Annotated in this window: 43 protein-coding genes, 1 rRNA gene and 1 riboswitch; of the genes, 5 read left to right on the forward strand and 39 right to left on the reverse strand. The window is 46.6% G+C overall.

What is annotated here, in order from left to right:
* Window positions 1-147: 147 nt before the first annotated feature.
* From V8G47_RS17750 to V8G47_RS17760, 3 genes are all read right to left on the reverse strand, one after another.
* Entirely contained in the window at window positions 148-714 is a 567-nt protein-coding gene (locus V8G47_RS17750; protein ID WP_336201249.1) for a thioredoxin family protein, read from the reverse strand.
* Window positions 715-1,132: 418 nt separating this feature from the next.
* Window positions 1,133-1,297 (reverse strand): hypothetical protein, encoded by a 165-nt coding sequence (locus V8G47_RS17755; protein WP_336201250.1) that lies wholly within the window; start codon window positions 1,295-1,297, stop codon window positions 1,133-1,135.
* On the reverse strand, window positions 1,263-1,691 hold the full coding sequence (locus tag V8G47_RS17760) for a DUF4257 domain-containing protein (protein ID WP_336201251.1): 429 nt from the start codon (window positions 1,689-1,691) through the stop codon (window positions 1,263-1,265). The genes V8G47_RS17755 and V8G47_RS17760 overlap by 35 nt, the downstream gene beginning before the upstream one ends.
* Before the next feature lie 101 nt (window positions 1,692-1,792).
* Here V8G47_RS17760 and V8G47_RS17765 point away from each other — a divergent pair, with 101 nt between their 5' ends.
* A complete protein-coding gene (locus V8G47_RS17765) occupies window positions 1,793-1,948 on the forward strand; it encodes a hypothetical protein (RefSeq protein WP_156030059.1) in 156 nt (51 codons plus the stop codon).
* A 75-nt stretch (window positions 1,949-2,023) separates the two neighbouring features.
* Here the strand turns inward: V8G47_RS17765 and V8G47_RS17770 are convergent, their stop codons facing one another.
* The 4 genes from V8G47_RS17770 to gatC all read right to left on the reverse strand — a co-directional run bounded on the left by V8G47_RS17770 (window position 2,024) and on the right by gatC (window position 7,177).
* A complete protein-coding gene (locus V8G47_RS17770; RefSeq protein WP_442970874.1) occupies window positions 2,024-3,652 on the reverse strand; it encodes a M4 family metallopeptidase in 1,629 nt (542 codons plus the stop codon).
* A gap of 318 nt (window positions 3,653-3,970) precedes the next feature.
* On the reverse strand, window positions 3,971-5,401 hold the full coding sequence (gene gatB, locus V8G47_RS17775; RefSeq protein ID WP_034760868.1) for an Asp-tRNA(Asn)/Glu-tRNA(Gln) amidotransferase subunit GatB: 1,431 nt from the start codon (window positions 5,399-5,401) through the stop codon (window positions 3,971-3,973).
* A gap of 12 nt (window positions 5,402-5,413) precedes the next feature.
* Entirely contained in the window at window positions 5,414-6,874 is a 1,461-nt protein-coding gene (gatA, locus tag V8G47_RS17780; protein WP_336201253.1) for an Asp-tRNA(Asn)/Glu-tRNA(Gln) amidotransferase subunit GatA, read from the reverse strand.
* A gap of 12 nt (window positions 6,875-6,886) precedes the next feature.
* The gene (gene gatC, locus V8G47_RS17785; RefSeq protein WP_034760864.1) at window positions 6,887-7,177 is read right to left on the reverse strand and encodes an Asp-tRNA(Asn)/Glu-tRNA(Gln) amidotransferase subunit GatC; all 291 of its coding nucleotides are present in this window, start codon (window positions 7,175-7,177) and stop codon (window positions 6,887-6,889) included.
* 590 nt (window positions 7,178-7,767) lie between these two features.
* Here gatC and V8G47_RS17790 point away from each other — a divergent pair.
* Window positions 7,768-8,124 carry a cupin domain-containing protein gene (locus tag V8G47_RS17790; RefSeq protein WP_336201254.1) on the forward strand — a complete coding sequence of 119 codons (357 nt, stop codon included), beginning with the start codon at window positions 7,768-7,770 and terminating at the stop codon, window positions 8,122-8,124.
* A 73-nt stretch (window positions 8,125-8,197) separates the two neighbouring features.
* A complete protein-coding gene (locus V8G47_RS17795; protein ID WP_336201255.1) occupies window positions 8,198-9,262 on the forward strand; it encodes an AbrB family transcriptional regulator in 1,065 nt (354 codons plus the stop codon).
* Here the strand turns inward: V8G47_RS17795 and V8G47_RS17800 are convergent.
* From V8G47_RS17800 to V8G47_RS17880, 17 genes are all read right to left on the reverse strand, one after another.
* Window positions 9,259-9,708 carry a YueI family protein gene (locus tag V8G47_RS17800; protein ID WP_336201256.1) on the reverse strand — a complete coding sequence of 150 codons (450 nt, stop codon included), beginning with the start codon at window positions 9,706-9,708 and terminating at the stop codon, window positions 9,259-9,261. The genes V8G47_RS17795 and V8G47_RS17800 overlap by 4 nt on opposite strands.
* A 144-nt stretch (window positions 9,709-9,852) precedes the next feature.
* On the reverse strand, window positions 9,853-10,806 hold the full coding sequence (gene argF / locus V8G47_RS17805; RefSeq protein ID WP_336201257.1) for an ornithine carbamoyltransferase: 954 nt from the start codon (window positions 10,804-10,806) through the stop codon (window positions 9,853-9,855).
* Complete coding sequence (locus tag V8G47_RS17810; RefSeq protein ID WP_336201258.1) at window positions 10,803-13,877, reverse strand: carbamoyl phosphate synthase large subunit; 3,075 nt, start codon at window positions 13,875-13,877, stop codon at window positions 10,803-10,805. The genes argF and V8G47_RS17810 overlap by 4 nt, the downstream gene beginning before the upstream one ends.
* Window positions 13,870-14,934 (reverse strand): carbamoyl phosphate synthase small subunit, encoded by a 1,065-nt coding sequence (locus V8G47_RS17815; protein WP_336201259.1) that lies wholly within the window; start codon window positions 14,932-14,934, stop codon window positions 13,870-13,872. Before V8G47_RS17815 ends, V8G47_RS17810 begins: the two co-directional genes overlap by 8 nt.
* Window positions 14,935-14,999: 65 nt before the next feature.
* Window positions 15,000-16,160 carry an acetylornithine transaminase gene (locus V8G47_RS17820; protein WP_336201260.1) on the reverse strand — a complete coding sequence of 387 codons (1,161 nt, stop codon included), beginning with the start codon at window positions 16,158-16,160 and terminating at the stop codon, window positions 15,000-15,002.
* Window positions 16,157-16,948, reverse strand: a complete 792-nt coding sequence (gene argB, locus V8G47_RS17825) for an acetylglutamate kinase (protein ID WP_336201261.1) — start codon at window positions 16,946-16,948, stop codon at window positions 16,157-16,159. The genes V8G47_RS17820 and argB overlap by 4 nt, the downstream gene beginning before the upstream one ends.
* Entirely contained in the window at window positions 16,929-18,158 is a 1,230-nt protein-coding gene (gene argJ / locus V8G47_RS17830) for a bifunctional ornithine acetyltransferase/N-acetylglutamate synthase (RefSeq protein WP_336201262.1), read from the reverse strand. The genes argB and argJ overlap by 20 nt, the downstream gene beginning before the upstream one ends.
* Before the next feature lie 14 nt (window positions 18,159-18,172).
* Window positions 18,173-19,207: an N-acetyl-gamma-glutamyl-phosphate reductase gene (gene argC / locus V8G47_RS17835; RefSeq protein WP_336201263.1), complete on the reverse strand. Its 1,035-nt coding sequence runs from the start codon at window positions 19,205-19,207 to the stop codon at window positions 18,173-18,175.
* A gap of 194 nt (window positions 19,208-19,401) precedes the next feature.
* On the reverse strand, window positions 19,402-20,682 hold the full coding sequence (aceA, locus tag V8G47_RS17840) for an isocitrate lyase (RefSeq protein WP_336201264.1): 1,281 nt from the start codon (window positions 20,680-20,682) through the stop codon (window positions 19,402-19,404).
* A 154-nt stretch (window positions 20,683-20,836) separates the two neighbouring features.
* Window positions 20,837-22,426 (reverse strand): malate synthase A, encoded by a 1,590-nt coding sequence (gene aceB / locus V8G47_RS17845; protein ID WP_336201265.1) that lies wholly within the window; start codon window positions 22,424-22,426, stop codon window positions 20,837-20,839.
* Between the two features lie 519 nt (window positions 22,427-22,945).
* A complete protein-coding gene (locus V8G47_RS17850; protein ID WP_336201266.1) occupies window positions 22,946-24,097 on the reverse strand; it encodes a CamS family sex pheromone protein in 1,152 nt (383 codons plus the stop codon).
* A gap of 15 nt (window positions 24,098-24,112) precedes the next feature.
* A complete protein-coding gene (gene ligA, locus V8G47_RS17855) occupies window positions 24,113-26,119 on the reverse strand; it encodes an NAD-dependent DNA ligase LigA (protein ID WP_336201267.1) in 2,007 nt (668 codons plus the stop codon).
* Between the two features lie 60 nt (window positions 26,120-26,179).
* Complete coding sequence (pcrA, locus tag V8G47_RS17860) at window positions 26,180-28,405, reverse strand: DNA helicase PcrA (RefSeq protein ID WP_336201268.1); 2,226 nt, start codon at window positions 28,403-28,405, stop codon at window positions 26,180-26,182.
* 84 nt (window positions 28,406-28,489) lie between these two features.
* Window positions 28,490-29,176 carry a heptaprenylglyceryl phosphate synthase gene (locus tag V8G47_RS17865; RefSeq protein ID WP_336201269.1) on the reverse strand — a complete coding sequence of 229 codons (687 nt, stop codon included), beginning with the start codon at window positions 29,174-29,176 and terminating at the stop codon, window positions 28,490-28,492.
* A gap of 160 nt (window positions 29,177-29,336) precedes the next feature.
* Window positions 29,337-29,636, reverse strand: a complete 300-nt coding sequence (locus tag V8G47_RS17870; protein WP_034760840.1) for a YerC/YecD family TrpR-related protein — start codon at window positions 29,634-29,636, stop codon at window positions 29,337-29,339.
* A 21-nt stretch (window positions 29,637-29,657) separates the two neighbouring features.
* Window positions 29,658-30,695, reverse strand: coding sequence for a DUF3048 domain-containing protein (locus V8G47_RS17875; protein ID WP_336201270.1), 1,038 nt, complete (start codon window positions 30,693-30,695; stop codon window positions 29,658-29,660).
* A gap of 30 nt (window positions 30,696-30,725) precedes the next feature.
* Window positions 30,726-32,465, reverse strand: coding sequence for an adenine deaminase C-terminal domain-containing protein (locus V8G47_RS17880; protein ID WP_336201271.1), 1,740 nt, complete (start codon window positions 32,463-32,465; stop codon window positions 30,726-30,728).
* Between the two features lie 125 nt (window positions 32,466-32,590).
* Here V8G47_RS17880 and V8G47_RS17885 point away from each other — a divergent pair, with 125 nt between their 5' ends.
* On the forward strand, window positions 32,591-33,040 hold the full coding sequence (locus V8G47_RS17885) for a YgaP family membrane protein (RefSeq protein ID WP_336201273.1): 450 nt from the start codon (window positions 32,591-32,593) through the stop codon (window positions 33,038-33,040).
* A 181-nt stretch (window positions 33,041-33,221) separates the two neighbouring features.
* Window positions 33,222-33,311 (forward strand): EYxxD motif small membrane protein, encoded by a 90-nt coding sequence (locus tag V8G47_RS17890; RefSeq protein ID WP_330994755.1) that lies wholly within the window; start codon window positions 33,222-33,224, stop codon window positions 33,309-33,311.
* Here the strand turns inward: V8G47_RS17890 and purD are convergent.
* From purD to rrf, 15 genes are all read right to left on the reverse strand, one after another.
* Window positions 33,289-34,563, reverse strand: a complete 1,275-nt coding sequence (gene purD, locus V8G47_RS17895; RefSeq protein WP_336201274.1) for a phosphoribosylamine--glycine ligase — start codon at window positions 34,561-34,563, stop codon at window positions 33,289-33,291. The genes V8G47_RS17890 and purD overlap by 23 nt on opposite strands.
* A gap of 241 nt (window positions 34,564-34,804) precedes the next feature.
* Window positions 34,805-36,340, reverse strand: coding sequence for a bifunctional phosphoribosylaminoimidazolecarboxamide formyltransferase/IMP cyclohydrolase (purH, locus tag V8G47_RS17900; RefSeq protein WP_336201275.1), 1,536 nt, complete (start codon window positions 36,338-36,340; stop codon window positions 34,805-34,807).
* Between the two features lie 117 nt (window positions 36,341-36,457).
* Window positions 36,458-37,033 (reverse strand): phosphoribosylglycinamide formyltransferase, encoded by a 576-nt coding sequence (purN, locus tag V8G47_RS17905; RefSeq protein WP_336201276.1) that lies wholly within the window; start codon window positions 37,031-37,033, stop codon window positions 36,458-36,460.
* A 35-nt stretch (window positions 37,034-37,068) separates the two neighbouring features.
* Window positions 37,069-38,097, reverse strand: a complete 1,029-nt coding sequence (gene purM, locus V8G47_RS17910; protein ID WP_336201277.1) for a phosphoribosylformylglycinamidine cyclo-ligase — start codon at window positions 38,095-38,097, stop codon at window positions 37,069-37,071.
* A gap of 11 nt (window positions 38,098-38,108) precedes the next feature.
* Complete coding sequence (gene purF, locus V8G47_RS17915) at window positions 38,109-39,530, reverse strand: amidophosphoribosyltransferase (RefSeq protein WP_336201278.1); 1,422 nt, start codon at window positions 39,528-39,530, stop codon at window positions 38,109-38,111.
* Window positions 39,506-41,740, reverse strand: coding sequence for a phosphoribosylformylglycinamidine synthase subunit PurL (gene purL / locus V8G47_RS17920; RefSeq protein ID WP_336201279.1), 2,235 nt, complete (start codon window positions 41,738-41,740; stop codon window positions 39,506-39,508). Before purL ends, purF begins: the two co-directional genes overlap by 25 nt.
* Window positions 41,724-42,410 (reverse strand): phosphoribosylformylglycinamidine synthase subunit PurQ, encoded by a 687-nt coding sequence (gene purQ, locus V8G47_RS17925; RefSeq protein WP_336201280.1) that lies wholly within the window; start codon window positions 42,408-42,410, stop codon window positions 41,724-41,726. The genes purL and purQ overlap by 17 nt, the downstream gene beginning before the upstream one ends.
* On the reverse strand, window positions 42,407-42,661 hold the full coding sequence (purS, locus tag V8G47_RS17930; protein ID WP_336201282.1) for a phosphoribosylformylglycinamidine synthase subunit PurS: 255 nt from the start codon (window positions 42,659-42,661) through the stop codon (window positions 42,407-42,409). Before purS ends, purQ begins: the two co-directional genes overlap by 4 nt.
* The gene (purC, locus tag V8G47_RS17935) at window positions 42,649-43,374 is read right to left on the reverse strand and encodes a phosphoribosylaminoimidazolesuccinocarboxamide synthase (protein WP_336201283.1); all 726 of its coding nucleotides are present in this window, start codon (window positions 43,372-43,374) and stop codon (window positions 42,649-42,651) included. Before purC ends, purS begins: the two co-directional genes overlap by 13 nt.
* A gap of 108 nt (window positions 43,375-43,482) precedes the next feature.
* Window positions 43,483-44,778: an adenylosuccinate lyase gene (gene purB, locus V8G47_RS17940; RefSeq protein ID WP_336201284.1), complete on the reverse strand. Its 1,296-nt coding sequence runs from the start codon at window positions 44,776-44,778 to the stop codon at window positions 43,483-43,485.
* Entirely contained in the window at window positions 44,775-45,935 is a 1,161-nt protein-coding gene (gene purK / locus V8G47_RS17945; protein WP_336201285.1) for a 5-(carboxyamino)imidazole ribonucleotide synthase, read from the reverse strand. The genes purB and purK overlap by 4 nt, the downstream gene beginning before the upstream one ends.
* Window positions 45,922-46,401, reverse strand: coding sequence for a 5-(carboxyamino)imidazole ribonucleotide mutase (purE, locus tag V8G47_RS17950; protein WP_159361074.1), 480 nt, complete (start codon window positions 46,399-46,401; stop codon window positions 45,922-45,924). Before purE ends, purK begins: the two co-directional genes overlap by 14 nt.
* 152 nt (window positions 46,402-46,553) lie before the next feature.
* Window positions 46,554-46,655: riboswitch (purine riboswitch) on the reverse strand.
* An 89-nt stretch (window positions 46,656-46,744) separates the two neighbouring features.
* A complete protein-coding gene (locus V8G47_RS17955; RefSeq protein WP_159361073.1) occupies window positions 46,745-46,942 on the reverse strand; it encodes an NETI motif-containing protein in 198 nt (65 codons plus the stop codon).
* Entirely contained in the window at window positions 46,939-47,490 is a 552-nt protein-coding gene (locus V8G47_RS17960; RefSeq protein WP_159361072.1) for a DUF2179 domain-containing protein, read from the reverse strand. Before V8G47_RS17960 ends, V8G47_RS17955 begins: the two co-directional genes overlap by 4 nt.
* A gap of 627 nt (window positions 47,491-48,117) precedes the next feature.
* A 5S ribosomal RNA gene (rrf, locus tag V8G47_RS17965) occupies window positions 48,118-48,219 on the reverse strand; the annotation flags it as partial.

A 48,219-nucleotide genomic window follows, 5' to 3' on the forward strand; every position in this document is an offset into this window, starting at 1 on the left:
TGGCCTTCCAGATACTCGGTGACAAGTTTTAGTTTAAATTCTTCACTATATTTAGCCATAAAAACACCCCCAAAAGTTAGTTTTCTACTCTAACTTTTGGGGGTCGATACCAACGTGTCCCCGGGAGTCTCCCCCATCTTAATCGTGTTACATCAATACATTTTGAACGAGGCTCGTCTTCAAGCTTTCGTACACTTCCTGCCAGACCCCTCTATCCTTGATGTATTGAGAGGTCAAGCGCTGGATCATCTCTTTCTGTTTTTCAGGGAACAGTTCATGATCCCTCGGTGGAAGCTTCGCCCGCTCATCATCGACGATCTTTTTCACCATGGGAGCTCTCGGCCCCCACACCAGCTTTTCCTGACCTTCCTTATCAATAAAAATAAAGATCGGAATCGCCCTCGACGTCCCATTGGTCAGATATTGATCCATCAGTTCAAGATTTTCATCCCTCAAAATCATGCGAACGTCCAGATTGGCCGCCTCGGCAACAGTAAGAAGGATCGGGATGTTCAGCATGGCGTCACCGCACCAATCCTCCGTTATGGCAATCACCCGTAAAGATTGCTCTCCCAGTTGATTCAACAAATCTACGTCTTCTCGCGGAATCTTAAAGCCCTTTCGGATGGCTTCTGTATTTTCTTTATGAGCACTCATATTTTCTATGTATTCTTCCGGTGTCATTCCTTTATCAAACCATTGTTCCAAGTTCATTCTTTTTCCTCCTCCAGTGGTTCTCAGGCAGTGAATCACTGTGTTCTTTTCTTGGAAATTCTCTCTCTAGCATATGCATGTTCCTCGTAATCTACAAGTGAAAGTCAGATAGAATCCAATCAAAATTTCAATTGTACGATTATGCCTGTAGGAATATAATATAAGAAAAGCAACTTCGTGAACAGGTTCGAATGAACTGCTCCCCGGTGATTAATTTCCATCTAAAAAAAGGAATAGCGAAACCGCTACTCCTTAACCATTTTTCCAGAGGGGGATGGAATTAGGTAAGTATGGAAAGAGGCATCTCTTTCTTGCATCTTTCCCTGACAGAAAAAAAGCTGACTCAATTGTCAGTTTCATCCTCTCATTTTTTGGTTACATTAAATGGATATAGGACGACTCTTTCCATTGAACCATCTTAGACATCCTGTGATTTTTCAATTATTTTTGTCACTTTATTGTAGTAGTAGTTCAGCTCGACTAAGCTATCTGCCTCCCTCAGCCGCTTAAGGTAGTGGTTCGCTTTTTCATAATCTTCTGGTGGCAGTTCAACCTTGATTCTTTTTTTCTTCCACTTCGCCAACAGGTTTCACCTCATTATGGTTTGGAGATCCTCCCTTAGAGGTCGGTTCGAGCTGATAATGAGATAGCTCTTGAATATAGGATGCTTTGGTCGCTGCTAAATTCTGTTCAATTTTTCGAGTGATGACGGAACTTCCCCCGATTCCTGATAATAAACTGATATAGATGACATACCAGATCGGGACTGTTTCAACCACCGGTAACACGGACAGATACCCTGCCAGAACGCCTATGATAATATCCTTCGTTGAGCCAAAAAGATAATGTTTCTCACCCTGGTCATCAATAAATTTTCGTGGGAAAGTGAAATGACCATTTTTGAAAACCAGAATATGTCCTAAGCCCCCAATACCACCCATCAACATTGGCAACAAGATCACTTCGAATAAGGACATTCTATCCACCCTCTGGAATCATTTACTATTATTATATATTATTTACAGAAAATTCAGAATAGATATTTGGACGCAATTTTGTCCACTAAAGGAGCGCCATTATGCGAAAAATTGTGATGAAAGTCTCGTCAATCGACAAACTTCGATTTCAAAACTATATGATGCAGCTAAAAAGGGCTGAATCGAAAGTAGAAGCCGATACGTACTACCGCCTTGCCAAACAGATCCTGGAGAAAGCGAAAAGGAAGCAAATGTGATGATTCCTCACTGTACTTCCTTGTAAAAACACAAAAAAGAAGAGCCATTACAGCCCTTCTCTCCTCTCTACCTGTTTAGTTGACGCCTACCGCATTATACGCAGCATTCACACTTGCCACTTCAGCACTTCCTGCACCATATAAATCCGTTGCTGCCTGAACCGCCGCTGAACGCAGCTGGCTGTAGTTGGATGATGGTGTTAAATACTGAGTCAGGGCACGATAATAGATCTTCCCGGTCTTGGCCGTTCCGATTCCCGTCACCTTCACACCATAGTGTGTACCACCTTGACTTAACAGGTATGCAGCCTTATTTCCGATTCCGCTGTTGATATGAACCCCGCCGTTATCCTGCGTACCTGTGTATCTTACTGAATAGTGATCGGGATCACCGTACTTCGCTGGATCAGACATGGAACGGAGGGCATCACCACTCTTATTTGGTGTGTAAATATCTTCCCCGATCTCCCAATCCGGATTGTTATTTGCGTCGTACTCTACCAATGTTCCAAAAATATCGGACATAGATTCATTGATGGCCCCTGATTCATTTTGATAGATGAGATCGGCTGTTGTATCCGTCACGGCATGTGTCAGCTCATGGGCGATGACATCAAGTCCGCCGGATAATGATACGAACGTCGATCCATCTCCATCACCGTAAACCATCTGTTGACCATTCCAGAATGCGTTATTATAGTTTCTACCGTAATGGACAGTCGATTTCAAGGCTGCTCCATTGCCGTCATAGCTATTTCGATTATGGGTATTCTTATAATAATCATACGTCGTTCCTGCATAGTAATGTGCATCTACTGCCGCTGCGTCGTAACTTGCGTTAAATAGATTATCGCTGTCTGCCCACAGTGAGCCCGGAAGACGGGTACGGTTTGATCCATCATAAGTGAAAATGCCATTCCCTCTCGTACGATCCTGTAAATAATAGGTTGAAGAAGAAAGGTACGTATTGAGTGATTTCGTATCTCCTAATACGCCCTTACCGGAACCGACAGTATCCGTACCTCCAGTGGCACCTCCACCGCCGCCTGGCTTACCGGCTCCTTTACCCGCTTCATGGATTTCATTCACCTTGGCAAGGATATCACCTGTGACAGCATCCACGAAATAATTCCAGTTCCCAGGCTCCGGTGCCAGGAAATTATAGTTTACGAGATATGCATAATGAGCTTCACCGTCTTTCACATAGATCACTGATTCGGATTTCGGGGCGTATTCATAATCAGGCTGGCTGCCCACTGCCTTAACCAGATCCTTTTCAGCTGAAGAAACGGCTTCTTTTTTAGATAGTTTCTTCGTTTGTTTCAGGTTTTGTTTCTCATCAAGGCTCGCTGCCGGCGCTCCTGATAGAGCTGTGAGCACCCCTTCTTTGTTTACGTGTGCAGTCAGGACAGCCCCATAAACAGGAGTTCCCTTATATACTTGCTGGATGCGAAGATATGTAAATCCTAGATCATCCTTCTGCTTTTCTACTACTTTGAACGATAATTTAGAATCACCTTTAAACTTGAACGTCTTTTGTTTGTCTGTTAAATAATCAAATACAACTGTTTCCGGAGCCTTTGAAGATGCCTTCGTCAATTGACCCGAAATAAATTGAGGAGTTCCCATCTGCGAATTGAAATTCACCTTTTCACTCACATTTGAAGCTCCAAATGCTTCCGAGGCCAAGACCGGACTCATCATCAACCCAGCTGTCAATCCTAATGCAACGACTTTTTTCTTCAATTACAACACCTCTTTGAAAGAATTTTCAAACTATTAAGAACATTAGATATACTATAATACAAGCCTCCAACATTACGAACGAGCCGAAAGACCTAAAATTCATCTTTTCCAACATCGGGTTAAATGACCTACACAAAACGGGCAAAAACCACTTTGGTCAGGAAAATTTGAACAATAAAAGAGGGACGGACCTTGAAATATCTCAAGGTCCGTCCCTCTTCCACATAGGAAAGCCCCCTGAAAACCAAATGTTTTCGGGGGGCTTCATGAACAATATTATCGTTTTTGAATTTCTTGAAGCAATAATTTGTTTACCAGCGGCGGATTTGCCTGTCCTTTTGTCGCTTTCATGATTTGACCGACAAGGAAGCCGATGGCGCGGTCTTTTCCGTTCTTGAAGTCTTCGATGGATTGTGGATTTGCATCAAGCGTTTCCGTCACGATCTTGAGTAGTGCACCTTCATCAGAAATTTGAACAAGGCCTTTGTCTTTCACGATTTGCTCAGGATCTCCACCGTTTTCCACTAATTCCTTGAACACTTTCTTCGCAATCTTGGAAGAAATCGTCCCTTTTTCAATCAACTCGATCATGCCTGCCAGTCCTTGAGGAGTCAGCTTAACATCTTCCAGTTCCTTTTGCTGTGCATTCAGGTATGCCGAAACTTCACCCATCAGCCAGTTGGAGGCAAGCTTCGCATCTGCACCTGCTTCAACGGTATCCTGGAAGAAATCAGACATTTCCTTCGTCAATGTCAGAACCATGGCATCGTACGCAGGTAAGCCAAGCTCTTCTACATAGCGCTTTTTACGCTCATCCGGAAGCTCAGGGATCTCTGCACGGATGCGGTCCATCCACTCTTGGTCGATGTGAAGATGCAGTAGGTCCGGTTCAGGGAAGTAACGGTAATCATCCGATCCTTCTTTTACACGCATAAGGATCGTTTTACCCGTCGATTCATCGAAACGAAGTGTCTCCTGTTGAATCAACCCTCCAGATAAAAGTACTTTCTCCTGGCGGACGATTTCATACTCCAATCCTTTTTTAACAAAGTTAAAAGAGTTCAGGTTCTTCAGTTCGGCTTTCGTTCCAAACTTCTCCTGACCGATTGGGCGCAGGGAAATATTGGCGTCACAACGAAGGGATCCTTCTTCCATTTTACAGTCTGAAACACCTGTGTATTGAATGATGGATTTCAACTTCTCAAGGTATGCATACGCTTCTTCAGGAGTACGGATATCCGGCTCGGATACGATCTCAATCAGTGGCGTTCCTTGACGGTTATAGTCGACAAGGGAATAGCCGTCGCCTGAGTGAGTCAGTTTCCCCGCATCTTCTTCCAGGTGAAGACGAGTGATCCCGATGCGTTTCTTCTCACCGTTCACTTCGATTTCAATCCAGCCATTCTCTCCGATCGGCTTATCAAATTGAGAAATTTGGTAGGCTTTCGGATTATCAGGATAGAAATAGTTTTTACGGTCAAACTTTGTATCCGTGGCGATCTCACAGTTCAATGCAATCGCGGCTTTCATACCGAACTCAATGGCACGTTTGTTCACGACCGGAAGAACACCAGGGTATCCTAGGTCGATCACGTTCGTGTTTGTATTCGGTTCTGCTCCGAAATGGTTCGGTGCTGGAGAAAACATCTTACTGTCCGTTTTTAATTCTACGTGGACTTCTAGTCCGATTACTGGTTCAAAGTTCATTGATTTCACCCCTTACAGTTGTGGTCTTTTTGTATGGAAATCTGTAGCCTGCTCGAATGCATGGGCTACGCGATAAATCGTGCTTTCGTCAAAATGCTTACCGATGATCTGCAGTCCAAGGGGCAGTCCTGTTGAAGAGAATCCACAAGGAACCGAGATTCCCGGCACGCCTGCAAGGTTTACTGGGATCGTTAAAATATCATTGGCATACATCGTTAATGGATCATCGATTTTTTCCCCGATTTTAAACGCCGGAGTCGGTGTTGTCGGTCCGATGATGACATCATATTTCGCAAATACATCTTCAAAGTCTTTTTTGATCAGCGTACGGGCCTGTTGTGCTTTCTTGTAATAAGCCTCATAGTAACCTGAGCTGAGTGCAAACGTTCCAAGCATGATACGACGCTTCACTTCATCCCCGAAGCCTTCTGCACGGGTTTTCTTGTAAAGATCAAGAAGGTTCTCTGCGTTCGGAGTACGGTATCCGTAACGAACACCATCGAAGCGTGCAAGATTGGCAGACGCTTCCGAAGATGCTAGTAAGTAATACGTTGAAACCCCGAATTTAGAATGAGGAAGGGAAACCTCTTCCCATGTAGCACCCATGCCTTCCAACACGTTCAATGAAGCAAGAACGGCCTGGCGGGCTTCTTCCCCGACACCTTCACCTAAATATTCTTTCGGAACAGCAATTTTCAAGCCTTTCACATCACCTGTAAGGGCTTCTGCATAATTCGGAACCTCTACATTCGCTGAAGTTGAATCATTCGGATCAAGACCGGCGATTGCCTGCAGCAAGTACGCGTTGTCTTCTACATTACGAGTGATTGGTCCGATTTGGTCAAGAGATGAAGCAAATGCCACAAGACCGAAACGGGATACACGTCCGTATGTCGGTTTTAATCCGACAGTACCCGTGAATGCCGCCGGCTGACGGATCGATCCACCTGTATCTGAACCTAGAGAGAAAGGTACTTCCCCAGCTGCAACGGATGCTGCTGAACCACCTGAAGATCCGCCTGGGACCGTTTCAAGATTCCATGGGTTGCTCGTCTTCTGGAAACCGGAGTTCTCCGTAGAGGAACCCATCGCAAACTCATCCATATTCAATTTACCGATCGTAATCGTATCGGCACTATGTAATTTATTGATGACCGTCGCATCATAAATCGGATTGAAGTTTTCAAGGATTTTACTTGCACAGGTCGTGCGAAGACCCTTTGTCACGATGTTATCCTTGATTCCGATCGGCATTCCGAAAAGAAGGCCTTTACTTTCATCCGTACCAAGCTTCGCGTCCATTTCCTTCGCTTTACTGCGGGCATTCTCTTCATCCAATGTTAAAAATGCCTTTACTTTGTCTTCCACGGCATCGATTCGTTTGTACGACTCGTCTACCAGATCTGTGACAGAAACTTCTTTCTTATATAAAAGCTCATGAAGCTCTGATAATTTATGGTCAAATAATGACATGAGGTCCCCTCCTTAGTCCAAGATCGATGGAACACGAACTTGTCCATCTTGTTTGTCTGGTGCGTTCTTCAATACTTCTTCACGTGGCAGTCCTTCAACAGGCTTATCTTCACGCATCACGTTCTTCATATCCAGTACATGACTCGTTGCTTCCACATTTGAAGTATCCAATTCATTCAGCTGCTCGGCAAACCCGATAATCGCATCCAGCTGAGTCGTAAACTTCTTCGCTTCATCCTCTGTGATGGCTAGTCGTGCAAGGTGTGCAACATGCTTTACCTGCTCTTCAGAAATTCTAGACATCTTCTTCACCTCCGTATATGTTCGAACACTCACAATACTATTGATAATACCAAAATTCGCTTCATTAAAGCAACTATGATAAGAGATAACCATTGTTAGGGGCATGGCTGATTCTTGTCCATACCTCCGTCTATTCTATCACGAAATGAGGGGTGGGTGTGATTTTGTGAGGAACGCTGGTATAGACTAAGCGTCCTGAATAAATGATAGGGGTGGATTGTCTTTTTTAGCTGGGGAGTGGTTCTTCAAGGTGATACATGGACGGTTTGGCATGGATTCTATGACATTGAAATCTTCCTTCGCGGGAGGATCATGCGGGATTTTCCGGGCGGGGTCTCTGCTAATTGATGGAGGAAAAGGTTGTCAATACGGGCCACGGGAATTAGATTGCGTCATTTTGGACGTTGATTGCGTCATTTTCCAGATAATTGCGTCGTTATTTTATTTATTGCGTCATTTACCCAATTAATTGCGTCTTTTTTCTTTTCAATCGCGTTAATTACCATATAATGGATGTAATTGCACTTTTCAATCTTCCAAATAAAGGACTCCCCCTCCCCGAAACCGAATCTATAAAAAGAGGTGATTTCATGAAAATATACAGTTTCAAACAAAATACCGGAAAATCCATTCACCAATTCAACAGTCAAAACGTTATGATCCATCCTTTACTGAAGCCAGATGATCCATTCCAAATCGGGTATTTTTATTTAGAGGAAAACAGCGTGCTGGGCATGCATCCAGCCATGTGCGATCAGCTTCTGATGATCACGTCAGGACGAGGCTGGGTGAGGCTCGAAGGAGGAGAAAAAATCATGGTGGAACCGGGCATGGCCGTCTTTTGGCAGGAGGGTGAAATGCATGAATCCGGATCCGAAGATGGTATGACAGCCATTGTAGCCGAAGGAAGCAGTCTCGACCCCGAGCGATACCTCCCTGCGGACTAAAGCATTCCATTTGCTTCCTTTCCTCCATTTGATTACCTTTAAATAGAGTACTTAAATGGAGAGGGTTTTCACAATGCATCCAATTCTACTAGCCTTCATAGCGGGTGTGATAGGCGGCGGGCTGTTCACGGTCCTGCATCTCCCCCTGTCCTGGCTTCTAGGTTCCATGGTTTCAGTCTTTCTCATCAACAAATGGACAAAATTTGAGCTTGCCTGGCCGTCTTATCTCCGGGATCTTGGATTAATCATCGTCGGCTATGCCATCGGGCAATCGTTCAGTCAGAAAACGATGATTGAAATCTTCACTCAGCTTCCTTCCATGCTCACGATGACGGTTGCGATAATCGCCTTCAGTATGGTCCTTGCTTACATTACGTCCAAAATGACAGGAATAGGTTTGTCTTCAACGGTTACCGGTAGTATACCTGGTGGGCTTTCCCAAATGGTGGCTCTCGGGGAGGAGATGAAGGATATTGACTTAACCGTCGTGACGATCCTTCAGGTCATCCGGCTACTGTCTGTCATTTTCGTGGTACCGTTCCTGGTGTTCAGTCCCCTTTTAGCTGGAGGAGGAACGGGTCCAGGTCCTGCCGCGGGTCAATTTGAGATTCCTTCTTTTCACTGGGGGTTTGTCCTTTTTTTCATGATTGCCATTGCAGCAGGCTTCATGGCTAGAAGAATCCACCTGCCTACCCCGACTTTACTTGGTCCGATCCTGGTGATCGGCGGCTTCATGGTGGCTGAATTGCCGGTCCCGCATATGCCCGGACTGTTCATTATTCTGGCTCAATTATCTCTGGGTATTTATTTTAGTTTCATGATGAATTTCTCGTCATCCAAATCGATGGGCAAGTTCATCTTATGGTCGTTATTTACTTCCCTGTGCCTGCTTTTAGGTTGTGTGGGACTAAGCTTTTTATTAAGCCGCTGGCATGATGTGTCTTTTTTGACTGCGTTCATTAGCATGGCTCCCGGCGGCATGGCAGAGATGGCACTGGTCGGACAAGCCGTCAACGCAGATCTTTCCATCATTACCGGATACCATTTATTCCGGATTTTATTTATTCTGTTCATCATCCCAGCGATTTTGAAAGGGCTTTTTAAACTGTCGATTTTTCAAAAAGGCCATCACGATTAGAAAAGCTTATTTTTAATCGATGAAAATAGGCTTTTCTTTGGCTTCGACTTTGCTTCAATCACTTTCTCACTTTTTTTCTGCACATAGATCTCTTCCTGATCAATGGCATGATCATAAGCGAGGACGAGTCCGATATCCGTCTCGATCTCCTTATTGGTCACCATGGAAAACGACACGTGATACGTATCGGCAAGCTTGATGTATTTAGATAAAAAGGTATAGCTCATGTTACCATTCAGTAAAAGTTTTGCATCAGGATGCCTCTTCAAATGATCCTGAACTTCCTTGTATATTCCCTTTTCCCTCACCTGGCTTTGGGTAAGGGCAATGACGATCCGCTCTCTCAGGGTCCCCAGAAACTTCCTTCTTTCATCAGGCTTGGTTTGTTTTTGCCCATATATTCCATTTTCCAAGTAATCATCTATGGTTGGCTTACTCAAAAGCATTGCACCTCCAAAACGTCTTATTACAGTTTCTCCTACACTATATGTTTACATGTGTTCATTTGGTTCTGTCCCATTTTCTCTTATGGGAATGCTTTCAGGCAACTAAAAGGGTCCGCTCTGAAATGTGAGCGGACCCTTTGCCATTTATATAAACAATGATTGTAAAATCGCCTTCTGGACATGCAATCGATTCTCCGCCTGTTGAAATACAGCGGAACATGGACCGTCGATGACGGCTGCAGTGACTTCTTCTTCCCGGTGTGCCGGAAGACAATGAAGGAAGGTCACATTGGGAGAAGCATGACTCAGCAGCTCTTCGTTCACTTGGTATCCCTTAAAATCCTGGAGGCGCTTGAACGCTTCCTCTTCCTGCCCCATACTGGCCCAAACGTCCGTGTAGACGACATCAGCAACCTTAACCGCTTCATTCGGGTCATGGGTCAGGGTAAAACTCCCTCCGCTTTTCATAGCCAGATCCACCGTTTTCCCTATGATATCTTCCTTCGGTTCGTACCCTTCAGGACAGGAAACGACGACCTCCATCCCAAGCATGGCACAGAGGATCATGAAGGAGTGGGCCACGTTATTGCCATCCCCGATATAGACGACCTTCACCCCTTTCAACGTCCCCTTGGTTTCCAGGATCGTGAGGACATCGGCCAACGCCTGGCATGGATGATACGTATCGCAAAGACCGTTGATGACGGGGACATTCGCATACTCTGCCAACTCTGTCACTTTCTCCGTCTCGAACGTACGGATCATGATCCCGTCCACATAAGAAGACAGGACGCGTGCTGTATCCGCAATCGACTCCCCTCTTCCAAGCTGGATATCGCGGGAATTCAAATAGATGGCGTGACCTCCCAATTGGAGCATTCCCGCTTCAAATGACACCCTTGTTCTGGTGGATGACTTTTCAAAGATCATTCCGAGAGTCTTTCCTTCGAGGCTCTTTGAATAAGGGTTTTCCTTCAAGTACTGAGCCAATGATAAGAGTTCATGGACCTCCTCCGCCGTATAATCGAGCCACGTGACGAGGTCTCTTCCTTTTAACGACATTTTCTCCGGAGATGGTGCAATAGTTGAATGGTTCATACTCGGCTCACTCCCTGAATGGATTTTGAATGGACTAAAGGCTTCGGCTGGACGTGTGCGTTCTTGCTCCGCATGAAGGCTTGCAGGGTTTCCGCTTCGGTTATGACGGTGACACCCGCTTCCAATGCAGCGATTCTTCTCTTCTTCATCGTGTCCGTTTCCTCATCATTGAAGTAGACACATGCATGATCGGTTTGGATCCATTCACTGAATAATGCTTCTTCAGCCGTTTGATATTGCTTAATCTCTGTCTGCTCACAATCGACGTACATGGTTCCCCCTGCTCCAACTCCCCCATGCAGCTCTTCAAATACTTTGTATAGAGCTTCTTCAACGGTTTCCCCTAGACATAGACCTTCTCCCGTCGACTTCATATTCGCACCGAGGATCTGATCGATCTCAGGTAAAGCATGGGATGAGAACACGGGATACTTCACCCCGACTCCTTTTATTTCGGGAGGAGGGTCAAAAGCATCGATGGTCAAACGCTCCCCGCACATGAGATCCGTAGCCATATCGATCAACGGAAAACCAAGGATCTTACTGACTATCGGTACGGTGCGGCTGGCCCGGGGGTTGACTTCCAATACATACACATTTTGATTCTGCAGCAGGAATTGAATATTCATGATCCCTTTATACTGAAGCCCGGATACGATTTTACGGGCATACTCTTCAATCGTCTCCTTGATTTCCCCTGATAGAGATTCGGAAGGGAAGATGGACATGCTGTCCCCTGAGTGGACGCCGGCCCGTTCGATATGTTCCATCACACCAGGCACATAGACGTCTTCCCCGTCCCCTACAAGATCGATTTCCACTTCCCGGCCTTCTTTAAATTCATCTACCAATATAGGGAAATATTCTTCATCTGCGGTTTGGATGAAGCGCTGCATTTCCTCAAGGCTCTTCACTTTCACCACCCCTTTGCCTCCGATGACATAAGAAGGGCGGCATAGAAGAGGGAAGGCCAGGTTTCCGGCAACAAGCATCGCTTCTTCTTTACTGTGGCATATGTCCCCTTTCACACGGGGGATCATGCATCCATCAAGGAGTTGATAAAAACGCTCCCGATTTTCAACCCGGTCAATGATATCGGATGAGGTTCCGAGCAGTGTGATTCCTTCTCCTTCTAACATACGGGCAAGGTTCAACGCCGTTTGTCCACCGAATTGAACCAGTACGGTATCGACCCTCTCATGCTTGATGATGGCAAGGACCGATTCTTTCGTAAGTGGTTCAAAGTATAATCTGTCTGCGGTTTCATAATCGGTACTGACGGTTTCGGGATTGTTATTCACCATGATCGTGGTGTACCCGTGCTCTTTCAAACGCTTGATGGCCTTGACGGCGCTGTAGTCAAATTCGACTCCCTGACCGATCCGGATCGGTCCCGCCCCGATGATCAGGACTTTTTTCTCCCCTGGTAAAGTCTCGATTTCATTTGTCCCATAATACGTCGAATAGGCGTAGTTCGTAATGGCCTCAAACTCGCCGGCGCAAGTATCGACCATTTTAAATGCAGGAACGATTCCTTCTTCCATTCGCAAATCGACGATAGACGCTTCAGCCATTCCCGTCAGCCCGGCAATGGTACTGTCCTCAAACCGTAACTCCTTCGCTACTTTCAATAGCTCTGCACTGAATGAAGAGCTTCTGAGCTTATGTTCCATATCAACAAGATTGCTCATCACCGACAGGAACAGCTTATCAATCCCCGTCATTTCGTGAAGGGAATCGATGGATCGTCCACCTCTTAACAACTCCATCAGTTCAAAGAATCGTGAATCCGTCGGCGTAGCAACCTTTTTCTCCAATTCATCCAATGATAGACCTGCCATATTCCCATACAGGCTCTCCAGTGAAAGGTCCAAGGATTGAAGCGCCTTTTGAAACGCCGCCTCTAATGAGCGCTCGATCGCCATCACTTCTCCCGTTGCTTTCATCTTCGTTCCGAGGACCCTGTTCGCTTCAGGGAATTTATCGAACGGCCATCTGGGGAATTTCACGACTACGTAATCAAGGGCAGGTTCAAAGCTTGCATAGGTGGTCCTGGTCAGGGGATTGATGATTTCATCCAATGTGTAGCCGACCGCAATCTTCACTGCTACTTTGGCGATGGGATAGCCCGTTGCCTTGGATGCCAGGGCAGATGACCTGCTCACCCGCGGATTCACTTCAATGACATAGTATTGGTTGCTGTTAGGGTCTAAAGCAAATTGTATATTGCATCCACCCACTACTTCTAATGCGCTTACGATATCAAAGGCGGCCGTACGGAGCATATGAAACTCCCGGTCTGTCAACGTCTGGGACGGGGCCACGACGATGGAATCCCCCGTATGGACCCCTACCGGATCGAAGTTTTCCATATTGCAGACCGATATACAATTTCCTTTCGAATCTCTCATCACTTCATACTCGATTTCCTTGAAACCGGCGATGCTTTTTTCCACAAGCACTTGATGGATCGGACTCGCTTTCAAACCGGATAGAACGAGTTTTTTGTATTCCTCCATACAGGAAGCGATCCCGCCCCCTCTCCCGCCTAACGTATAAGCAGGGCGGACGATGATCGGAAGGGCAATCTCCTTAGAAAAAATCAGGGCCTCTTCCAGGTCATGGACGATGCTGCTTTCCGCCGTCGGGTGACCCAAAGCTTCCATTAACGACCGGAACTTTTCTCTGTCCTCCCCTTTTTGGATCGAATCAACGGACGTACCGAGCAGTTTCACACCGTACTTCTCAAGCACCCCTTTCTCATGGAGACCGACGGCAAGATTCAAGGCGGTCTGCCCACCGAGACTCGCCACCAACCCTTGTGGTCGTTCCTTTTCGATGATGGCCGTCAAGGTTTTTACGGTCAGAGGTTCACAATACACTGTGTCGGCATAAGCGGTATCCGTCATGATCGTGGCCGGATTGTGATTCACAAGGACTACATCATAGCCCTCTTCTTTCAGGGCAAGACACCCTTGCGTGCCGGAATAATCGAATTCAGCCGCCTGCCCGATGATGATGGGTCCCGATCCGATGATCAGGATTTTTTGAATACTGGAATCTTTAGGCATACAATTTCTCTCTCCCCGGTTGTTTAATCGAATGATAGAATTGCTGGAATATCCACGAAGCATCTTCCGGTCCGGGACGTGCTTCGGGATGGAATTGAACGGAAAGGATCGGCTTACTATTATGCTGAAGGCCTTCAAGGGAACCATCATTGACGTTCATAAATCGTGGCTCAAGCCCTGTCCCGATTAAACTGGCTTGATTCACGACATAATTATGGTTTTGCGATGTGATGAACACCTCACCCGTCTTGTTGTCTATGACCGGGTGATTCGCCCCTCTGTGCCCGAATAACAATCGATCCGTTTCCCCTCCCAGTGCAAGGGCGATCAATTGGTGACCCAGGCAGATTCCGAGTGTCGGCATTTGCAGGATTTTCTCTTTCAGCTGTGGTAAGAAGGACATCATTTCCTTCGGGTCCCCAGGGCCGTTGGATAAAACCAGTCCGTCCACATTCAGCTGATCCAACTGCGCGATTTGGTGATACGGGATGACCGTCACGAGACAATCCATTTTCAACAAGCTTGATACGATCGATTTTTTTACACCAAAATCGACGACGGCGATATGCTTGCTGCCGCTTCCCGTTTGAAACATTTCTGAAGCAGCGACTTTTTCGATTTGACCGGTGAGTGTTTCCTCCTCAGGCAGCATTTCTGTATATGAAATGCACGCATTTTGACTTCCCTCATGACGGATCTCTTTTACAACCTGTCTCGTATCCACCCCTGTCATGAAAGGAATCTTCCATTTTTGAAGATAATCCTTAAGGGACGAAGCCGCTTTATAGTGGGAAAATGATTCAGCTGAACCGAGCATGACGACCCCTTTCACCTGGGGCTTCCCGCTTTCGAAATCGTCTTCATTCACACCGTACTGGCCGATGAGAGGATAAGTGAAAACGACGATCTGATCCTTATAGGAAGGGTCCGTCAGCACTTCCTGATACCCTGTCATTCCTGTGAAAAATACAATCTCACCCTGAACGGGGCCCTCTTCCTCCATCATGACTTCCCCTGTAAAGGTGCTGCCGTTTTGCAAACATAAATAACCTGTCATGAGTTGACCTCCTATGAATAAATAATTACATTAAGGTATTTTTATACATTCATCACGAAAAAAATTTAGTAGACTCCGGTTGATTGGTGTTGCTTGATTGTATGGATCAATATTTGAAGAGCCTGATCGAGTTCAGCATGGGTAACCGTCAATGGTGGTAATAACCGGATGACATGTGCTCCTGCCGGAAGGGTCAATAATCCATTATGCCGGAGCTCGGCAATGATATCACTCACTTCCTGATCGAAAGAGATACCGATCATAAAACCGATCCCTTTTACTTCCTGGACCATGTGATATTCCTGAAGCTTGAGGTTCAGTTGTTCCATGAAATACTTCGATTTATGTTGAACCTCTTTCAGGAATCCATCTTCGAAAATCGTTTCCATGGTTGCTTTCGCTGCCGACATCGCTAACGGATTCCCTCCGAATGTCGATCCATGCGTTCCTTGTGAAAAGGATGGGACGAGTACTTTCTTCCCCATCATGGCCCCCACCGGAAACCCGCTACCGAGTCCTTTTGCAGCCGTGACGATATCCGGATCTAGTGAATAGTGCTGGTAAGCAAAGGGCAGTCCCGTCCGTCCCGCCCCTGTCTGGACTTCATCGATGATGAGTAACGCATCCAGTTCGCGGCATTTGGCTTCAACCGCCTGCAAAAAGGAAAGTGTTCCCGGGTTGACTCCCCCTTCCCCCTGGATCACTTCGAGCATTATGGCGGCCACATCCCCATCCTTCACTTCTGATAGTGTCTCCTCATCGTTGTATGGAAGATAGTCAAAGGTCGGCAGCAGGGGACCGAATCCGCTATGGATCTTCTCCTGTCCGGTCGCACTCATCGTTGCGAATGTACGGCCGTGAAAGGATTGCTCAAAGGTCAGGATCTTCGTCTTTCCTGTATGTTTCTTCGCAAGCTTAATCGCTGCTTCATTCGCTTCCGCTCCACTATTGCAGAAGAAGACGGCATCAAGGCCACTTGCAGAAGCTAGGAGTGTAGCCGCCTCTTCCTGTTTCGCGATCGTGAACAGATTCGATACGTGCCAAAGTGTATCCATTTGCTTCTCCACTGCTTCTTTTACAACAGAAGGGGAATGCCCTAAGTTACAAACGGCGATTCCTGAGATGAAATCCAAATAGGATGTACCATTCTGATCCTGTACCTCCGTACCTTTACCCGAGACCAATTCAATGTCTAACCGATTATACGTTGGGAATACATGACTCATATCGCTTGAACCTCTTTTCCTTCTGTAATTCGGGTGCCGATCATTTCCCCATCCTGGATGATGGAATCCCGGCATCCGACAATCATCACTTCATTGATATGTTTGTTTAAAACCGAAAGAGCCGCCTGCACCTTAGGGATCATTCCACCGTAGATGACGCCGGATTCAATATAATGCTGAATGACTTCGATTGTTACACGTGAAACAAGTTCACCGTCTTTCAAGATCCCAGGTACATCGGTGACAAATACCAGTTTCTCAGCCTTCAGTGCTTGGGCGACGGCTGCTGCAGCAAGATCAGCATTCACATTTACCCTTTCTCCTTCCCCTGTCGTTGCAAGGGGGGCAATCACCGGCATGTAGTTTAATGATAGTAGATTATGCAGCAGCGTGAGGTTGACCTCTTCAATTCTCCCGACAAACCCAAGAGACTCTTGATCTACGAAACTCGCCTCGAGTAATTGAGCATCGTACCCGCTTAAGCCGACAGCTTTTACCCCTTCCCGGTTGAGTCGGTGGACCAATGCGCTGTTCACCTTCCCCTTCAGCATTTGTTCGGCAATGTTGAAAACATCCTTCGTCGTCTTTCGCTGGCCGTTGATGAACGTGGAGGGTATTCCAAGCTCCTTAAGTGTTGCCGTAATCTCTGGCCCCCCGCCGTGAACGAGGATCACATGGTAGTGCTTCTGCAGATCTTTTATGCTTTTATAGAAAAGGGACGACAGCTTGGAAATGATACTCCCACCGAGTTTCACTACAATCACAGGCTTATGTTCGGTAACTTGCATTGATTTTGACGTAATCATACGTAAGATCGCACCCCCATGCTTTTCCGAATCCTTCTCCACTATTCAGTAATACAGAGATGCAAACATATTCATCACTCATGTACCCGCTGACCTCCTCTTCATTGAAGGGTTGAGGAGTCCCATTTGAAAATACGAGGGTGTTCCCGATACGGATATCACATTGATGAGGGCTGAGGTCGACTCCACTATGGCCCATCGCTCCGACGATCCTTCCCCAGTTCGGGTCTCCGCCGAAGAGGGCCGTCTTCACCAGATTGGAACCGACGATTTTTTTGGCTAAAATGTTGGCATCCTGATGGGACTGTGCTCCTGTGACATTCACTTCCACCAGTTTGGTTGCACCTTCTCCATCCCTTGCAATTTGTTTCGCCAGATCTTCACATACAAGGGTCAATCCTTTTTGAAAGTGAGTCCAGTCAGGATGATTTTCCTGAAGAGTTTCATGATCCACCATGCCATTGGCCAAACTGATGACCATATCGTTGGTGGACGTTTCCCCGTCTACAGTGATTTGATTGAAGGATTGATCAATGGCTGTTTTAAGGGCAGTCTGCAGAACGTCCGATGATATGGTGGCGTCGGTTGTAATAAAACCGAGCATCGTCGCCATATTCGGATGAATCATCCCCGAGCCTTTCGCACAGCCTCCGATGGTGACGGTCTTCCCGTCAATCATTACCTGATAGCACGACGATTTCTCGATTGTATCCGTCGTGAGGATCGCCTGTTGGAAAGACTGTGCACTTTCCGGGTCCCCATCGACCTGGATTTCACTGCAGCCCTTTTTCATCTTATCCATGGGAAGCCATTCCCCGATGACACCTGTGGATGCAACGGCGACGTACTCTTCGGGGATCCGGAACCGTTCTGCGGTCCATTCCCTCGTTCGATAGGCATCCCTCAACCCTTGTTCACCTGTGCACGCATTTGCAATGGCACTGTTTACGACGATTGCCTGTAGTTTATGAGATTGGGAAATGCTTTCCTGTGTGACTTTGAGGGGAGCCGCTTGAAAATGACTTTGTGTATAAACCGCTCCGCATTGTGCAGGCTTCTCGCTGTAAATGACACCGAAATCCTTTTTGGCATAGCGCAGGCCGGTATGTATACCGCCAGCCTTATATCCAAAAGGTGACAGAATCGTTCCTCCCTTGATAGGTTTCACTGTTTCTTCTTTTACCAGTTTCATTGATTCTCCCCCTCTTATGGATAAATTGGATAGTGATGAAGACCTGTCGTTTCGTCCAAACCCAGCATCACGTTCATATTTTGCACCGCCTGACCCGCCGCTCCCTTTACCAAATTATCGATCACTGATACGATCGTCACCCGGTTCGTCCGTGGATCTGCTTTGATGGATAAGTCACAGAAATTGGTGCCGAATACTTCTTTGGTGCTCGGGAACTGCCCGACCGGACGAATCCTGACGAATGGATGCTTTTCATAAAAGCTTTTATAGCGTGTATGTAGCTGCTCAGTGGTGCAGGTGTCCTTTAAGTCCGCGTACATCGTCACCATGATTCCCCTCGTCATGGGAATGAGGTGAGTCGTGAATGTGATTGGGCCCGCTTCACTACTCCATTCCTTCAACTGCTGTTCAATTTCTGGTGTGTGCTGGTGCTGATGGACCTTATAGATTCGTAGGTTTTCCTGAGTCTCGGAAAAATGACTGGATTGACTCGCTTTCCTCCCCGCCCCGGATAAACCTGTTTTGGCATCGATGATCAAGGAGTGAGGATCTATAAGATTCTGTTGATAGAGCGGAGCCAGCCCCAGCAGGGTCGCTGTCGGGAAGCAGCCCGGGTTGGCAATCAGGTCCGCTTCCCTGATGGCGTGGGGATTGATTTCAGTCAGTCCATAGACCGCTTTCCCGATGACATCCTGCGGAGCAGATTCTCCTTTATACCACTCTTCATATTCACCCGGATCCTTTAAACGCAGGTCGCCTGAAAGATCGATCACTTTCGCCTTTTTTCCCATGAGCTTCTGAGCAAGCTCCTTTGAAACGCCGGAAGGCACCGCCAGGAATACGAAATCAAGCTGTTTCATCTCTTCGATCATGATCGGCTTCACACTTTCATGGGAAAGACCGGATAGATGCGGATACTGCTCCGAATATGAACTCCCTTCCAGGGAAGATGAATACAAAATACATTCATTCACATTCGGATGATTCGACAACAGACGATACAACTCCACACCACCATACCCGGTACTACCAACTATACCAACATCCAATACCTCTCACCCCAAACAATAAATTTAAATTAGGTCTAATTATATGAGTGTATATTAATAAAATCAATAGTATATTTATAAATTTTACTATAAAGTTACTTTATTCACATATTCACTCCGATAGTACTAGAAACATATAAAAGTCCGTCCCTCGCTGTTGAGGGACGGACCTTTATGTGTATTTTAATAGTATTTTAGAATTGTGCTGCTTCCGTAGATCCTTTCAGGGCCGTTGTGGAGGAGGTTCCACCTGAAATCACCATGGAGACTTCGTCGAAATAGCCGGTTCCGACTTCACGCTGATGTCTTGTAGCGGAATATCCGTGCTTTTCGCTGGCAAACTCTGCTTCTTGAAGCTGTGAATAGGCAGCCATACCGCGATCTTTGTACCCTCTCGCAAGCTCGAACATACTGTGGTTCAGTGCGTGGAAGCCTGCAAGTGTGACGAACTGGAATTTATAGCCCATTTTTCCGAGCTCCACCTGGAATTTGGCAATCGTTTCATCGTCCAATTTCTTTTTCCAGTTAAAGGACGGGGAACAGTTGTAAGCCAGTAACTTTCCTGGATGTTCAGCATGAATCGCCTCTGCAAACCGGCGTGCTTCCTCAAGACTCGGCTCTGACGTTTCACACCACACAAGATCTGCATAAGGAGCATATGCAAGGCCTCTCGCAATTGCCTGATCGAGGCCGGCATTTGTGCGGAAGAACCCTTCAGGAGTTCGGTCTCCGGTAATGAACTGGGCATCATACGGATCGACATCACTCGTGATCAAATCCGCGGCATTGGCATCCGTACGGGCAACGATCAAGGTCGGTACGCCCATTACGTCCGCTGCAAGACGGGCGGAAATAAGATTCTTTACAGAAGTTTGAGTGGGAAGAAGCACCTTGCCTCCGAGATGACCGCACTTTTTCTCCGAAGAAAGCTGGTCTTCAAAATGGACCGCTGACGCCCCTGCTTCAATCATGCCTTTCATTAATTCAAATACATTCAACTGTCCGCCGAATCCCGCTTCTGCATCGGCAACGATCGGTACGAACCAATCAATCGATTCATCCCCTTCTACATAATGGACCTGATCGGCACGCTGAAGGGCCTGGTTGATCCTCTTCACGACGGATGGGACTGAGTTTGCCGGGTACAGACTTTGATCAGGATACATATGTCCTGAAAGGTTAGCATCCGCTGCAACCTGCCACCCGCTGAGATAAATGGCTTTCAGTCCGGCTCTTACCTGTTGGACCGCCTGGTTTCCTGTCAGGGCACCCAGGGCATTGATATAATCCTCCTCATGAAGCAAATTCCATAGTTTCTCAGAACCCCTGCGGGCAATTGTGTGTTCGATATCAATCGATCCCCTTAGTCGAATAACATCTTCCGCTGAGTAAGGGCGGGTGATCCCTTTCCATCGATGATCCATTTCCCAGTTTTCCTGAAGTGCCGTTACACGTTCGTTATTTGCTTTTACCATATTGAATCTCTCCCTTTTTTGTTTTTATACATACCGGTGTATGTTTGATGTATGGTACTTCGTCATTGGTTGAGGTCCGTCCCTCATTCAGGTGAAGCGGTAATTGAGTAAAGTAATTATGCTTGCTCTACCAACTCTTGACCGGGTCTGCCCTTTAAAGGATCCGGTAGCCGGGATTGGTGAGGAAGTCTGTGAACTGGTCGTTCTGGATGAGTTGGTCGAACAGGTCGACGGCTTCAGAGAATCGTCGTTCCTTGTATCGTTCTTCTCCCAGTTGGCTTTTGAGTACTGTCAGCTCTTCCTGCTTGAGCTGATCGTAGAGCTCCATGGTGATATGCCGTCCATCCTCGAGGATCCCTTTCGGATGACGGATCCATTGCCATAGCTGGGCACGCGAGATTTCTGCCGTGGCCACATCTTCCATCAGATTATGAATCGGTGCCGCTCCTTGGCCGCTCAGCCACGATGAAATGTATTGAATGCCTACATTAATGTTCAGTCGGACACCTTCTTCGGTTATCGCTCCTTGAGGAACTTCGAGAAGCTCCTGTTCAGATACTTCCAGTTCCAGCAATGTTTTCTCTTTGATCTGGTTCGCTTTTTTCATTTCCCGATTGAATACGTCCATGGCAACCGGTACCAGACCAGGATGTGCGACCCACGTTCCATCATGACCATCCCTTGCTTCCCGTTCTTTATCTGTTTTCACTTTATTGAACGCTTCTTCGTTCTTGACAGGATCGTTCTTGACAGGAATCTGCGCCGCCATACCGCCTATAGCGGGAGCTCCCCTTCTGTGACAGGTCTTAATCGTAAGCAGGGAATATGCTCTCATGAATGGCGCCGTCATCGTGACCGATGAACGATCGGGAAGAATCACATCTTCCTGTTCCCGAAGCTTTTTGATATAGCTGAAGATATAATCCCATCTTCCACAATTCAACCCTGCTGAGTGTTCTTTTAACTCATAAAGGATTTCATCCATTTCAAATGCCGCTGTGATCGTTTCGATCAGGACCGTCGCTTTGATCGTCCCTTGGGGAATTCCCACATAATCCTGGGCAAATACAAATACTTCATTCCAAAAACGTGCTTCTTCATGGCTTTCTAATTTAGGTAAGTAAAAATAAGGGCCTTTATTCAGTGAAGTTAAGTGAGTCGCATTATGGAAGAAGAATAAGCCAAAGTCGACAAGGCTTCCTGATAGAGACCCTCCATCCAGTTCCATGTGTTTCTCTTCCAGGTGAAGTCCTCTTGGTCTTACGATCAGAACCGCGTGCTCTTCGTTCAATTCATAACGCTTCCCGTTTGTCTCGAAGTCTATCGTGTGATGTACAGCATCTCGGAGGTTGATTTGTCCTTCTATGAGGTTCGTCCATGTAGGTGAGGTGGCATCTTCAAAACATGCCATGAAACATTTCGCTCCTGAATTCAGAGCATTGATGACCATTTTGCGATCAACCGGTCCTGTGATCTCCACCCTTCGATCCTGCAGTGCTTTTGGAATCGGAGCAACCTTCCACTCACTTTGGCGGATCGATTCGGTTTCCGTCAAAAAGTGAGGAAGCTCTCCTCCATTGATCCGCTCCTGCTTCTTCTCTCTGTTGTGTAACAGCTCCCTGCGTTTCTCCCCGAACCTGCGCTCCAGCTGTTCTAAAAACTGCAGTGCCTCAGAGGATAACATTTCATCAAAGCCCGGTTTAAGTTCTCCGGTTACCTTGATACCAACCATTTGAGTCGACATAGAACGTATTCACTCCTTAAGCGTATTAAACAAATCATTATTGTTATAATACAGATTAATTAACATGTTTGTATTGTATAACAGATGGATTGAATTTGGAACACCTTTTTCAGAATTTTCATTCGACATTTTTCGCAAGGGGTTAATAACACAAAAAGAGGTCCGTCCCTCATCGCATTAAAGCGGTGAGGGACGGACCTTCAGTAACCATAACCATTTCGATATTTATAGTTTGTTTTCCAAGTCCTTCATTCTCTTCTCCATTTTTTTATTCTGTTCATAAACAAGCATTGCAAATGTCAGGGACGTTCCAGCCACTATAAGAGCGATAAAACTCATCATCTCAGCTACCTCCTTATTCTTTAATTTTGTATATAAAAGTCTTTCTTTCTGCACCACTCGATCGATTCACTAATCTTTTACGTATTTATCGACCTGATAGTTTCATTTTTTTGGAAATACGGAAGGTCCGTCCCTCAAAAAAAAGAACTAACCCTTTTTTGGATTAGTTCTCTCTAATTATTCATAAATGTGTAAATAGGTTTCTTTACTGCCCGGCTTCTTGATGATCAGCGCTTCAGGTCCATAGGAAGAGGAGACGAGGAGTTCTACGTCCCAGCTGTCCGGGGTCTGCTTGCCGATCATATTGGTCAGATGCTGGGCGAATCCGATGGTTTCAGCTTTCCCCTGGAAGGACAGGGCCACCTCGAATTCCATTTTGGACAGCTTCTGATCTTGATAGAGCGCTTGTCCTGTCAGTCCTGTGTATACAGGAAAATACTTTTCGATGTCTGTTTTCAATTCGTTAAAGACTTTGTAATCGTTCGGATGGTTCTCCTGGGCTGCCGGTGAAGGGAATAAATAATAGTCTTCATTGATCCCTTTCCAGTCCTGAATGCCGGTTTGGTCCGGTTCCACGGTTGTGTAGGCGAAGAAATGACCGGGTACGACCTGATCCTTCGGAGCCTGCTTATAGAGTGAAATCATAATCGGCACGTTCTGGAGTTCTTTTTTCTCACGAAGTCGGTTGAGTACTTCACCTGCGATTTTCGCTCCCTGCTCTTTCAAAACCTCATTGGAAAGGTTTTTTACAGTTCTTGTACCATTAGACATATTGGTCTCATATTGGACAGAATTCAGGGACAGGGCGATGGCCACTCCACCAAGACGCACCTTGTTATCTTCTTTTTTCATCAAGTAATTATGTTCGACGACATGGGCCAAATAGATGGGTGCATTTTCCCCTTTTGACTGCACGGGATTAAGTCCGACATTCTCAGACTCCTTCAACCCTTTTTCCTTCAGCTGTTCACTGGTGTACTTTCGTTGCAGCCAGCTGTCAACCGTCTTCTTGGTCAGGAATTGACCTTCTTTAAAGAAATATTCATCCGTCGAAAATCGATTTTGGGCAACCCTTAATAAGCCCGTCTCGATTTCATTGATATCATATCTTGAGCCCAGGTCATTCACAACGACGCCCCTGGTATTACTCGTTTCATACGGAAGCATCGTCTTGTAGTATTCTTTCGAAATTTGAAAGCTTGGTATGATGGCTTTCTTGGCTTCGCTATCCTGATTTTCCTGGACGACCTGATCCTGTTTCTCAAATGTCGGTGCACAGCCTCCCAGTAACACTAATGCGGCGAGAGCGACCGAAATCCCTTTTTTCATTCCTCGTTACACCTCTTATCGGTTAAGTTCTTCCATCAGCTTATCCTCATCCCAGACTTCTATATTTAAGTCATTTGCTTTCGTAAGCTTTGATCCCGCTTCTTCCCCTGCAATGACAAGATCGGTTTTCTTGCTGACACTGCCGGTAACTTTACCGCCTAGCATCTCGATTTTTTCTTTTGCTTCATTTCGGCTCAATCGTTCGATTTTCCCTGTAAGGACTATGGTCTTGCCTGCAAAGTACGAGTCGACGTCACTGGCTGATACAGGCTTTGGTCCTTTGTATTCAAGGTTCACGCCGGCTTCTTTCAGCTCCTGCATGAGTTCTTTCACTTCATCGTTTTCAAAGTAAGCGACAATGGCGTCGGCCATTTTATCCCCGATCTCATTCACATTCGTCAGTTCTTCTTTCCGGGCGTCCATCAGTCTGTCCATTGAGCCGAATTCCTGCGCCAACGTCTTCGCGGCTTTGGCTCCTACGTGGCGGATGCCAAGACCGAATAACAGTTTCTCGAGGGAATTCCCTTTCGACGTTTGAATGGCTTCCAACAAATTATCAACGGATTTCTCGCCCATCCGTTCCAGCTGAAGAAGCTGATCGCGCTCAAGTCTGTATAAATCGGCTACGTCTTCAATCAAATTTTCCCTGAACAGCTGACTGATCACTTTTTCTCCCAGTCCATCGATGTTCATGGCGTTGCGGGATACAAAGTGTATGAGCCCTTCCCGGATTTGCGCGGGACATTTCGGATTGATGCAGCGGAGGGCCACCTCCCCTTCAAGTCTCACAAGTTCACTTTCACATTCCGGACAATGAGTCGGCATCAGGAATTCCTGTTCTTCACCGGTTCTCTTGTCCTCCAGCACGTTCACCACTTCAGGAATGATGTCCCCCGCTTTTTTAATGACGACGTGGTCACCGATTTTGATATCTTTCTCTCTGATCAGATCTTCATTATGAAGTGAGGCACGCTGGACGGTCGTTCCAGCTACCCGGACCGGCTCCAGGATCGCAGTCGGTGTGACGACACCTGTACGCCCTACACTTAATTCAATCTCCTTCAAAACCGTGACGACTTCTTCGGCAGGAAACTTGAACGCAATGGCCCACCTCGGGCTTTTCGCTGTCGTTCCAAGTTCCTGCTGCTGATCAAGGGAGTCGACCTTTATGACGATCCCGTCAATGTCATAGGATAGATTCGGACGTCCCTCTGTCCACTTCCCGACAAATTCAAGGACTTCTTCAATGGTCGCACACCGTTTGCGTTCCGGGTTTGTTTTAAACCCGAGTTTATCAAGCGTGTCCAAGCCTTCGCTATGGGAGTCGATTCCTGTATCCCCGATATCAGCCAGGGCATATAGGAAAATGTCGAGATTCCGGGATGCCGCGATTTTCGGATCCAGCTGGCGGAGTGAACCTGCCGCTGCGTTACGCGGATTGGCAAAGGGTTCTTCCCCTTTTTCTTCTTTGATCTTATTCAGTGCTTCGAAGGATCCTTTCGGCATGAATGCCTCTCCCCGGACTTCGAAGGACATTTTCTCTGAAATCTTTAACGGGATGGAACGGATGGTCTTCAGATTCGATGTGATGTCCTCACCTATGGACCCGTCACCCCGTGTAGCCCCTTGGACGAACGCTCCGTCTTCATATCTGAGAGAAACGGCCAAACCATCGATCTTCAGCTCGCAAACGTAGGAGAAGTCCTCCCCGACCGCTTGACGGACACGGCGGTCAAAGTCACGAAGATCTTCTTCATTAAAGGCATTCCCAAGGCTCAGCATCGGCGTTCTGTGTTCGACTTTTTCAAAAAAATCAAGAATGGTTCCACCCACACGCTGGGAAGGTGAATCCGCTGATTTCAATTCCGGAAACTGGTCCTCGAGTTCAATGAGTTCCCTGAGGAGTTGATCATACTCTGAATCCGGGACAGAAGGTTTGTCGAGGACATGATATTCGTAATTATATTGATTCAATCGTTCGTGGAGTTCATTGATACGGTTTTCGGCTGATTGTCGATCCATTTCCACAACCCTTTCTTGCTTATATTCGGTTATAGCCGGAAGGGGATCCCTTCCGACCTGTTATGCTTTTTCAATTGGAGCAAATTTGGCCAGGAGACGCTTGATTCCCATCGGACTCGGGAAAGCGATATCGAGCTCGACACTGTCGCCTGATCCCTTCACGCTGACAACCGTTCCTGTCCCCCACTTCTTATGCTGGGCCTTATCGCCGACCTGCCACGCAACGGATTCTCCACCCGTCGTGGCTTGGACCGGACGTGCAACAGGCTTTCGGGGAGCAGGGCGTGAAGGTGATTTAGCCGCTGATTTCCCGAAAGGAGTGAAGGCACTCTTCTTCTCTGCCATCACATCATCCAGCAGGTCTGCAGGAATTTCATTGATGAAACGGGAAACCGGGTTCATCTTCGTCTGTCCAAAGAGCGTCCTCATCTGGGCATTGGTCAGGAAGAGCTGCTCTTCCGCACGGGTGATCCCCACGTATGCCAAACGGCGTTCTTCTTCCATTTCATCCTCTTCCATAAGGGAACGGCTGTGAGGGAAGACCCCTTCCTCCATTCCCATGAGGAATACGACAGGGAACTCCAGACCCTTGGCTGCGTGCAGTGTCATCAGGATAACAGAATCCTTCGGCTGATCGTCCTCATCAAGTTTATCGATGTCGGCAACTAATGCAAGGTCCGTTAAAAATGCCACGAGGCTCTTATCGTCGTTGGATTGTTCAAAGCTTTTCGTTACAGACAGGAACTCGTCCAAGTTCTCCAGTCGGGATTGAGACTCTATGGACTTTTCCGCTTTCAGCATATCGGTGTAGCCTGATTTTTCAAGTATCTCTTCTACCAGTTCCGTGACAGACAGATACTCCTGCATACTGGTGTAGCCTTTCACCATTTCCATGAATTCAATCACGGCTTTGGTGATCTTGGGACTGAGTCCGATGAAGTCGGCTTCTGCGAGTGCCCTGAACATGGAAATGTCATGATCCTGTGCGTAGCGGGCAATTTTATCGATCGAAGTGGCCCCTACTCCCCGTTTCGGTACATTGATGACACGCTGAAGGCTGATATCATCATCCGGATTCGAAATGAGCCTGAGGTACGCTAAGATATCCTTGATCTCTTTACGATCGTAGAACTTGATGCCGCCCACGATGGAGTATTCGATATTCGATTTAAGCAGCACTTCCTCCATGACACGGGACTGTGCGTTGGTACGGTACAGGATGGCAAAATCAGAATACTTCTTCTTACCGGTTTCCATCAATTCCTTGATTTTCCCTGTGACGAATTGAGCTTCGGTCTGCTCCGTATCCGCCCTGAAGTAGGAAATCTTTTCACCGTCATGATTTTCCGTCCAGAGGTTCTTCGGTTTTCGATTTGAATTCTTCTGGATGACTTCGTTCGCCGCCTGGAGGATCCGTTTCGTGGAACGATAGTTCTGTTCCAGGAAAATGACGGTCGCCCTCGGATAATCCTTTTCAAACGAAAGGATATTGGCAATGTCCGCGCCGCGCCAGCGATAGATCGACTGATCCGAATCCCCGACGACACACAGATTTTGAAAACGGGAGGCAAGCAGTTTTACAAGCATATACTGCGCCCTGTTCGTATCCTGATACTCATCCACATGGATGTACTGGAATTTACGCTGATAATATTCCAACACTTCCGGCACACGTTGGAATAATTGGATCGTCGTCATGATCAAGTCATCAAAATCAAGGGCCTGATTCTTGCGTAAACGCTTCTGATACTCTGTATACACATCAGAGACCACCTGATCATAATAACCGCCTATCTGCTTCGATAACTCTTCAGGAGTGGTCAGCTCATTTTTTGCAGAGCTGATGGACCCGAGAAGTGAACGGGGATCAAATTTCTTCGGATCGATATTTTTTTCTTTTAAAATCGCTTTGATCACCGACTGCTGATCGGTAGAGTCAAGGATCGTGAAATTACGGTTCATCCCGATGCGGTCAATATCACGTCGCAGGATTCGCACACACATACTGTGAAAGGTTGAGATCCAGATGTTCTCAGAGGCCCCACCAAGGATGTTTTCAATACGATCCCTCATCTCTCTCGCCGCTTTATTCGTAAAGGTAATCGCTAAAATATTGTAAGGATTGACGCCTTTTTCCACCATCAGATACGCAATCCGATGCGTCAATACCCTTGTCTTCCCGGAGCCTGCCCCTGCCATGATCAGTAACGGCCCTTCCGTTGCCTTCACAGCTTCTGCCTGCTCGGGATTCATTCCATTCAACAGTCGATCAGTCAAAAATTGCATAGTCTCACACCACCATAACGAACATACGTTCTATATTTGTATTTCTATTATATAATAATCAGGGAAGGACCACCAGTTCGATCCTTATCCTTTCACTGCTTTTACCGTCTTTAAAGCTTCTTTCAGATTGTCATATACAGCATTTCCAACGACGACAACATCTGAGACAGCAGCCATTTCCTTCGCCTGCTCCCGGGTTTCAATTCCCCCGCCGTAGAATAATGTCGTGTTTTCCAGTGAATCCTTTACCTCTTTTACCGTTTCAACGTCTCCGTATGTACCACTGTACTCCAGATAAAAGATCGGCAGGTTGAACATTCTTTCTGCCATCATGGCATAAGCTGCTGCGTCTTCACTTGAAATGTCTGTGTTCGCTTCCGTTACCTTCGCCGCCTTGCAGTCACGGTTCAATATACAATATCCTTCTACAAGGATTTCGTCCCAATTCATGATTTCTCCATATTCCTTCACGGCCTGGTGATGCAGTCCCGTCACCCAGTTCATGTTCTGACTGTTCATCACCATCGGAATGAAATACAAATCGAAGCCTGGAGTAATCGACTCCAAATTGGAAACCTCCAGAATACAAGGAACCGTATATCGTCTCACTCGTGCCATCAAATCAAGAACCTTTTCAAGGGTTACACCGTCCGTTCCCCCCACGATGATCGCGTCTGTTCCCGATTCACATACTGCTTCTAAATCTTCATCATCTATTCGTTTATTCGGATCTAGTTTAAACACATGGCTCCACTTTTGGACATCATACATACTCTGTTCCTCCATTCATACATCCATCTAACGTATTATATCATTTGTGGGAAACTGTCGCATCACCCCGTCCGCTGTTAAACTTTGTATAAGCAAAAGGAAGAAAACAATCTCTCTTGGACAAAAGAAAGACCGCTCGTCATAGACAGCGGTCCTTCACTTATTTTTCTTCTTGATGTACACGATCCAGTACCAATTGATACGCATCATTTCCGTAGTTCAAGCAGCGTTTCACACGGGAAATCGTTGCCGTACTTGCACCTGTTTCAGTTTCGATCTTATGATACGTCTTCCCGTCCTGAAGCATACGTGCGACTTCAAGGCGCTGGGCAAGTGATTGAATTTCGTTGATCGTGCAAAGGTCATCAAAGAAACGATAACATTCTTCAAGGTCTTGCAGGGAAAGAACAGCGTTGAATAACTGATCCAGCTCCTTGCCTCTTAGCTTATTTATTTGCATTAAAAAGACTCCTTTTTCCTTCTATTCTTGATAGGATACCGAACCCGCGAGCCCCGGAGAGCTTGGGATGACGTTGATCCACGTCGAGCCCTTCCGCAGGCTCACAGGTTTATTCTTTTCATAGGGAAGTATCCGGCCATTCACATTCTTCCATTGTAGCTTCCGGAGCTTCCCTTCCTGTATCAAGTAAGCATTTCCACCGGATTTGAGGTCAATATCCCGTCGTCCCGCGTCATCGACGATCTTATGTGGAGCTTCTACGATGAAAAGATTTTCGATCAGGACGGGATCTTTCGAGTCATAGTCGATGGTCTGCTCCCCATTTGAAAAGCGCTCGTATCGGCCTTCTTTTTCATTAAAATCATACACAGCATTAAACAGGGGATTATGATTGTATGAAATCATCACGGAATTTGCAGCTTCCCCGTTACTCTTCCCTTTATCACTGAAATTCAGTGCATCAGGCGGTCGCTCCATATCAAAGCCGTTCTTTTCCGCTCCCTCTTTGATATGTTCATATGTGATATAGGAATTATGAGGGGCTTTCCGGAAGCTTGCGCGCTTGAATAGCGTCCCGTCATATTGGATTCCGTTAAGGTCGTCGATAAAACCATCGGTCAGCATTTCTTTCGCCTCAGGGCTGTATCCGTGAGCGACATACAGACTGTCATACCCTTTTGCAAGTTCTATATAGTAATCTCTCGCACTTCGGACAGGGCCGATTTCTTTCGGCATCCTGCTCTGGAAAATGGCTAAGAATCGGGTGATATCCCCCTCGGCCAACACTTCATATACAATATCCGCTTCCGACAGTCCCGATTGGGGCCTTGCCTTCGGATGGTTATTCACCATCACGGCGATCGCCCGGTTCATTGATTCTTCCTTTTCAGCCATACCTGTTAAAGGATACTGATTCATTTCTTCTGTTTCTACGCCTGTCTCTTCCTTCACCACTGGAGTTGCGGCTTCTTTATCAGATTCTTTCTTTATCTCTTTATCTGAACTACATGCGACAAGTGCGAACGAGCTTAACGCAATGATCAAAGCTCTTTTCAGCATGTTTTTGACACCCCTATTTACTTTACTATTTTAACGCATTATTGTTGGAAAGAGTACCGTTTTCTTCATTACATCATAGATTCCCTTTTGTGTCATCCTTATATAAGGCAGATGAGTGGACTGAAGGAACAGCAATGTATAAATCGGATCAGAGAAGCGGTAACCCCTCTCTTTTAATAAGTCTTTAAGTGTTTTTTCTTCCTCAATCAGCTCGGGCATTTCCTTCTCTGAAAGCAATCCGCTTAATGGCAGTGGAATCTCGTGCAGGATTTCACCGTTCTCTGCAAGAACGATCCCGCCACCGATTTCTTTCATCCTGTTGAAAGCTGCTATCATATCAGGCTTACTTTTTCCGATCAGGATAATATCCCCTGTATTGGAGTAAGACGATGCAAACCCCATCACACCTCTAGAGAATCCTTTGATCATGGTGCTGATCCTCCACTTGCCATTCCGGTCCAACAACATGAGGAACGATTGGTCATGATTCGAATCAAGCAATTCCTCTGATGGATTGATGGAAATGGAGTAAGGCTTGGTGATGACATCGTTCACCATTTCGATCCCGAACGGCATGGAGAATTGAAGATCATCATACCCCACTTCCCAATCAAGGGATAACGGGGTGAACCCGTTAGGTCCCCAGTTGATTTCGGTGGGATCTTCCATCTGCTCACCGTTTTTACGGACCCAGGTACCTTTGGAAAGTACGGAGACCGGGGTCGGATCATCCATTGCCGGGAGAAAATTAATGTTTGCGACCCGGCCTGTAGCGATCATCCCGTGCAGGTGAGTGATATTGTAATAATTGGCAACGTTGTAACTCGCCATATTATAAGCTTCGATTGGCGGTATGCCCTTATCGATGGCCATTTTGATCATGAAATCCAGGATACCTTGCTCATAAAATCCCGGTGTCGATCCATCTGTGGTAAAAAGAAGGGAATCGTATGAATCGATGCCTTTTTCTTTTAGCCCGTCTAACAGAGCCGGTAAATCCGGTCGGATCGAGGAATGACGAAGGGTGACGGTCAAGCCTTGAATCAGGCGCTTGTATACATCCTCACCCGTCATGGCTTCATGGTCGCCATCAATGCCTAATAGGCGGAGCTTGGCAATCGTCTTGTCTGAAGCCCCCGGAAGATGACCTTCCACGATTTTCCCCATGCGTTTCGTTTCCTGCATCCAGTGAAGGATCAGGTCATCTCCTTCGAGGAGCCGCGGCCATGCGGTCAGTTCCCCGCCTTGCAGCACCGAATCATGTTCGAGCCACGATTTCACTTCCCCATTTGAGAACGTAACCTCTTCATCCACCATCTCGGTTTGGGAGTCAAAACGTGTCCACCAGTACATCGTGACTGGCATTTTGCTGAACTCCCTCAATAAAGTAAACGCTTTCTTTTTTTCTAATTGTAAAAACATCATCAGGTTATCATTGACGAATGTCGTTGTTCCGGTTTGGGATGCATACTTGGAAAAGGATTGGGGATTATAAAGCTGAAACGGGTGTACATGCGGTTCGATATATCCTGGAACGAGGTACTGTGACCCGCAGTCCATCACTTCGCATTGTTCAAGGTTTTCCGGGAGTCGGTCACCAGTATAGACAATCCTGTCCCCGTAAGTCCAAATATGTCCCTGCACCCATTTCTTTAACGTCGAGTGAAGGTATGTTGCATTCTTTAAAAGAAGACTGGGAGACAATTCTCCATTCAGTACTTGTACATGTTCTCTCAGTTGTTTGTTCTTCCATCTGTAGCGCTGTTCCAATGTGAACACTCCTCTAGTGGAATGGTATTAGTTTAAGTTTCAATTTATGTTAACATATTTTACTATTTAACGCATTAAAGGTTTACAACAATTATGTGAATTTTCGATTAAGGAGGAATTTACAAATGAAAGTATCATCAAACATCGGGATCATCAATGCCCTGATCCGCATCACAGTTGGATTTACCATTTTGGCATGGAGTACATCAAAGCTTGCAAGACGTCCATGGAGGGACTCCTATCTTGTCATGGCCGTAATCGGCGCCATGAAAGTCGGAGAAGGAATCCTGCGTTATTGCCCTGTCACTGCCTTGTTTGAAAAAGGTGGAGATGGAGAAGGCAAGAACGGCGGCTTTGGAGGATTTAAAGCAAAGGATATGATGAACTTCAAAGACATGCTGAAATCTGATAAAAAGGATCACACGGACAACGGGCACCAGCACCAACAAACTCATGAACATAACCAAGCCCCGACAAACACAAAAAAAGAATCCAACTTCAACCCCGAAGAACTCACCAACCAGGAAGTCCAGGAAGCATTGACGGGTTCTAAAGGGACGGACCTTCATTCTTAAGGGTCTTAACGGACATGTCGTCCTGTGAAATCCCGTAACAGCGGGGATCCTGTTGATTGGATCCCTTCAAAAAGGCAGAATTGCCGAGGTCCGTCCCTCTTTATAGGACATCCTCTCGGCAATTCTGCTTCTATATTAATTAAAGGAGTTGTTTGTATTGTTCTGGGAATATTTAACCGATATGTCGTATGTTCTGTTTTCGTTGATCGGCGGCATCGTCGCCATTGCATACGTGTATGTTCGTAAATCTAGGAAGAGACGTGTTCGATAGCTTTCCGGCCGATATCTCTTCTATAGAACAAGCCTTTGCACTCTGCTTTAGCTAATTCTTTATAAACGGCTTTTTGCGCTTTTTCTACAGTGGGAGCAGAGGAAGCGACAAGTAACACTCTTCCGCCATTAGAAACAAGGGTATGATGGTCATTGAATTCGGTTCCTGCATGATAAACGAGTGTTTGATCATCCATGGACTTTTCAAGATCAGGCAGTGGGATCCCTTTCTCATAGGCACCCGGATACCCTTCTGCTGCAAGCACCACCCCAACGACCGCATCATCTGACCATTCCAAATCGACCGGCTTTCCTTCGATGATGTTCTTCACCACGAGACCGAAATCAGAAGTCAGGCGCGGCAGTACTACCTGCGTTTCAGGATCTCCAAATCGTGCGTTGAATTCAATCACTTTCGGGCCCTCACTTGTCAACATAAGCCCGGCATATAAAATCCCCGTAAATGAACGACCCTCTTTCCCCATCGCTTGAGCAGTCGGGTGGAGGACCGTGGAAATCGCTTCTTGCACAACCTCTTCCGAAATATGCGGAACCGGGGAATACGCACCCATACCGCCCGTATTCGGACCTTGATCCCCATCATAGGCGCGCTTATGATCCTGTGCGATTACCATCGGATATACCGACTCACCACTTACAAAAGCCATAAGGGAAAACTCTTCTCCAAACAAGCATTCTTCCACCACCACTTTCGATGAGGCATCCCCGAACTTTTCATCCAGAAGCATTTCTTCCAATGCACGGATAGCCTCTTCCTCTGTTTCCGCAACGACAACACCCTTACCTGCCGCAAGTCCATCAGCCTTCACCACGATCGGGGCACCGGCTTCCTTCACATATTCGATCGCTTTCTCCACGCTTGTGAACACTTCATACGCTGCCGTTGGGATATTGTACTTTTTCATTAATTCTTTCGAGAACGATTTGCTTCCTTCGATGATGGCCGCTTCTTTCGTCGGTCCGAATATGCGGAGGCCTTCTTCCTGGAAGCGGTTGACGATTCCATGGAGCAACGGATTTTCAGGGCCAACAAACGTATACGCTATGTCCTCTTTCTTGGCAAAATCAATCAGTTCACTCACGTCGGATTCAGTATACGGGAGATTTGTTGCGACGCTTGCGATCCCCGCGTTTCCGGGTGCACAGAACACTGCTGACACACTTGCACTTTCCGCAAACTTCCTGCATATGGCATGCTCGCGGCCGCCACGTCCGATCACTAATACTTTCATCTTGAAAAAAGCCCCCTTTTTTAAGAAAACCCCTCCTGCGATAGTGTAAATGAGGAGAGGTTCGTATGTGGAATAACTGTAGATCTGCTTTATGGCCGGGCTGTGGCGGGGAAACATGAGGTCCGTCCCTCACTTTACTCCCCCTGAACCATCTGCACGCCATGCAGAACCCTTTACCTATAAGGTTTGTACTGTCTCTCCCATTGGGAGGACAATAAAATCATGAGGTCCGTCCCTCACATTAATGTTTGAAGTGGCGGATGCCGGTCATGACCATGGTGATGCCGTATTGGTCTGCTTTTTTGATGGATTCTTCGTCACGGATGGAGCCTCCGGGTTGAATGATGGCTGTGATGCCCGCTTTGGCTGCGGCTTCTACGGTGTCGTCCATAGGAAAGAATGCATCTGACGCCATGGCGGCTCCTTTGGCTTTCACGCCCGCTTGTTCGAGTGCGATGTTTGCAGCGCCTACGCGGTTCATCTGGCCTGCACCGACCCCGACTGTCATGTGGGCATCTGTCACAACAATTGCGTTCGACTTCACATGCTTCACGACTTTCCAGCCGAGCTTCATGGCGTCCCATTCGGCTTCGGTCGGTTCACGTTTTGTCACGACTCGGAGGTCTGCGTCATCAAGGGTGAACGTATCATCCGCTTGAACAAGCAATCCACCTTCGACTGTCGTTAGCTTACGCTCGATTTTGTTTGTGGTTTCAAAAGGAACCGTCAATAAACGGATGTTCTTCTTACCTGAAAGGATTTCGAACGCTTCATCACTGAAAGCCGGGGCGATGACGATTTCCAGGAAGATTTCATGAAGCTGCTTCGCTGTCTCTTCATCTACGATACGATTCAGTGCGACAATCCCACCGAAGATGGATGTAGAATCCGCTTCATACGCCTTGCTGAACGCTTCGTGGATGGTCGATCCAACGCCGACACCACACGGATTCATATGCTTCACAGCAACAGCCGCCGGTTCCATGAATTCTTTTACGATCTGAAGGGCCGCATTTGCATCATTGATATTATTGTAGGAAAGCTCTTTCCCATGAAGCTGCCTTGCCATGGCCACTGAAAATTCAGAGCCTAGCGGCGCACGGTAAAATGAAGCTTGTTGATGAGGGTTTTCCCCGTAACGGAGCGTCTGCTTTAATTCATACGTTCTTGTAAAGCGCTCAGGATTCTCTTCACCTGAGATGTCGGTCATGTATTCAGCGATGAACGAATCGTAAGCTGCCGTATGGCGGAATACCTTGGCAGCCAACTTGCGACGTTTTTCAAGTGAAGGTTCACCGTGGAGCTTTAATTCTGCAATGATTTCATCATAGTCCAACGCATCGACTACGACCGTGACATACTGATGATTTTTTGCAGCCGCACGCAGCATCGTCGGTCCACCGATATCTATGTTCTCAATCGCTTCTTCTACACCGACATTCGGCTTTGAGATGGTTTGTTGGAATGGATAAAGATTGACACATACGAGGTCGATCCCTTCGATCCCTTGTTCCTGAAGCTGTTTTCGATGACTTTCCTCACCACGTTTTGCAAGTAATCCACCGTGGATATTCGGGTGAAGGGTCTTTACTCGTCCTTCAAGGATTTCCGGAAACCCCGTCACTTCTTCAACTCCCATGACGTCTACGTCATTTTCTAAAAGGAGCTTCTTCGTGCCGCCGGTCGATATGATTTCATACCCCAGTGTTTTTAATTCCTTCGCAAATTCGATGACTCCGCTTTTATCTGAAACACTGATCAATGCTCTCTTTTTCAATGTCTGATCCTCCTCCGCCTGCTGTAATGCTGATATTATTTCATAATTATTAAACCCAAGGTCCGTCCCTCATCACTTTACCACACTACCAAGATAAAGCAACCGTTCTTCCCCGCTTTAGTGACCGGTGGTGAGGAAGAGGTGGTTGAGGGTGGTTGGGTAGAGGTGGTGTTCGACGTGCTGGATTTTGTCCTGGAGTAACTGCCTGGTTTCACCTGTTGTGAGACGGACGATTTCCTGTGCGATGATTTCGCCTGTATCCATTCCTGCATCTACGAAATGAATCGTGACGCCGGTGACTTTCACTCCGGCTTCGATGGCTTGTCCGATGGCGTCCTTCCCTGGAAATGAAGGAAGGAGTGACGGATGGATATTGACGATCCTTCCACCGAAGCTTTCGAGGAGCGTCGGACCAATCAATCTCATATACCCTGCCAGTACAATAAAATCAACACCCAAATAAGCCAGCTCATTCAGGATTTCCTGTTCAAATGCCTGCTTGTTCTCATAGTCCTTTGCCCGAAAGACGAAGGTTGGGATTCCTGCAGTTTGGGCGCGGTGGATGACAAACGCTCCCGGCTGATCACATACAAGAAGCCTGATATTCGCTTTCAGGGTCCCACTTTGTACAGCGTCTACCAAGCTTTGAAAATTACTTCCGCTTCCTGATGCAAAAATGGCAATCTGTCTCATGACTCGCCCCCGTTATTGACATGCTCATCCTTCACTTAACGAACGAAGCGCACCCCGGTTCCTTTCGTCACACGTCCAATGATAAAGGCGTCTTCACCCTGTTCGTTAAAAAATTGAAGAATGTCTTCCGCTTCATTTTCTTCTACTGCTAACACAAATCCGATCCCCATATTGAAAATGTTGTACATTTCACTGCGTGGAATGTTCCCATAGTGCTCAAGGGCAGGAAAAATGCTTGGAATATCCCAGCTGCCTTCTGTGATCTCTGCTTGCAAACCATCAGGCAGCATCCGTGGAATATTCTCAATGAAACCTCCGCCTGTGATATGGGACATCCCCTTGATGGAGAATTGTTTAAGTGCCTTCAGTACCGGTTTCACGTAAATCCTGGTTGGTGTAAGCAATGCTTCCTTTAGTGTGGTCCCGATTTCAGGTAATGATTCTTCCAAAGAAAACGACTGATCTTCAAAGAATACTTTCCGCACTAAAGAGTACCCATTACTGTGTATACCACTGGATCCCAGTCCGACTAACACATTTCCTTCAGAAATTTTCTCGCCCGTGATGATCTCTTTTTTTTCACAGGCACCTACAGCAAAGCCGGCGATATCATATTCATCATCTGAATACATGCCCGGCATCTCGGCGGTCTCTCCACCGATCAGCGCACAGCCTGCTGTTTCACATCCGTCCGCAATACCCTTTACAATACCTTCTATCTTCTCCGGGAGAGCTTTCCCGGTCGCTATATAATCTAAGAAATACAGTGGTTCCGCTCCTTGAACGACAATGTCATTCACACACATGGCCACACAATCGATTCCGATCGTATCGTGTTTGTCTGCCATGAAGGCAAGCTTCAGCTTCGTTCCGACCCCATCCGTGCCTGATACAAGTACAGGCTCTTTTAAATTCAAGGAAGATAAATCGAACATCCCGCCAAAACTCCCCAATTGACCGAGAACCCCTTCACGGGCCGTTCGTTTCACATGCTTTTTGATCCGGTCGACGGATTCATATCCCGCTTCGATATCTACTCCTGCCTGACGATACGCATTTGCCATCATGATCCCCCCTATTTCACTAACTCTTTTTCATGTGGATGAAGTGTATCCGGGTAGATTTCCGTTGGATACTTCCCTGTAAAGCAAGCCATGCATTGACCGCGGTTCTCGGATGAATCATCCCGTCCGATCGCTTTGATCACACCTTCCGGGCTCAAGAATGTCAGAGAGTCCGCTCCGATGATCTGGCGCATTTCCTCCACTGAATTGGAGGACGCAATCAATTCTTCATGAGTCGAGGTATCGATGCCGTAGAAGCAAGGATTCTTGATCGGGGGTGAGCTGATGCACACATGGACTTCCTTCGCTCCCGCTTCCTTCAGCATGGTGACGATCCGTTTCGACGTCGTTCCCCGTACGATGGAATCGTCCACCATGACGACACGCTTGCCTTCAACCACCCCTCTTACAGGTGAAAGCTTCATCTTTACACCCTGCTCACGAAGGGATTGAGACGGCTGAATGAACGTACGCCCAACGTAACGATTCTTGATCAGCCCCATTTCATAAGGGATCCCTGATTCTTCTGCATAACCGATCGCACTTGAAATGCTGGAATCCGGTACCCCTGTTACAACATCCGCTTCAATCGGAGCCTCTTTGGCGAGTTCCATCCCCATCCGTTTTCTCGCGGAATGGACGTTGATTCCCTGTATATTGCTGTCCGGTCTTGAGAAGTATACGTATTCCATCGTACACATCGCATTCCCGCCAGAAAAACTAAACCGTTCTGAGGTCAATCCCTCATCATTGATGATCACAAGCTCCCCCGGCTCGATGTCCCGCACGAATTCAGCCCCAACGATATCGAAGGCACATGTTTCCGACGCCACACAGTAAGCATCCCCAAGCTTACCGAGGGATAATGGGCGAAGACCGTGTGGATCCAGGGCCACCATCATCTCTGTTTCTGTCATCACTGTAAACGCATAAGCACCCTTCAACATGGTCAGTGCGTTTTTCACACGGTCTTTCAGGTTGCGGTACCCGCTTCTCTTGATTAAATGTGCCAGCACTTCTGTATCCGAGCTTGTTTGAAAAATACTCCCCTGTCCTTCAAGCTGATGCTTCAAGGCGTTCGCATTGACGAGATTCCCATTATGGGCAAGAGCAAGGCTGCCATTCTGCGAGTTGAAAAGGAGAGGCTGAACATTTTCATAGCCTCCGCCCCCGGCAGTCGCATAGCGCACATGACCGATGGCCGAATCCCCTTCAAGCTTCTCGATGGTGCCCTCCTGGAACACTTCCGTTACAAGTCCTTCCCCTTTTAAACACCGTAACGTATCCCCATCAGAAACGACGACCCCCGTTCCCTCTTGTCCCCTATGCTGCAGACTATGAAGTCCGTAATACGTAATCTGTGCGGCATTGGGATGTCCCCAGATGCCAAACACACCACATTCTTCGTTTAAACCTTTGATTTCAGCAGGCATGGGATCGCTCCTTTCCAAGCTGACTCCAATTCTTCTACAGATGCCTGTAGCATGACGTCTCCATTTCCTGATGACACCTTGATGGCTCCGTTATCTGATACGTGTCCAACCACTTTCGCATCTGGAACAAGTTTTTCAAACTCTTCTTTGTTTTCAGGTTTGACTGAAACGATGAAACGGGACTGTGTTTCACTGAACAGATCCGCCACATTGCTCCCGCCAGAAAGCTGGACGCTTGCTCCCAGTCCCTTCGTTCCAAACGTGGATTCTGCAAGGGCAACGGCGAAACCACCTTCCGCAATATCATGTGCTGATGACACAAGCCCTTTTTGGATCGCCTCCAGCAGCTGCATTTGACGGCGAAGCTCGGTTTTTAAGTCGATCGTCGGTGCCTGACCGAAGATTTTCCCTTCTGTCAGCTTTTGCAGCTCGCTTCCACCGAACTCTTCACGTGTTTCACCTATTAAATAAATGGAATCCCCGGCTTCCTTGAAGCTTTGAGTCGTGATATGGTCAACATCTTCAATGAGACCTACCATCCCTACTACAGGTGTTGGATATACCGCCGTTCCCATTGATTCGTTATATAAGGAAACATTCCCGCCGATGACCGGAGTCGATAGCTCACGGCACGCTTCACTCATCCCGTCAACGGACTTCTCGATCTGCCAGAAGATTTCCGGTTTCTCAGGGTTACCGAAGTTCAGGCAGTCCGTAATCGCCAGTGGAATCGCTCCTGAACAAACGATATTACGTGCCGCTTCTGCTACCGCGATCTTTCCTCCAACCTCTGGATCCAGGTAAAGGTAACGGGAATTACAATCCGTTGTCATGGCAAGTGCTTTTCTCGTACCGCGTACACGTACAACGGCTGCATCAGAACCCGGGCTTACAACCGTGCTCGTTCTCACCTGGTGATCGTATTGGTCATATACCCATTCTTTACTTGCGATCGTCGGCTGCTTCAACAACGCTTTAAGCGTTTCTTTATAATCTTCAACCTTTGGAGCAGGTGTTTTCAATTCCTGAAACTCTTTATAATAAGCCGCTTCCTGAGAAGGCTTGTGATAAACAGGTGCCTCTTCGGCAAGGGCGTCAACCGGGACGTCTGCCACAACCTCACCCTTGTGAAGAAGGCGAAGGCGTTTATCGTCTGTTACTTTTCCTATGGATACCGCTTCTAAGTCATATTTTGAAAAAAGGTCGACGATCTCTTGCTCGCGGCCTTTTTCTACGACGATCAGCATGCGCTCCTGTGATTCCGACAGCATCATTTCATATGCCGTCATGCCTCTTTCACGCTGCGGTACAAGATCCAGATCCATTTCGATCCCGGATCCCGCTTTACTTGCCATTTCAGCAGATGAGCTTGTAAGACCGGCCGCTCCCATATCCTGAATGCCGACAAGGGCATCGTTCTGAACAAGTTCCAGACACGCTTCAAGGAGTAATTTTTCCATGAATGGATCACCCACTTGAACCGCCGGACGCTTCTCTTCCGATCCTTCATTTAACTCCTCAGATGCGAAAGTGGCTCCGTGAATGCCGTCACGACCTGTTTTCGCCCCAACGTACATGACGGTATTCCCGATACCATGTGCCTGACCTTTCTTAATATCCTTATGGTCGATCAATCCTACACACATGGCGTTGACAAGAGGGTTTCCTTCATACGAAGCGTCGAACTGAACTTCCCCTCCGACCGTTGGGATCCCGATACAGTTACCGTATCCTGCGATTCCGGCTACCACTTCTTTAAATAGATACTGAACACGAGGAGAATCCAACTCTCCAAAGCGTAAAGAGTTGAGGAGTGCGACAGGTCTTGCCCCCATCGAGAATACGTCTCGTATAATACCCCCGACACCCGTTGCCGCTCCTTGATAAGGCTCGATGGCCGATGGATGATTGTGACTCTCGATTTTGAACACCACTGCTTGATCATCGCCAATATCAACAATTCCAGCCCCTTCTCCAGGTCCTTGAAGAACCCGTTCACCTGTCGTTGGGAACTTCATCAGTACAGGCTTCGAATTTTTATAGCTGCAATGCTCTGACCACATAACAGAGAAAAGACCGGTCTCTGTGTAGTTCGGTGTTCTTCCGAGGATGTTTTCCACCATTGAAAATTCTTCGTCTGTTAAACCCATCTCACGATAAAGCTGTTCTTCTTTCACTTGTGTTGAAGTTGGTTCAAGCATTAACGACATGTTTTTCCCTCCAGTGTTTCACAATCGATTGAAATAGTTTCTTCCCGTCTTCACTACCTAGTAAAGTGTCCATGGCACGCTCAGGGTGAGGCATCATCCCGAGGACATTTCCTGCTATATTTGTGATCCCGGCAATATTCTTTACACTGCCGTTCGGATTTTCACCGGTATAGGTGAACACAATTTGATTGTTTTCACGTAAAGTGTTCATCGTCTCTTCATCACAGAAGTAATTTCCTTCACCATGTGCAATCGGAATTTGAATCACATCATTTTTCTCATATCCATTCGTGAACATCGTTTCATTATTTTCAACGGTTAACGGCACGGTTTTACAAATGAATTTCAAGCTGTCATTCCGGCGCATAGCCCCTGGTAGTAGTCCTGTTTCGAGTAGAACCTGAAATCCGTTGCACACACCAAGGACCGGCTTACCTTGTTCCGCCGCTTTCACTACCTCTTTCATGACGTTCGAGAAGCGGGCAATCGCTCCTGAACGAAGGTAATCCCCATAAGAGAATCCACCTGGTAATAGAATCGCATCATAGTTTTCCAGATTATCAGCATCGTGCCAAACGTAATCTACTTCTTCACCGATCTCGTCCTTGATTGCATGGTACATATCGATGTCACAGTTAGAGCCCGGGAATACAATTACTGCAAACTTCATTGAGCGACACTCTCCTCGATTTCATATCGGTAATCCTCGATCACGGGGTTTGCAAGCAGTCGATGGCACATTTCTTCAACCGTCGCTTCCACGTCTTCAACAGATGATGGAAGAGTCAACTCCATATACTTCCCGACGCGTACATCTTCAACACTTTTGAATTCCATTGAATGCAGCGCCTGTTTCACAACACTTCCTTGAGGATCTAATACACTTTCTCTTAATGTGATATAAACCTTTACTTTGTACATAGTTTGTTTCCTCCTAAGCGTTCTAAAATGATTGAGTATACTTCTGTTAAACTTCCAATATCTCTTCTGAAAACATCCTTATCAAGCTTCTGATTCGTTTCTGCGTCCCACAGTCGGCATGTGTCGGGTGAGATTTCGTCCCCTAATAAAATCGCTCCGTTACGGTCTTTCCCAAACTCCAGTTTAAAATCGACAAGGGTGACTCCCGCTTCTTTGAAAATCCCCTGAAGGACCTCATTCACATTTAGTGCCATTTCTCTGATTCCAGCCCGTTCTTCCCTGGTCGCGATCTGCAGGAAATCAATGTGATCATCCGTTATGAGCGGGTCCCCAAGATCATCGTCCTTATAGTAAAATTCGATGATCGGCTTTTGAAGGGGTGTTCCTTCTTCTTTTCCAAGCCGTTTTGACAAGCTTCCTGCAATCACGTTCCTGATCACGACCTCAAGTGGAATGATGTTCACACGTTTGACCAGCTGCTCATCTTCTGAAATCTGTTTAATAAAATGACTCTGTATCCCTTTTTCAGCAAGCTTTGAAAATAGCAAGCTCGAAATCTTATTATTTAAAACCCCTTTGCCATTAATGTCCGCTTTCTTCTCCCCATTGAAAGCAGTGGCAGAATTCTTATACTGAATCCAGACAACGTCTTCATCGTTCGTTTTGAAAATCTGCTTAGCTTTGCCTTCATATAAAAGCGTTCCTTTTTCCATATGAAATCCCCCTAATACCTGAATATTGCCAATCTTCAGTCTATATTTTCATAAAAAAAGGGAGGGATTCTGCTAAAAACCCCTGCCTTATTCTTTTGTCAGAAGGACTTATACCAAGCCGCAACGTTCAAAGATTGTATCCACATGTTTTAAGTGATAGTTGTAATCGAAGCAGTCATCAATGTCAGAAGGTGTTAGCTTGGACGTGATGGTCGCATCCTCTTCAATGAGGGAACGGAAAGCCACTTGCTTTTCCCATGCCTCCATCGCTTTCGGCTGAACCGTATCATATGCTTCCTCACGGGTCATCCCTTTGTCGATAAGAGCGAGAAGAACACGTTGAGAGTAGATCAAACCTAGTGTACGATCCATATTGCGCTGCATATTCTCCGGGAAGACCGTCAAGTTCTTGATGATGTTTCCGAAACGATTCAGCATATAATTAAGGGCAATCGTCGCATCCGGCAGAATTACACGCTCTGCTGATGAGTGAGAGATATCACGCTCATGCCATAGGGGCACGTTCTCATACGCTGTCAGCATGTAACCTCTGATCACACGGGCCATTCCCGTCATGTTCTCAGAACCGATCGGATTACGCTTGTGCGGCATCGCTGACGATCCTTTTTGACCCTTCGCGAAGAACTCTTCCACTTCACGGGTTTCACTCTTCTGCAATCCGCGGACCTCAACAGAAAACTTCTCGATGGACGTTGCAATCAGGGCAAGTGTCCCCATGTAATGAGCGTGGCGATCACGCTGAAGTGTTTGTGTGGAAACCGGTGCAGGCTTGATGCCAAGCTTTTCACACACGTAAGACTCTACGAAAGGATCGATATTCGCATACGTTCCCACCGCTCCTGAAATCTTTCCGAATTCCACTCCATCAGCAGCTGCTTTGAAACGTTCCACGTTACGCTTCATCTCTTCATACCAAAGGGCAAGCTTCAGACCGAACGTAGTCGGCTCAGCGTGAACACCGTGCGTACGTCCCATCATGACCGTATGCTTATGCTCGATCGCCTTGTTCTTTAAAATTTCTACGAAGCGTTCCAAGTCCTTTAAAATAATCTCGTTCGCCTGCTTCAGTTGATACGAAAGGGCCGTATCCACAACGTCCGTAGAAGTCAGTCCGTAATGAACCCATTTTCTTTCTTCTCCAAGGGTCTCAGATACTGCTCTTGTGAAAGCTACAACGTCGTGACGTGTTTCTTCTTCGATTTCCTTGATGCGGTCCACATTGAATCCGGCATTCTCACGGATCTTCGCAACATCCTCTTTCGGAATGTCCCCGATCTCAGCCCATGCTTCACAAGCAAGGATTTCTACTTCAAGCCATGCTTGAAAACGATTTTCCTCTGTCCAAATTGCTCCCATTTCAGGGCGTGTATAACGTTCTATCATACCAGTCGTCCTCCGATCTTTTCTTGCACCTTCCAAATCCCGGCTTCAGTTATGTTCGACAATGTCTCTTCTATATCATTCGTCAATAGCGTGACATGCCCCATTTTCCGCTTCGGCTTCGGTACATCCTTGCCGTATAGATGGATAAACCAGTCCGGGTGTTTTGGAACAGCCTTCATAATAGGCTCGATATGCTCTCCTAATAGATTAACCATCACAGCGTTCTTTAATAAGGTCGGTTGGACAAGCGGCCAATTACATACCGCTTTGACGTGCTGGGCGAATTGTGAGAAGTCACATGCTTCAATCGAGTAATGGCCGGAGTTATGCGGCCTTGGAGCCAGTTCGTTGATGTAAATACCCCCGTCTGCCGTCAGGAACATTTCTATCGCAAGAGTCCCGACAAGATCTAGTGTCTCACTGATTCTCTTTGCCATCTCAATCGCTTTAGCTGCTGTTTCTTCACTCACCCTGGCCGGCGCAATCGTTTCATGTAAAATATTATCCACATGAATATTTTCCACTACCGGGAAGTTTGTTTGCTGTCCATCGGGATTACGTGTCACGATCACGGATAACTCTTTTTCAAAAGGAATCCATTTCTCGAGCACACACGGACCGTTCTCCAATAAAGCAGCGGCTTCATCTATCTCGCCTGCTTCCCGGATCACATACTGTCCTTTCCCGTCATAACCGCCCCTTGTCGTTTTTAAAACCACTGGATAGCCAAGCTTTTCTATATTATCATAGATGTCCTTCTGTTGTTTAATCACAGCATACGGAGCGACTTTCACCCCTGCAAACGTAAGGGCTTCCTTTTCCATAATCCGGTCCTGAGTGATGCGGATCAATTCAGCCCCTTGTGGTAAATAAGCACGCTCTGACAACCATTTCAGCGCTTCATAATCGATATTTTCAAATTCATATGTAATCACATCGGACTCTTCAGCCAGTCTGTATAGAGCATCATACTGGTCAAATCCTGCCGTGATCACAAAATCCGCCACCTGTGCACATGGCGAGTGCGGCGAAGGGTCCAATACAGCCACCCGAAAGCCTCTTGCTTTCGCATCCAGTGCCATCATCCGGCCAAGCTGTCCTCCGCCGATGATCCCGATCGTCTGTCCTGGTAAAATCGTCTTCTTATTCAAGGTCATCACTACTTTCCATCACTTTTTCCCGTAGTGCACTTCTTCTATTTTCCAACGTTTCCGCCAACTCTGCATTTTCAATCGAAAGGATCTGTGCGGCTAGGAGTCCGGCATTGGTAGCTCCAGCCTTCCCGATCGCCACCGTCGCAACCGGAACACCACCGGGCATCTGAACGATCGACAACAGTGAATCCATTCCGTTCAGTGCCTTAGACTGAACCGGTACACCGATCACAGGCAATGTGGTCTTCGCAGCCACCATTCCCGGCAGGTGAGCAGCCCCGCCTGCACCTGCAATAATGACTTTCACTCCACGGTCCCTGGCACCTTCCGCAAATTCAAACATATAATCAGGCGTCCTGTGAGCCGATACAACACGTTTCTCAAATGGAATCTCAAGCTCCTCCAATACCTCACACGCATGCTTCATTGTTTCCCAGTCCGATGTACTTCCCATGATCACTGAAATCATAATGGTGACAGGCACCTCCCGTAGTGTATTCCCTCTTCACAAAAAATACCCAGATCAATTGTTCTCTACATTTGAGAGAAAGCAATTGATCTGGGTATTTTAAAGAGAATGGTCCCGTTTTATCCGATAGGGCCCACAAACGCACTCGTATCCAGACAGCTACTTTCCCTCATAGTCCGACCATTTACGGTAGTCAGGTAGAGACTCATGGGCCATATTCCCATTATTATATGAGGGCATTCGGTTTATTTGTCTCCATCATAACGTGATATGAAGACCATGTCAATGAATAATCGAACGATACTAAAAGTCTGAAAATTAATGTTCGGATTTGAAGCGTTTACTACTCTATCTTCTTTCCTTCAAATACAATTGTCTGTCTAATAGGGACATACTCCGTTTTATTTCCTTCTTTCTGTTCTTCAAAAACAGGCTTTTCCATCCGTCTTACCGGCATATAACCCATTTCCTTCATACGATCCAGGCAGTCTGCAATCGTTTCGTTTTCCTGCACTTCAAATAATAATTTCTTTTTACTCATTCTTTTAATTTTCCTTTACGTATATTTCGCACCGTCTTCACCCAGAACCCTCCGTGAATCGCTTTCGGTTCATAAGCAATGATGAATGCTTTCGGATCTAGCTCCTTAATTGTATCATACAGCTTCATCTCATACTTTCTCGGAGTCAGGATCTGCAGGGCCATCCGGTTCCCCTCAAGACCATTCGCCTCCCAGTTCGTCACCCCATATCCACGTGAACGAAGCTCATTCGGGAGTGCCTTATCATACTCCTTCGTAATCACATTCACCGTGATATACCCTAGAGCAAGCTTCTCCTCGATCTTCATCCCGACAATCACACCAAGACCATACCCGACCGCATACGCAATCAAGTTCTGAATCTCATTCAGATTGTCCAATACAAGCCCAAGGCCCACCACGTAAATTACTACTTCAAATGTACTTACAAATGCAGCTATATATCGATAACCCTTTAACGTCAAAATCATCCTGATCGTAAAGAAAGATACGTATACAACATTGATAATTAAGATGATCGCTACCATCACAAAGCTATTGTCTAACACCAAGATGCTCCTCTCTCCACTACTACCTGTAGTATGCTCAAATTAAGTTTCTATTTTACTAGAAAAAAATCATAATATGAACCACTTCATGAAAAATTCATGCGATTACTCTATGACAATTTCTAGAAAATCCGAGGTCTTATTACGTGTGTTTCCTGTTTTGGGTGGATTGAAACATGGGTTGGATGGTTTGTAGGGATGGGAGGATTTGTGGTTATGGTTGTGAAATACTGAACAATAAATGACTTGAATACTATGGTGGCTTAATTGGTAGATTCCTCTTCAAGTATTGATAGAGGACGTTATTTTTTCATTAATATGTAGCTGGCTTGTTAATATTCTTGATTGAATTATGAGATTTATATGAAAACCTGTTATTTTCATTGAATTAAAGAAGTAAGCAAAAATAATTGCGTCGTTTTGGAGGGTGATTGCGTCATTCTAGAAATAATTGCGTCATTTTTTTATTTATTGCGTCGTTTTTAATTTTTTTGCGTAATTTACCAATTACTTCCTATTCCTTTAGACGCTGGCTTTAACTAGAGTTGAACCCCGGCCTCTTCATCTTCTTCCTACAAAAATCAAAAACAAAAAAGAGCAACCCTTAGAGCTACTCTTTTCACATTTGCCTGGCGACGTCCTACTCTCACAGGGGGAGATCCCCCAACTACCATCGGCGCTGAAGAGCTTAACTTCCGTGTTCGGCATGGGAACGGGTGTGACCTCTTC

Origin of the sequence: Rossellomorea sp. LJF3, assembly GCF_037046045.1 — a bacterium.
Lineage (GTDB): Bacteria > Bacillota > Bacilli > Bacillales > Bacillaceae_B > Rossellomorea.

Bases quoted from the DNA above. Each gene is read 5' to 3' on its own strand.
- V8G47_RS17770 (WP_442970874.1), bottom strand. From the start codon at position 3,652: ATGATGAGTCCGGTCTTGGCCTCGGAAGCATTTGGAGCTTCAAATGTG.
- V8G47_RS17885 (WP_336201273.1), top strand. From the start codon at position 32,591: ATGAAAGTATCATCAAACATCGGGATCATCAATGCCCTGATCCGCATC.
- V8G47_RS17870 (WP_034760840.1), bottom strand. From the start codon at position 29,636: ATGCAAATAAATAAGCTAAGAGGCAAGGAGCTGGATCAGTTATTCAAC.
- purB (WP_336201284.1), bottom strand. From the start codon at position 44,778: ATGATAGAACGTTATACACGCCCTGAAATGGGAGCAATTTGGACAGAG.
- purL (WP_336201279.1), bottom strand. From the start codon at position 41,740: ATGTCGTTAATGCTTGAACCAACTTCAACACAAGTGAAAGAAGAACAG.
- V8G47_RS17955 (WP_159361073.1), bottom strand. From the start codon at position 46,942: ATGAGTAAAAAGAAATTATTATTTGAAGTGCAGGAAAACGAAACGATT.
- purK (WP_336201285.1), bottom strand. From the start codon at position 45,935: ATGACCTTGAATAAGAAGACGATTTTACCAGGACAGACGATCGGGATC.
- aceA (WP_336201264.1), bottom strand. From the start codon at position 20,682: ATGGTAAAAGCAAATAACGAACGTGTAACGGCACTTCAGGAAAACTGG.
- purF (WP_336201278.1), bottom strand. From the start codon at position 39,530: ATGCCTGCTGAAATCAAAGGTTTAAACGAAGAATGTGGTGTGTTTGGC.
- pcrA (WP_336201268.1), bottom strand. From the start codon at position 28,405: ATGCAATTTTTGACTGATCGACTGTTGAATGGAATGAATCCCGAGCAG.
- aceB (WP_336201265.1), bottom strand. From the start codon at position 22,426: ATGTCGACTCAAATGGTTGGTATCAAGGTAACCGGAGAACTTAAACCG.
- gatA (WP_336201253.1), bottom strand. From the start codon at position 6,874: ATGTCATTATTTGACCATAAATTATCAGAGCTTCATGAGCTTTTATAT.
- purE (WP_159361074.1), bottom strand. From the start codon at position 46,401: ATGATTTCAGTGATCATGGGAAGTACATCGGACTGGGAAACAATGAAG.
- V8G47_RS17795 (WP_336201255.1), top strand. From the start codon at position 8,198: ATGCATCCAATTCTACTAGCCTTCATAGCGGGTGTGATAGGCGGCGGG.
- V8G47_RS17760 (WP_336201251.1), bottom strand. From the start codon at position 1,691: ATGTCCTTATTCGAAGTGATCTTGTTGCCAATGTTGATGGGTGGTATT.
- V8G47_RS17890 (WP_330994755.1), top strand. From the start codon at position 33,222: ATGTCGTATGTTCTGTTTTCGTTGATCGGCGGCATCGTCGCCATTGCA.
- V8G47_RS17820 (WP_336201260.1), bottom strand. From the start codon at position 16,160: ATGAGTCATGTATTCCCAACGTATAATCGGTTAGACATTGAATTGGTC.
- V8G47_RS17815 (WP_336201259.1), bottom strand. From the start codon at position 14,934: ATGACAGGTTATTTATGTTTGCAAAACGGCAGCACCTTTACAGGGGAA.
- purN (WP_336201276.1), bottom strand. From the start codon at position 37,033: ATGAGACAGATTGCCATTTTTGCATCAGGAAGCGGAAGTAATTTTCAA.
- purM (WP_336201277.1), bottom strand. From the start codon at position 38,097: ATGGCAAATGCGTATCGTCAGGCAGGAGTAGATATCGAAGCGGGATAT.
- V8G47_RS17875 (WP_336201270.1), bottom strand. From the start codon at position 30,695: ATGCTGAAAAGAGCTTTGATCATTGCGTTAAGCTCGTTCGCACTTGTC.
- argF (WP_336201257.1), bottom strand. From the start codon at position 10,806: ATGAACCATTCAACTATTGCACCATCTCCGGAGAAAATGTCGTTAAAA.
- V8G47_RS17865 (WP_336201269.1), bottom strand. From the start codon at position 29,176: ATGTATGATGTCCAAAAGTGGAGCCATGTGTTTAAACTAGATCCGAAT.
- argJ (WP_336201262.1), bottom strand. From the start codon at position 18,158: ATGAAACTGGTAAAAGAAGAAACAGTGAAACCTATCAAGGGAGGAACG.
- ligA (WP_336201267.1), bottom strand. From the start codon at position 26,119: ATGGATCGACAATCAGCCGAAAACCGTATCAATGAACTCCACGAACGA.
- gatC (WP_034760864.1), bottom strand. From the start codon at position 7,177: ATGTCTAGAATTTCTGAAGAGCAGGTAAAGCATGTTGCACACCTTGCA.
- gatB (WP_034760868.1), bottom strand. From the start codon at position 5,401: ATGAACTTTGAACCAGTAATCGGACTAGAAGTCCACGTAGAATTAAAA.
- V8G47_RS17810 (WP_336201258.1), bottom strand. From the start codon at position 13,877: ATGCCTAAAGATTCCAGTATTCAAAAAATCCTGATCATCGGATCGGGA.
- purQ (WP_336201280.1), bottom strand. From the start codon at position 42,410: ATGAAGTTTGCAGTAATTGTATTCCCGGGCTCTAACTGTGACATCGAT.
- V8G47_RS17800 (WP_336201256.1), bottom strand. From the start codon at position 9,708: ATGCTTTTGAGTAAGCCAACCATAGATGATTACTTGGAAAATGGAATA.
- V8G47_RS17850 (WP_336201266.1), bottom strand. From the start codon at position 24,097: ATGAAAAAAGGGATTTCGGTCGCTCTCGCCGCATTAGTGTTACTGGGA.
- V8G47_RS17790 (WP_336201254.1), top strand. From the start codon at position 7,768: ATGAAAATATACAGTTTCAAACAAAATACCGGAAAATCCATTCACCAA.
- argB (WP_336201261.1), bottom strand. From the start codon at position 16,948: ATGCAAGTTACCGAACATAAGCCTGTGATTGTAGTGAAACTCGGTGGG.
- purC (WP_336201283.1), bottom strand. From the start codon at position 43,374: ATGGAAAAAGGAACGCTTTTATATGAAGGCAAAGCTAAGCAGATTTTC.
- purS (WP_336201282.1), bottom strand. From the start codon at position 42,661: ATGTACAAAGTAAAGGTTTATATCACATTAAGAGAAAGTGTATTAGAT.
- purD (WP_336201274.1), bottom strand. From the start codon at position 34,563: ATGAAAGTATTAGTGATCGGACGTGGCGGCCGCGAGCATGCCATATGC.
- V8G47_RS17750 (WP_336201249.1), bottom strand. From the start codon at position 714: ATGAACTTGGAACAATGGTTTGATAAAGGAATGACACCGGAAGAATAC.
- V8G47_RS17765 (WP_156030059.1), top strand. From the start codon at position 1,793: ATGCGAAAAATTGTGATGAAAGTCTCGTCAATCGACAAACTTCGATTT.